Below are 49,674 nucleotides of genomic sequence, written 5' to 3'. Positions count from 1 at the left end.
TCCAGGACGGAGTTGTTGGCCGGCGCGATTCCGGGTACCCGGTCGGTCCACAGCTGGTTCATGAACGACGCGGCGCTCGGGTCCACGAAAACCCAGTCGGGTTGGACACCCCGCTGGCCTTCGTGCGGCCGGGGGACGTTGGCGAGCCACTGTCGGACGTTGCGGCTGTACTCGGCGTCGGTGAGCTGCCGCAGCTCGCGCGCGCTGTCGTACCGGTACTCGGAGACGGCGTACAGGTGGTCGTCGTCGCCGTAGCCGATCAGGACGGCGGAGAACGCGTTCGTGGTGCCGTAGTCGATGCCCGCGTACGCCCACCGGCGCATGACCGGGAGGATGTCCACGACGTGACGGGTGTCGTCGAACATGTCGTAGACCGCGCCGGAGGCGAGGCACCAGTCGCCGAGGATGAACCGCCGATACCACAGGCCCGTGTACTGGGCTTTCAGGCGCTGCACGACGTTGGGGTCCAGCGACGGGTTGTCGTCGAGGGTGAAGTGCCAGTGGTGGAGGCCCACCTCGCCGCCGCGCTGGATGAAGTCGCGCCGCAGCCAGTGGAACGGGCCGTCGGGGTTGGTGGTGGCCATCAGCCGGGAGGCGTTGCCGACCCGGAGGCGGGACAGGAGCATCATCCAGAACGCCTGCGGGATGAGAGTTGCCTCGTCGACGTAGGCCAGCACGATCGTGGAGCCGCGGATCCGCCCTTCCGCGCGGGCGTCGGATGCGCCGACGAGGTGGACGGTCCGGCCGAGGATCGTCGCGGTGGTGGAGCCGGCGGTGTGGTGGACATGCCGGGCAAGCGGGCCGAACAGGTGCACCGACTGGAGGGGGTCGAGGAGGTTCCGCTCGATGGTGTTGAGGCTGCGGCCGACGATGACGACGAGGCCCTGGTCAGGGGAGACGGCCAGCCGCAGGAGGAAAGCCAGGAGGGATGCGATGGTCTTCCCGCTGGACACCGCACCGGACCACAGGGCGATCGGGGCGTCTTGGGACTCTACGATCGACCGGATTTGAGCAGGGGAGAGGGGGAGGGGGACGTCACGGAGCATCACCGTCCCCCTCGTCGTCCATGGCCTGGTAGGCGGCGGTGAGGCCGGCAGCCAGCTGGCCGAGCATGCTCTTGGCCGTGTCGATGCCGGTGTCGGTGTTGAGGGCCTCCAACTTGAGGGCGTGCGTGGCCGCGGCGCCGCTGGCCTGGACGAGGTTCCGTACGTCCTGGGTGGGCAGGTCGGGGGCGGTGTAGCGGACGACCTTGCCGAGGGACACTTCGGTGACCTGGTGTTCTTCGCGTTCCAGCCGGGCGAGGATCTGTTCGGCCTGGGCGTAGTACCGCTCGATGAGAGCCTGCCGCCGGGCCCGGGTATCGATCACGCGGGCCTCCGTGGCGATGGCGGTCTTGGTGCGGTCGAAACTGAGGCCGAGCCGGGCGGCGTTGACGCTGATGACCCGGCCGCCGCGGTCCATCCGGCGCGCGATCTCGTTGCGGCCGTGGCCCTCGGCGTGGAGGCGGCGTAGCTCGTCGGCTTCTTCGGCGGTGAACTGGCCGCCGGTGGATTGGTTCGTGCCGACCTTGGCCACGGCGGTCACCTCCGTGGTGGGGGCCCGCCGTCCGGGGCGTCGACCGCGCGCCCTCGTGCGCGGGAGCCGGCCGGACGGCGGGAGTTGAGGGGTTAGGGGATGGCCCACTCCCCGGTCTGGGAGGCGAACCCGCTGTTCATGGCGAACTGCACCTTGACGATCTTGGAGTCCTTCGGCACCTCGTAGACGACCCAGCCGAGCACCTTGGAGCCCGGCGACACCTTGGCCGCGCTGGTCATCGCCGGTCCGGCGGTGATCTCCCCAAACGTCGTCTGGAATTGCTGGCCTTCGGCGTCAGCCACCTGGGTGCCGTTGCCGGGGCTGTCGCTGTAGACGGCCGTGCCGGTGTTGACCAGCTCGAATTGGGCGGCCACCCACCGCTTGCCGTCGGCCGCCTTGATGTACGCGTCGGCGGACTGCGCGGGGTCGGCCCACTTCTTGATGGTGACCGCGAGCTGCTCGCCGTCCGTGTTGCCCTTCAGTGTGAGGGTGTCGCCGACGGCGGCGGTCCGGCTGGGGGCTGACGGGCTGGGGGCGGCGTTGGGGATGACCGGCGACGGGGGAGCGGCCTTGGGGTCGGGCTTGGTCGTGATCTCGTTGGTGGGGCCGCAGGCGGTGAGGGCGAGCAAGGCGACGGCCGTCGTGGCGGCGAGGTGGTGTGTGCGCATCGCGTCATCGTGGCCGGGCGCGGGCGGCTGTGTGGTGGCTGTGATCGGTCTGTGACGTGCGAAAGCCCCGCGCGGTGGCGGGGCTTGTGTCCGGGCACGCCGGAGATGGCCCCAGGATGGGGCATGGCGGCCGGTTTTGCAACTAGGTGCAGAAGAGCCCCACCCGAGGGGTATGCGGGCGGGGCTCTTCTGGGCGGCATCGCCTTGGGGAGGTCGGCCGCCTGCGGCAGGTGCTGCGCTCACGCTACGCCTGGGGTGGCTGGGATGGCACCCCTTGCGTGTGGCTGAATTCAGCGCTGCTCCTGGGGCTGCGCCTGTTGCTGCCGCTCGGCCTCGCGCTGCGCGGCCAGGGTCTCGTTGTGGCGGCGGATGAGCTCGGCCTCGCTGATGGTGGTCTGGAACGGGTGGCTCATGATGGCGGTCCTGTCTCTCGTGAGGGGGAGGGGGCCCGGGCGGCCGGTAGCTGCCAGGCGGCGGCCGCCCCGGGATCAGACGGTGTATGCGCGCTGCTCGGTGAGGTCGGTCACGGTCACCTGGGCCCCGCCCGCGCTGCGGGTCACCCGGATGTCGTTGTTGCTGTTGTTGGCGTCCTGACCTGCACCGACAGCGTCAACAACGGCCCCCCGAGAGGGGTCGGCCAGCGGGGGAATGTCCGCGCCCCGGACACCGGTGCTGGTGCCGCGGCCCTGCATCCGCACGTCGGCGATGGGGATCCCGGCCTTGGTGAGGAGCCGGCGGGCGGTCCCCGCCGGGGCCTTGAGGCACTCCTCGATCGCGGCCAGGTGGGCGTGCGGGGTACCCACCTTGCGGGCGGCGGCGAGGACGTCGTCGAGGGACGGCCCGGGTGGGTGGTCCTTGGCGAGGGAGACCGGGTCCGGCTGGGCCTCCGGCACGGGTGCCTCGGCGGCGGCCGGGGCCGGGCCGGGTGCCCGGTCGGGATGTCCGGCCCGCCATGCGGCGATCAGCCACAGCCCGAGCGCGGGCCACAGCAGCCATGCCGAGCTGTCCAGCCGGCGGACGACGGCCGCCGCGACGGACACCCCGATCTTGCGGAGGAGCCACGCAGCGGCGAGCAGCACGGCGAGCCGGAACGCCCAGGCGATGCCGGTCGCGTCGGACAGCCACCGGTTGGTGCGTCGCCAGGCGTCCCGGAGCCACGCGGCGATCCGGCGAGTGAGGTGCACGGTGAGGCGCTGCGAGCCGAGGGTAAGGCGGGCGGCGGCGGCCCGGATCCACTGGGCGCTCGTCGGGGCGGTCACAGGAACGTCCCGTGAACGACCTTGCCGAGGAGCTGCGCGCCAGCGGAGTTGACGGTGGGGACGACGAAGTTCCCGATCACGGCGAATGTGCCGGTGCCGATGGCGAGGAGCGTGCCGGACCAGACGCCCGATTTGAAACCGGCCTTGGCGATCTTCGCGAACTGCTTGCGGAGCAGCCACAGGGTGATGACCAGCGCGGTGACGATGAGGGCACCGTTCCCGTCGAGGTGGGGCGCGGACGCCGAGGCGACGACGGACGAGCGCTGACCGGTCATGGTCGACATGACGAAGTCGCCCAGGCTGTTGCCGCCCCAGCGCATCGCGCCCGCGGCGACGCCGAGGAGCCCGGCGGGGCAGGCGACCATCAGGGTTCCGAAGGACATGCCGGACCAGAACGGGATCAGGGCCTTGGGGTCGCGGCTGCCTCCGCCGCCGGCGACCGCGCCGCCGCCCCCGGTCTTCCACCAGCGGGCGTGTTGGACGACGAGGAGTGCCAGGCCGATCGCGAGGCCGGCGCCGGTGAGCGCGGTCGACGTGAAGTCGGTGTTCATGGGCGTACTCCGGTGATCAGGTAGACGGCGGTGGTGACCGGGAGGGTGGTGGCGGTGGCGATGAGCGCGGCGTCGAGGAGGATCCGGGCCCGGGCGGCGCGGATCCGAGGGCGCCACAGGTCCGGGGCGGCGCCCGCGGCTTCGACGTGGCGGGCGTTGTCGAGGAGGGCGAGGACGGCGGCCGGGATGAGCGCGAGGGTCCATGCTCCGGCGAGGCCCTGGCCGTCGCGGGCGGAGTCGAGGACCCACGCCCACGGGTTGGAGAGCGGCATCGCGCAGAGCAGGCAGCCGGCCTGGTAGCCCCAGCGGATCCGGCGCCACCACGGGGGCGGCTTCTCCTCCTCGGGCGGACCGATGGTGACGGTGACGTGGACGTCGATCGGGCCGGACGGCGGAGGAGCCGGCGCGTACATCGGGGGAACGGGCGGGGGCGGAGGGGGCGGTGCCGTCCAGAAGTCCGGGGGGACCGGGCGCCGGGGCGGCGGCGGGGGCGGCCCGGGCGGGGGCAGTGGCGCGCCGGGCGGGATGATTCCGGTGATGCGGGCCTCGGCCATCAGTTGTACCCCTGTCCGCCCCGGCCGGTGCCGGGCAGCGGGGGCTGCGCGGGGACGGTGGGCGGCTTGTTGCGGGAGCGGACGGTGCGGACGTACGCCTCGTCGACCTGGAGGCCAGTGGTGCGCCGCACATGTTCGACGACGGCAGTCGCCTTCGCGTCAGGGCCAAGGGCTGATGAGGCATCGAGAATCGCGGTGCTCTTGGTGACGCGCCCAGTGGCCTTGACCTGCGGTGCATCAGGCGCATCGTCGCGCTCCAAAGTGATGCGGGCCGGGGTCTGGCCGAGAACGAGCGCGACCTGGACTGGCGAGACGTGGACGCCGTACGACGTCAGCTCGGCGGCCAGCTCGGCGGGAGGAACGTTCGGGGTGGCCGAGTGCGCGAAGCGGACGGCGTCGGCCGGATCCATGTCCGCGAAGGTGCGGCGCAGGACGGCTGATGCGCTGCGGTTCACGGGCTGAGGCGCCGGTGAAGCGGGTGATGCGCTGCTGGTGACGTGGGTGACGGCGCGCTTCTTCGTGGCGGCCCAGGCGTCCTCGGTAGCGAGGAGCCAGCCCCACATGCCGTACCGCGGCAGGGTGACGGGAGTGTCGCCGGCGGCGGTGCGGTGGCGGGCGCGGACGGCGGACCAGGCGAGGCCCGCGATCAGGAGCAGGGCGACGGTGGGCGTGGCGAACAGGAGGGTGGCGCCGAGGCCGCCGTGGATGTGCTGGGCGTGGAGGCGGTTGAGGTAGACGGACACGGCGGCCATGCCGAGGGTGGCGAGGTGCGGGCCGAGCGCGGAGCGGTTCTCCTGGACGGCCTGTCCGGCGAGGTAGAGGCAGGCCATGGCGGTTCCGTCGTAGACGGCGGCGGTGAGGATGGCGAGTCCGTGGGGGACGCCGTAGATGTCGTGGGCGACGACGTAGAGGGACCAGGCGGTGATGCCGGCGGCGGCTCCGCCGATGAGGGCGAGGCTGGCCCACCAGATGATGCGGGTGCGCACGGGTGCTCCAGGGCGTGCGGGGCCGGGCGCGCGCGAGGGCGGGCCCGGCCGGGCGGGGTCAGGCGAAGTGGCGGCCGACGAGGTAGGCGACGATCACGAGCGGCCAGACCATGGCGAGGATGTAGAGGGCGCGCATCAGCGCTCCTGCCGGGCGAGGCTCTTCCGCACGTCGGCGGCGTCGGCGTAGTCGCGGGCGCACGCGGCGACCGTGGCGGGCTCGGCCACGACGGTGCTCTCGCGCGGGGCGCGGTCAGGCTCCTCCGGGGAGGGCGTGTAGTCCTGCACCGTGATCACGCGCCCTTCGCGGCGGCGCGCAGCTGGAGGGCGTACTCGCCGCCGGTGACGGCCGGAGCGAGGGTGCTGTCCGAGGGCAGAAGCCGCATCGCCCGGGCGAGGGCATCGTCCCGCACGGCACTCGGGTACCGGGCGAGGACATCGACACCGGCATAGGTGAAGGCCAGGCCGAGCGTGTGCGTGGTCACGGGGTCCTCGGGCCTGTGGCTCGTGAGGAGGTCGGCGACGGCGTGGAGGAGCTGTGCGGCGACGGGCAGGTCCTCGCGGGTGCGGTACAGGGCCTCCTCGGCCTGGTTGCGGTACGTCATCGGGCACCGCCGGCGAGGAGGTGGAGCAGGGCGACCGCGGCCGGAGCGCCGGTGGTGCGGGCGGCCGTGACGAGGCGGTCGACGGGCGCGTCGACCGCGGTGATGATGGCGCGGACGGTCGCGGGGAAGTACTCGTCGTGCGGGCGGACGCTGAGACCGAGCATGGCGGCGACGGTGCAGCCGCGGCGCATGCGGTAGGCGTCGGACCGGTTCCGGGCGCCGTCCCAGGCGGGGAAGGGGCGGTCGTACCCGAGGGGCAGGCGGCGGCCGTCGATCTGGTCGAGGTACTCGGCGCCGGCTTCGGCGATGTAGCGGCGCCGGCCGGGGGTGGTGGCGGCGAGCGCGGTGAGGGCGTGGTCGAGCTGGCGTCGCGCCGGGCTGTCGGCGTGGCGCGGCTGCTGGGTAGGCTCGGGCATGGCTGTTCCTCCTGGTAGGCAGGTGGGACGGCTGGCCCCGGTCGGAGTTCGCACCTCCGCCGGGGCCGTTCTGTTGTGCTGGATCCAACGTAGCGACCTAGTTGCCGTATGGCAACAAGGTCAGGGAAGATGGTGCCCATGACCGAGCCCGAGGGAGGGCCTGACATGGTGTCGTTCAGGGAGTTGGCGCGCCGGCTCGTTGCCGACGGCGTGGTGGAGACGATGAGTCACCAGCGTCTGTCGAAGATCGCGCGCGAGGATCCGGGGTTCCCGCCGGTGGTTCCGGTCGGCCGGTCGAACGTGGTGGACTACCGGCTCGCTCTGCCGTTCTTTCGGGCGCGCGTTACCCGGCCCGGGTGGCGTAGCGATCTCAAGGGATCGCCGCCAGCTGCCGAGTAGCCGCGCACCCCTGAGCCCCCGGTCCCTGGCGGATCGGGGGCTCCCTGCTGCGCCCTGCCGGGTTCGACCGGGCGAGAGGCGTAGGATCCGCCGGCGGCAATCGAACTGAACGACGATCTGATGGCTCCCCGGGCGGCCGCCGATGCGGCGCACGCCGAGGTGCAGCGCCTTCAAGAGGAGTACGGCCGGCCCACCGCAGGCGATGGGTGGACCGACGAGCAGCATGTGACCTGGGATGCGGCGCTCGCCGTGTGGCGGGATCGGGCGGCCGAGGCGCAGCAGGCGGTGACCGACCACGCGAAGGCGACGGGGCAGGACCGCGGGAAGCTGGAGGCGGCCGTGAAGGCGGCCGTGCGGCATCCGTCGTCGGGGAGCTGAGCACAAGGCTCCTGGCCCTGGGGCGGGGCCGAGGGTGCCTCGGTGGCGCCGGTCTAGGGCTGGTGGAGTGACGGTAGGCTGCGCACCCCCGATCCGAGGAGCGCCGCAGTGACGAAGCGTGGCCTTACCCATCCTGACCACCTGCGCCTTGGGCAGATCCTTCAGGGCCTCCAGGTCGAATTGCAGCGCGCGGAGATCACGTTGGAGAACGCCTACCCCCGGTCCGGCCCGGGGGCATTTCCGGCGGCGAAGTTGGGTGAGGCCGGTGCTGCGCTGCTTGCAGCGCGTAGGGAGCTGGAGAACTTCGTGTACGCCGAGCATGGCGATGCGGCGACGACGGAGGATTACTTCCCCGACGAGGAGCACCAGGCGAAGTTGGATGTGCCGATGAAGCTGGGGAGAGTAGTGCGGGGCCGGTGCCCTTCGGGCGGTAGGGCCCGGGGCGCGTAGACTCGAACACGTGTCCGATCTACCTCCTGACCTGCCTCGTCTCCGCACCCTGGAGACGTGGCTCGTCGTGAGCCTGGACCGGGTGCGGGAGCGGATCGCCGCGGAGGAGGCGCGACAGGCCGAGCTGGCCGCGCGCCGCCCTCCTGCGCCGGCGCCGGACTGGGAGCTGGAGCTGGACCTCGGCCAGCGGCCGGTCGCGGTGCACGTGGGCGGGTGCGGCATGGGCGGCAAGGGTCTCCGCTCCCGCGCCATCACCCGCAATGACGCGCTCCGGCTTCTGGGTGTTGACCGGCTGGAGGCGTGCCCGTACTGCCGGGCGGACGCCGACCTGGGCGTTCTCGACTAGCCTCAACTCGACCCCCACTCTTTCGAGTTACCCCCATTGCCAACATCGCTGTACGTACAGCATAGTGGGGTCATCGCAAGGGAGAGGAGACCCCGATGGACACCACCACCGCAGCCGCACAGGCCAAGGTCACCGTGAGCACCGTCCGCGCCTGGGCCCGCCGCAGCATCGTGGCCGCCACCAAGACGTCCGGCCGGTGGATCATCGACGCCGCCTCCCTCGCGCACCGCATCGCCATCGGCGCCATGAAGACCCGCAAGTCCACCCCAGTCCGGGTCACCACCGAGACCATGGTCGCCATCGGCGGGCGACGCTGGCAGAAGAACGGCATGGACCGCGTCTACATCAACAACTGGTCCGACTTCGCCGGCATCACCATCGGCCGCTACGGCAGCGGCAGCATCTCCAGCGTCCTCGTCGAGGGTGTCGGCTACATCGCGAACTCACGCGCCGCAGGTCTCCTGGAAGCCGTCACCAAGGTCTGGTTCGACGCCGCAGACGGCCAGGTCCACGCCACCTACCGCGGCGACCGCGAGTACGAGATCCGCCTCTCTAACGGCACCCGCGAGTACGTCGACCTCGTCGCCCGCACCTTCGCAGGCATCCGCACGGCCATCGCAGCCCTCTGACCAAGGAGACCGGCATGAGCTACACGACGACCAGCTACGGCACCTGGTGCAACAAGGTCAACCAGTACAGCACCAGCCCCGACAGCGACGTCCTCGACTGCATCAACGGCGGCGACAGTGACTGGCGCGACCTCCTTGAGGAGTCCGGCGCCCTCGCCGAGATCCAGCGTGCGTACCGCGCCGCCATCGACGCCGTCCTCCCGCCGAGCGTGGCCCTCGCCGGCGACGAGTTCATCGGCCCCGCCGAGCCGGACGATGGCGAGTTCGACGACTACCCGACCGACGAATACGGCAACCTTGACTTCGCCGCCATCGTTGAGGGCATCGACCTCGCCGCCATCATCGACCAGGAGGAGCCCCTCACGCTGCAGTACATCGGCCGGGACGTCCTCAAGTCCGGCGCCCAGGACCCGGCGAAGGCGGCCGCCGCAGCCATGGCCCGCCTCAAGGTGAAGCCGATGATCTACCTGCCACACCTGGGGTCCAACCGGCCGCGCGCCCTGTTCCGCTCCGGGGACGTTACGGACGCGCTCGCCGCCCGGCCTGGCCGCGGCGCCCGCACCGACCTGAAGGACCAGCCAGCGTGAGTATCCGTCCCCAGACCCTGCCCAAGGCGCGCGCGCAGATCATTCAGCGCATGCTCAGCCTGAACGACCAGCCCAGCCCTTTCCTCCAGGCTGACGATGAGAACGTGGTATCCCGGATCGCTTCCCACCTCCGGGCGGCAGAGCTGTACTGGGCGAGCGCGGACATGACGGCGCTGGCCATGTCCGCGGGCAGCCAGCTGACCGAGGCGCGTTGGGCAGTGGCCGACCGGCCGTCGCCTTGCGGACTCCTGTACCTGGAGGGCGGTGTCGGAACCGTCCAGGTGTCCCCGAACTTGAGCGGTCCCGTGCAGGCGCTCGCCTGGGGGCCCAGCTCGGACGGCATGCTGGCGGTTACCCACCTGATGAGCAGGGAGCAGTTCGTCGGTGATGGATCGGTCCGGTTTCCGGAGGTGCTGCCGCCCCTGCTCGCGATTCGGGAAGCCCGGCTGCCGGTGACCGCGGAGCCGGTGCCGTTCGCGGACCTTCCGGCGCACGAGGGGATGGCGCCGCCGCTGCCGATTGTGTCGACCCTGGCCGCAGCCTGGCATCTGATGCAGCAGCCGCAGCTGGTGGAGCGCGTGAGCGTGGAGCCGGACCGGGCCGCGGCACGGTCGCTGCGGCGGGCCGGCGAGCGGACGGACCCGGTGACGCTGGTAAGCCTCCGGCGCCAGTACGTACCGCAAGCCCGAGACAGCGAGCCCTCCAGCAGTCGCGTGTACCGGCATCGCTGGGTGGTCTCGGGGCACTGGCGGGACCAGCCCTACGGGCCGGATCGTGCGCTGATCCGGAAGCAGTGGATCCCGGCCTACGTGAAAGGCCCGGACGGGGCACCGCTGCTGTCGACGGAACGCGTCAACGTCTGGCGCCGGTAGCCGCCCGTGACCGCGCACCGTCCGCGGCCGTTGTGCCCGTATGACCCTCGACGAGATCGACGCCCTGATGGACGAGCCCGGCGACCGGCTGCCGCTCCTCACCCGCGGGGAGGGTGCAGCCCTCGTGGCCCTGCTCGCGCGGCTCGCGGCCCGCGATGATGACCAGCTCCAGGCGTTCGCGACGGACTTGCAGGTCCGCCTCGGTGGACGGCTGCCCTCGGCGTAGGCGGGCGCCCGCCCCGGTGGGGGCGGGCGCCGCCGGTGAGGGCTACTCCGGGCAGTCGACCGGCTCGCCCGGGATCCCGACGTGCCGGGGCTCGTTGGGGAGCTCCCCGGCCAGGTGCGGGATGGTCTGCACCGGGCGGCCGCAGCCGCACAGGGAGATGATCGGGTCGGTGCTCATGGTTCGCCTTTCGTCGTGCGAGTAACCGACCTAGTGGACCCGCTCGGGCGCCGCCGCACAACTCCCCAGGAATCCTTGGGGAGTCGCGCGGCATCCCTCCGGTCACGCTGCCGCGGAGCCGGCCAGCGTCCACACCCGGCCGCACTGCCCGCAGCGGGCCACCGGATCGGCGCCGCCCCCGCCGCGCAGCGTGATCCGGCCCCCGCACGCGCACGGCTCGGCCAGAATCCGATCGCGGCCCACCAGGTCCAGGGCCTGCTCGATCCGGGCGCAGGCCCCGTCCGCGACCGCGGTGATCCGCGCTCGGTGCGCGTCGCTGAGCGCCCGGAACGGGCTCGGGATGTCCGGGCGGTCGCGGAGCCGTCCGGGGTGGTCGTCCCAGCGGGCGAGGAGCCACAGTGCGGCCTCGGGCGCCGTGCGGGTGCCGGTCCACCGCCAGCGGGCGGGGTTCGCTGCGTCCTCGTCGTTGTGGGCGGACTGCTGGATGTCGGCGGCGAGGGTGTCGGCGAGGTGGAGGAGGGCGGCCTCGACGGCGCGGATGGTGTCGAGGATGCCGACGTTGAGCGGGGCGGAGACTTCGCCGATCTGCCCGGGGTCGCGTTCGCGGGAGCGGCGGTGCGCGGCGTGGGCGCGGGCGTAGGCGACTTCGTCGGCGTCCCGCTGGTCGAGGGCGCGGAGCAGGTCGCCTTTGCCGGCGGGGGGCCAGCTGTTGGTGTGCTCGGTGAGGGCGTCGGTGAGGTCGGGCCAGAGGCGGCTGATGTCGTAGAGGCGGCGGTCGGTGGCGGTGGTGGTCATCGTGTGCTCCGGGTGCTGGTGGGGCGGTACGGTGATCGCACCTGGGGGCGTATCCGGTCTGTGGCGGACGGTGGATGCGCCCCTCGTCGTGTGCTCAGGGCTTGCGGCGGTGCTCCAGGACGGAGCCGATGACGATGCCGAGGGTGACCACGGTGATGCATAGGTAGCGCACGGCTTCGAGGGCGTTGTTGCTCACGGTCGGGGCTCCTGGGGTTCAAGGGCGGCGCGGAGTTCGTATACGGCCCCGCCGTGGGTGCGGAGGACGGCCCAGTCGGTGGCCAGCCGCCGGACGCGGGAGAGCGCGGCCTCGGCATGCTCAGCGCGCTGCACGGCGCGGGCTCGCTCGGATTCGGACGTGTTCGACGTGGCGTGCGCAATGCGGAGCAGGTCTTCAACCTGCTCGGCGCGGACACGCTGTTCGGCGGTGTAGGTCTCCAGCGTGGCTGTGTAAGCGGTCAGGTAGTGAATGCGCGCGTACAGCTGGTCGAGCTCGTCGTCGGTGATCGTGTCGGCGGTGTGCCGGGCAGGCTGGTCGGTCACGGTTCGTCTCCGGGCTCGTAGTCGTCGATGGCGCCGATGGTGGTGATGCCGCGGCCGTCGTCGTCGGGCGGGGCCGCTGCTGGCGGGGGGCAGTTGGCGTAGGGGTTGCCGTGGCCGGGCTCGCGGGGCTCGGTCATCGGCTGCTCCAGGTGGTCAGCGGCGTGCGGGCGTTGGTGAGGGAGCACGGAGAGTGGTTCGGGCAGGGCTCGTCGCGGGCCTGCTGGCACAGCTCCAGGGATGCTCGGCCGCTGGTGAAGCTGGGCCATCCCTCGTCGTCGCGGTCGGGGTCGCGGGCGACGATCCAGTCGGGGCCGACGGCCTCGATGCGGACGCAGTGGTAGTGGTCGCGGCCGAAGACCCCGTAGGCGAAGCTGTGGATCACGTCGCCGATGGCGAGGGGGCGGGGCAGGTCGGTCATCGGCTGCTCCCGTCGCGCAGGGCGGCGGCCCAGCAGTCGGGCCGGTCGGTGTGCCAGGCGCGCAGGCTGGTCTCGTCCTGGTGGTAGTAGACGCTGGTATCGATGTGCTGGCCGCAGTGCTCGCAGGGTGGGACGCGCTGACTCATCAGCTGCTCCCGTCGGGCTGGCCGAGGAGCGCCTGCGCGATGGCCTGTTCCTGGATCGGGACGACGGACATAACGGTGGTGTCCACGAGCGGATCGCGGGTGAGGCTCAGGGCAGCTCGCTCCAGCAGGTCGGCGAGCGCGGCCCCGACGCGGGGCTGCATGGCGGCAATGTACGAGAGGTCGCCGGCTCGGTCTGGCTCGCAGCTCGCGTCGGCCACGATTCGACCGTCGGCGCAGCGGACGACGTCACCGTCGAGCCGCCAAGGTGACGGGGATTCGCGTTCGGCGCGCTGGGCGGCATCACGCAGCTGCTCGGCAGCGGCGAAGAGTTCCTCGGCAGGGGTCATCGGTGTTCTCCGTTTCGGTCGGTGCGGGCCCAGTGCGGGCCGCGGCGGGCGTGTGCGGCCGCGTGGCGGCCTCGGCGGCCGGGGGCGGGCGTCGGCATGTCCCGCCCCCCAGTACGCGGCGTGGGGGCTGCTGTGGCGGGTCGCGCGGTCCTGCTGCTCGCCGTGCCGGACCGCCCGGCCGAGGAGCAGGCCGAGGGCGAGGGAGGCCAGGACCATCACGGCGAGGCCGGCGAGGACGAGCAGCAGGGTGAACACGGGCTACTCCTCGGTGGCGAGCTGGCGCCGGCGGGCAAGGACCGCCACGTCCTCGTCGGTGAACTCGTCGCTGCGGTAGGCGGCCTGGTCGTCGGCCAGGTCGAGGGCGAAGCGCAGCATCTGGCGCTCGGTAGGGGTCAGGTCCATCACGCTCCGGCCCCCTCGGGCCCGCGGCGGATGGCCTTGCGGATCGCGGCCTTGATCGCCTCGGGGTCGGCAGTCTCCAGGTGCACGGTGACCGACCGCGGGCGCCGTGCAGCGGCCCAGGTCTCGTAGGCCTGCACTGCGGTGCGGGCGGTTCGCTCGGTCGGGCAGGCCTTCGGGTCGGCGTAGGGGCAGTCCGGGTCGAGGGCGAAGTGGATGGCCCGGACCGGGTCGGCGATGTTGAACGGCCACGGCGGGGGCTGCTGACTCATGCTCCGGCCCCCTCGGCGGCGCGGATGGCCTCGGCGGCGATGACGGCCCCCTCGGGCAGGACGGCCTCGACGGCAGCCAGCTGCTCGGCGGTGACGGGCACGCCCGGGAGCGGTACGTCGGGCGGGTCGATGCCGAGCACGGCGAGCACCGCGGCGAGTACAGTCCTCGGCTCGGCGCCGTCCTCCCCAGCCGCGCTCTCGGTCGCGAGCCAGGCTGCATCGTGCTCGGCCTCGGTGAGCTGGCGGCGCGGGGGCTGGCCGCTGCCGGGGCAGGTGCTGGTCTCGTCGGCGGGGTGCTCGGCGATCAGCCCGTTCGACGCGAGCCTGTGCTCCTGGCGGCAGGCGCAGCAGGTGCGGCGGGTGATGTGCCAGATCTCGGTGTGGCGCGGGTAGCGGCGGGTCATTCGGATCTCCTGGGGTGAGGGCTGGGGGCGGCCACCCCGGGCTGCGGCGGCCGGCGGGGGCAGGGGTTAGGCGGACGGGATCAGCGCGGGGCAGGGGTTGGTGCTGTACTCGCCGCTGTCCTGCCGTTGGCAGGAGCAGGCCTGCTCCTCGCGGATGTGAGAGCAGCGGTCGACCGTCGCGATGTCCTCGCCGTCCTCGTCGACGTACTCGTCGCACTCCCGTTCCAGGCAGTCGAGGCTGCCGACCCAGACCGTCACCGGCTGGTGGTCGATGCCGGGGTTCGGTACAACGCCGTCCTTGGGGCGGGCGTGGTCCCGGGTCCGGCACTGTGACCACGGGACCATCTCGCCCGCCTCGGTGGAGCAGGCAGAGCAGCCGGGGCCGACGGGCTTGCCAAGGCAGAGGTGGCCGTCGTCGCAGGCCGGGTGCTGGTCGCACCAGGAGTCCCAGCCGTCGGGGTCGGTCTCGTTGTTGGGCTCGGGGTGGGGGCAGGCGTCGGCGTTCTCGTAGAACGGCTCAGGTTCGTGCTGCTCGGCCATGGGGGTCTCCTGGTGGATGCTGGTGGGGTGGCCGCCCCGGATTCCCGCCGGGGCGGCCGTACTGCGTCAGGGGCGGGGGTCAGCGGAGCGGGGCGGCGGGCTGCTGCTGGCGCTGGCGGCCGGTGCACGCGGCGACCGCGGCACAGCGCGGGCCCTCCGCGGTGGTGGCGAAGCGGCGGGTGCCGATCCGGCCGCAGCGGGTGCAGCGCTTCAGCTCGGGGCCGGCCGGGCGACCAGGCTCCGGCTCGGGGCCGTCGAGGAGGTTGGAGGTGTTCTGCACGGACACGTGGATTCCTTCGGTGGATGCTGGTGGGGTCGACCGCCCCGCGGGCAGCGCGGGGCGGCCGGCGGGCGGGTCAGAGCCGGTCGGGGCGGGCGGCGATGTCGGCGTCGGCCATGGCGCTGCGCCGGTCGAGGTCGGACACCCAGGCCGCGCACACGGCAGCAACCTGGATCAGCTCGGCGCGGAGCCTCGCCGGATCGGTCTCGGCGAGAGCTTCGTGGACCTCCTCCAGCAAGATGTCTCGCCATGTCAGGCCACCCGTAGCGGCCCAGTTGTCGACTGCCTCGCGGTACCGGTTAGACAGGAAGCGGTGGACCGGGCCGCCGCTGCCGTCGGGGTGGCGCTGGTCGCCGAACTTGGCGAGCTGGCGGCCGCGCTCGGCGTCGAGTTCCTCGGCGAACTGCTTGAGGCCGGGGGTGGTGAACAGGGTGGGGTACATGAGGGCTTCTCCTTGTGCGCGCGGGACGGGGAACCGGATCAGGCGGCGTCGGGGTGGCTGCCGGTGGTGGGGTCGCAGCCGAGGTGGGTGTCGTATCCGCGTGCGGCCCAGTCGGTGTTCATGGGGCGGTCGCAGATGGTGCAGAGGGGGGTGTTGGGGGTGTCGTTGTTCTCGTCCTCCCCCACACCTCCCCCCTCCCTAGAGGGGGAGCGGGGGGAGGGAGGTTTTGATGGGCCATCCCCCGGACCTCCCCCCGTGTTTGGGGGGATGTCTGACCTGCGGTTTTGGTCGAACTCCCCCGGGGTCCCCCCAGATTCGGGGGGAGTTTGGTGTTCAAGATCGCGGGGGAGGTCTGGGGGGAGGTCATTCCGGGAACAATCGGACAGCGACTGTGCCCTTGTGTCCACATCTGCGCTGCATGCCCCAACATGGGCGCCCGAAATGACATCCCCCGTCCCGGTCTGCACCACGTCAAGGGAGTTGCGGCGCTTCCGAAAACGGACGGCGTCCTCGATCGTCCCTTTGCGGATCTGGATCTTCGCTTCGGTGCACCACTTCTGCACCCGCGGGCTGCCCCACGCGAGCGGGATGTCCGCCTTGTCGAGCACCGCGACCAACCACTCGACCGAGTTCGGCTCTACCGGGCGAGGCCGCAGGTCGAGGCTCTCCAGGACCACGGAGGTCACGGGCCGGCCGTCGGGCTTGAACTCGCCGTCGAGGGAGACGACCTTCAGCGCGAACTGGAGGTCGGCGCCTTCCTCGCTGTCCTTCTGCTTTCCGACCTTCATCGTGACGACGATGTTGGAGGCGTTGTCGCCCCTCTTGGAGACGTGCATCTCGGACTGGAGCGCGCCCTTGGCGGCGGACGCGCCGCGGCCGTGCTCGCCGATGTGCCCGGTGTGGTGGATGGGCAGGACGCAGGCGCCGGTGGCACGGCGGAGGTCGTCGAGGCGCTCAACGACGATGCCGAGTTCGGTGTTCGAGTTCTCTTCGACGCCGACGGAGACGCGGGCCTGGGTGTCGATGACGATCAGAGCGGGTTCCAGGCGGCGCATGGCCTCGATCCAGGTGTCCCACTCGGGGCCGCGAGTCTGGACGGGGCGCGGCAGGAACAGGACGTTGTCCATCTTCAGGCCGTGGTGCTTCTCCCAGGCCCGGACGCGCTGGCGGATGCCGGCGGCGCCCTCGGCGACGAGGTAGACGACGGTGCCCTGGCGGACGTGGTGGCCGTGCCAGTTCATGCCGGTGCCGACGTGCCCGGCGATGTCGATGACGACGAAGGACTTCATGTGGCCGGACGGGCCGATGATCCGGGCAAGGGAGTCGAGGAACAGCAGGTCGCCGACGAGGGGCTCCAGTGCGGGCATGTTGTCGAGGCTGGAGGCGTCGAGGAGTTCAGCGAGGAGCGCGTCGACGGGGTCGCCGGAGCGGCCGGCGGCGCGTTCCTTCTGCCGCTGGAGGTAGTCGTCGATGAAGGTGACGGCCTGCCCGGGCTCGGCGTCCGGGGCGGTGGCGTACTGGACGATGCGGCGGCCGAGATCGGCCGCTTCGCGGAGGTCCGCGGCGTTTCGGACCTTCTCGGCCCAGTGCGTGGCGTCGCCGCCGCCGACGTAGTCGTTGACCTGGGTGACGTAGCCGGTGCCGCCAGCTCGCCGGAGTTCCTTGCTGCGGTCGAGTTCGGCGATGACGGCGGTGTAGTACGTGCTGTCGCCGCGGTCGACGAGGTTGAGGATCGCGGTCCAGATGACCTCGTGGGCGGGCCGCTGGAAGTAGCCGCCCGTGATCAGGGCGCGCATCGCACGTATGTCGTGCGGCTGGTTCATGGCGGTGCCGAGTACGAACCTCTCGGCATCCAGCTGCTCTTCGAGGCCGTCACGGTCCGCCTGCTGGTGCGGGAAGGGGCGGACGTTCTCCACTCGGGGGTCTCCTCAGAACAGGGTGGTCGGCTCGGCGGTGCAGCGGTGTTCGGTGACGTGCGGGTGGGGACAGGCGGCGGGGTGGTCGCGGCCGGTCCACGCCAGCCGCGGGGCGGTGTACTCGCTCGGGCGGCGCAGGCACCAGATCAGCCGGTTCGGCTCCCGAACCGCGGCCTGCTCGGCCGGGGTGAGGGGCGTGAGGTCGGCGATCACGTGGAGGGCGGCGATCCGGCCGACCCATTCGCGGTGGACGGGGGCCCGGCAACGCGGGCACCGGGAGTCGGCGGTGCCCGTGCTGCCGGACCGGCTCATCAGGCGACGTGGGCGTCGAGGGTGCCGCTACTGGTCCGCTGCTGGTACAGGTCCCGCATGGTCTGGCGGAGCCGCTCCTCGGTGGCGACGTCGGCCGCGATCTCCAGGTCCGAGATGCGGATCTTCACGGACGGGTTCTTGTCCTCCTCCGGGCCCGGCTGGGTGCGCTCGGAGTGGGCGAACTCGACGACGGCGACCCAGCGGCCGGAGCGCAGCTTGAACATGTCGGCGGCGTGCGGTTCGAGGGCTTCGGCGACGTCGGTGAGTACCTTGCTGTCGAGCTTGACGTCGGCGTCGGTGTCGATGCGGATCGGGGTGCTCATGCGGCGTGTGCTCCTTCGGTGGTGGGCCCCGTGCAGGTGGCCTGGTGGGTGGTGCGGATGTGGGCGACGAACGCCTTGACGGCGAGCGGGCCTGTGACGGTCTCGGACTTCCACCGGCAGGCGACGCACTCGTAGCGGGCGCGCGGCTGGCGGGTCCACCGGATCTCGCCGGCGCGGTCACCGTGCCGGATCTCGCGGCCTTCGCCGCAGTCGATCCACAGGGCGCCCGTGACCTGCGCGGTCCCGTGGGCCGGGTGGCCGGTCATGCTGCGTTCCGGCTGCGTTCCCAGCGGACGATGTCGTCGGCGAGGTGCTCGGGGGCGACGCAACTGGGCCGGCCGCAGATCGCCTTCGTGGTGCCGTGGGGATCGCGGCCGCGGGCCAGAATCAGACCCAGCTGCGCGGGTGTGTAGTTCCGTCCCAGGACGGTCACCGAGGTGGAGCGCACCAGCCATCGGACGTGCCCGTTCTCCTGCTGCTCGGTGCGCTTGGCGTAGGCCTCGAAGTAGGGATTGGTGCTGGAGCGGTTCCACTCCGCGCGGACGGCCGCCTTCAGGTCGCCGGGCTGGTGGCGGAGGATGCGGCGCCGCTGGTTCTCGTCGAGGGCACCCCAGATGCCCCAGTCGCACCGGTTGCGCAAGGCCGTCAGCGCGCAGGTCATGCGGACGGGGCAGGGGTTGCAGAGGGCCTTCACCCTGCCGATGTGTTGCGGGTCGGATGCTCCAGCTCCCTTCGGGAAGAAGACCTCGGGCGCGTTGATGCCACGGCAGAGGGCGTCGGCGGTCCAGTCGCGGGCGGGCTGTGCGGTGTTGGGGGCGCGGTGCGGGTTGCTGGACTTGACGATCACTGGAGACCTCCGATCAGGGCGTTGAAGATCGCGTTGTCGCGGATGCGTTCGGTCTGGTCGCTGACGTGAGCGGGGGCGACGCAGCGCGGCATCTCGCACGAGGTGCGGGCCCGGCCGACGGGGTCTCGCCCGGTGCGGATCCGGAATGCGACGGCATGGGCGCTGTAGTTGCCGCCGCGCCAGCGCAGTTTGTTCGCGCCGTCGCGGGTGACGGTGCCGGTCCACCGCAGGTGGCCGCCGGCTACCGGCTCGGTGCGGGCGGAGAACAAGTCCTCAAGGGAGGCCGCACCCTTCGGGCCGAGCGCCAGGTTCGGGAGGCCGAGGGCGACCCGGGCGGCCTGCACCTTGGCGGGGCTGGTGTGCAGCCGGCGGGCGATGACGTGGTTGGCGAGCCCCTGCCGGAGCAGGGTCTCCATCTCCGCATGGATCTTCACTGGGCCACCACCGGGATCTGCTCGGGCCACTTCACGCCGGCCAGAGCCTTGGCGCACTTCTCCGGGACCGGCGCCAGCGGGTAGCCGAGCCAGTCCATTCCGGCGGCCATGGCCACGTAGGCGTCCGCCTCGTCGTAGCGGGCGGCGCCCTCGGTATGCACGCCGTACCGGTCGGCGACCGCGGAGCGGACTTCCCCCTTGGCGGCCTTGCCGTAGCCGGTGGCGTACAGCTTCAGAGACGACGGGGGGATCACCGCGTAGGGGATCTGGCGGCGGTGGCAGAACACGCGAATCAGGCAGCGCAGTCCGGCCATGTCCTCGTGCCCGGCGAGGGCGGCGTGTCCGAAGGAGGGGCCCTCCATGACGACGAGGTCAGCGGCCTTGATGTGGTCGCCGATCTGTCCGGCGAGGTAGTGCAGCCGGTAGTCCCCGCGGGTCTTGGTGCGGACATGGGTGCTCCAGCCGTCTCCGGCGATGCCGCTGGAGGTGAGGGAGAGGTCCAGGCCTACGACGAGGGGGCGGGGGGTGCCCGCTACCGGGAGGGTGAGCGGCATCCCGGTCGCGGGGGTCACGGTGAGGCTCACGCGGCCACCGCCTGACGGGCGGCCGCGGCCAGGTCGTAGGCCTCGCGGGCCGCGCCCTCGTTGGCGGCCTGGAGCAGGTCGACCTGCTCGGCCAGCAGCCGTCGGGCGCCCTCGGACTGGCGGAGCAGCCGGAGGAGGACGGCCTCGCCCTTGGTGGCCGGCCGGGCGATCAGCTCGCGGTTGCGGTCGGCGAGGCCGCGGACGACGTCGCGGGCGGCGTCCCGCTCTTCGGTGACCTCGCGCAGTTCCACGTGGAGCTGCGTGAGGTTCTTGAGGAGCTGGGCGTAGTCGGCCTGGAGAGCTTGGTGTCGGCGTCCGGATACGGGCATCACAGGTCTCCGTCCTGCTGGTGGGGGATGAGGGGCCAGGAGCCGTCGATCACGGCGGCCGGGTCGTGCTTTGCGCCGGACTTCGCCGGGTCGCGGAGGTACCGCTGGTAGGACTCGGCGTCTCGGCGGGCCCAGCCCGCCTGGGCGGCGTGCAGCTCGTCGAGGCTCACGGCGAGAGAGTCGAAGCGGTGCGTCCGCAGGGCCTGCACCCAGCCGGGCCGCTGCTTGTGCGGCAGGCCGGCGATGTTGCCCATGTGCCAGGCCGCGCGGGCCGACATCAACGCGTCGTAGTCGGCACCGTGCGCGGCCTTGTCGTCCCAGCCCAGCTGGTACGTCTGCGCGGTGGTCTTCAGCTGGTACGGGCCCTGCGTCTCCGACACCCGGCGCCGGAACGGGGCGCTCTGCTTGTCGAGGACCATCGTGTCGATTACCCGCAGGCGGGCGGCGGCGTCCGGGATCGTCTCGGTGAGCGGCGCGCCGAGGTGCCGGGCGGACTCGTGGCTGAGGAGGTTGAGGTCGTAGCTGCCGAGGTTGTGGCCGACGAGCGGGATCCCCGCAGCGACGACCTCGGACAGTGCCTTGACGATCTCGGTGATGCCCTGCTCGGCGGGCTGGCCGTTCTCGGCGGCGTACTCGTCGGTGATGCCGTGCACGGCGATCGCACCGGGCTCCTGGGGGATGCCGGGGTTGAGTAGCCAGTTCCGGTAGTCGGTGGGCTGGCCGTCACCGAGGAGGATGAGGGCGCAGGTGACGATGCGGGCAGTGGCGGGGTTCTTGTCGCTGGACTCGAAATCGAGGGCGGCCATGCGGCCGGTGTGCCAGTTCACGCGCGGGGCCCCGATCCGGGCTGCGCGGCTGCCGGCCATGAGCTGGGCTGTTCTTCGTCGTCGACGAACTCGGCGTCGATCAGACCCTCGTCGCTGTCGGTGAGCCCCGCCGGCTGGGGGGTGGGTGCGGATGGCGCGGGACGGAGTTCGGCGGCTACCTCGGCGTGCGCGCGGAGCTGCTCACGCATGTACTCGGCGGACGTCGGCACCCACTTCGTCAGCCGGTGCGCGGCCGTCTTCATCCACATGGCCTCCTCGTGCTTCTGCCACGGGGAATAGGGCGTGTCCGACCCCTGGCTCAAGGCCTTGGCCTGCATCACCTGGGCCCGGTTGAGGACGACAACCTTGGACGTCGCGCCGTCCTTCATCACGGCGTAGGCGTAGACGAGGCGGAGCGCGCCGCGGTCCTCGGCATCCCAGTCGATCTCGTGGTCGGGGCGTTCGTCACGGCCGGGCGCATACCGGAACCGGTCGGACTTGCGGACCACCTCGACGATGACCGACGAGACGGCACCGGCCCGGTAGATCAGCTCGATCTCGCCCTGGTAGCCGCGGATCCCCTGCACCTCCAGGCGGCCCCTGGTCTTGCGGGGGACGAGGTAGAACTGTTCGGTGCCCGGTGTCAGGCCGAGCTGCGCGGCGTCCATCAGGGCACCCATGAGGGCGGCCGGGTTGTTGCGGGCGGCCTCAGTCAGCTTCGGGTCGCGGCGCAGGACGCCGACGGCGAGCCGGACGAACGTGTCGGGCTTGACATGCGACGGCATGACGGTGGCGAGGTCGGCGCGGTACGCCTCGATCATCGCGCCGGGCCCGGTGTCCCGCGTGGCGAGGGCGTTGGAGATCGTGTTCTCGGTCATCGGGGCTCTCCCAGATGGATGCGGGCGATGTCGTGGGCGTGCTCGATCAGTGCTTCCTGGGGGCCGGTCTTGGTCATGGCTCCGGCTCGGGCGACGATGCGGCCGCACGTCTCCAGGAAGTAGGCGACGGTGGCCACCAGCTCGGGCGCGATCTGTACCTGAAGGCCGGCCTCCTTACAGCCGTCGGCCCGTCGATTCAGGTCTGCGGCAGCGATCAGCAGCTGCTCGGAAGGCGTCATCGCGCGGTCCTTCGGGTGCGGGCGGGCAGGAGCTGGTAGGTGCGGCCCTCGCGGACCGTGCGTGTGGCGACGCGCTCGCGCTCGCAGACGGCGCGCTGGCCGGTGCCGATCGCGTCGAGGAGCAGCCCCTTGCAGGCGGTGAGTTCGTCGTCGGCGGCCCACCCCGCGTCCTGCGCCGCGTACCAGCGGTCGCGCAGCGCGGTGGGGATCTCGACGTCGACCTCGTCCAGGCCCTCGGGGAGGTCCCGGATCGTCTGGTACGTCGCGGAGTGCCCGTCGATATCCGGCCGCTCGCCGGCGGCCAGCGTCCGCATGAACTCGGCGCCGGCCTCCCGCATCAGGGCGGCCTCGGTTGCGTCGTACTCGACGACGTACTCGCGGTAGTCCGAGCCGCCGATCAGCACGGCGACGTGGCAGCGGCGGGCGCGGGTGACGTCGAGGTACCACAGGCACTGGGTGCGGTAGTGGACGGGGATCTCGCCGGTGCCCTCGTCGCCCCAGCCCTCGGCGTCCCGGGACGTCTTCGCCTCCAGGTACTCGACCGCGTGCCCCTCGCAGAGGAGCTGCCGGTCAGGGTTGGCGATCTGGAAGGCCCGGCCGTACGTCGGGGCCCGCTTGACGTACCACTCGGGGTGCCGCTTCGCGAACTCGTCGCAGATGACCGGTTCCAGGGCGGTGCCCCAGTACATGACGTTGGTCTCCTCGACCGGCGCCACCATCCCCTGCTTGCGGTGCCACAGGGAGAACCGGGACTCGTACGGGGACAGGCCCATCACGGCCGCGATTTCCGAGCCGCCGATCCCGGCCGCGCGGGCGGCGTGCCACTCCGGGGAGCCGGCAGGGAACCAGCCGAGGACGCGGGCCCCGGCGGCCGGGGCGGACGCCGCCCCGGCCATCGTGGTGTTGGTCATCGGCCACCGCCGATCGACCGCAGCCACCAGCGGCGGTCGTTGTCCGGGCCAGTGGAGTAGATCAGCCCCCGGTCGACCGCGCGCCGCAGGTCGTGGCGGACCGTGTTCCGGCCCGGCGCGAGTCCCTGCACGCGGTAGTGGGTGACGATCGCCCCGGTGCGGAGCGGGCCCGGCTGCTGCTCGAACAGGCGGCGGAGGACCGTGAGGCGGTCGCGGGCGGTCACGCGGCCCGCTCCGGCTGGCCGGGCACCTTGGACAGCAGCACCGGCCGGGCGGCGGCCGGGTTGAACCGGGCGAGCACGGTGATGGCCGCGTCCAGCTCGGCCCGCAGCCGCAGCAGCCGCCCGAGGTCGACGGTCACCTCCGCGTCGTCCATGCCGGCCGCGCCCTCGACCGCGTCGAGGAGGTGGTCCAGCTCCCCGTCACCGCGTGCGGAGGACATGGCCTCGGCGAGCGCGTCGAGCTGGAGCACGAGGTCGTCACGCCCCTCCTCGGTGCCCCAGGCGACGGCGAGGGAGGTGAGGGTGTCGCGGCGGATCTGGTCGGCGCGGAGGAGCCCGGCGAACCAGCCCGTGTCGAGGCGGATGGACAGGCCGGGCTCGCGGCTGGGGTTGGTGCTCACTGGTCCTCCAGGAGGCGGGCGGCGCGGACGGTGCGGAGGTCGCGGCGGATCTGCATGCGACGCTTGATCTGGTAGGTGGTCGGCGCTTCCCAGCGGTGCCAGCCCGGGATGGGCGTCCACCGCTGGGCGTGCTCGCGCTCGGGGATGCCGCAGTGACGGCAGGCGGACGGGGTGATCTCGCGGTCAGCCACGGGGCACCTCGCTACCGAAGCGAGCCGGGCAGGCGCTCGTGTGCCGATCGGTGGCGGCCGGGCACTCACAGCGCGGGAGGTCGTGGCTCACGCGGTAGGTGTGGTGGAGGGGCGAGTCGTGCGGGTCCTCGACGGGCGCCCGGCGGACGGAGCGGGCGCCCCACTCGGCGTGCCGCAGGACTGCGGTGTCGCCGAGGAGGTTCTGGTCGCAGTCGACGAGCACAGTGCGCGCGGTGACCTTCGCGACGGTGCCGTTGCGCCAGACCGCGCCGATGCCGCCGTAGCCGTTGTCTGCCGTGACGAACCTGACCCGATCGCCGACGGCGAGGGCGGACGGAGCCACGAACTCCAGGACAGGCGCCGGGCGGGTGCGTTCGGCCTCCAGCTCGGCGATCCGGTCCCGGTCGGCCCGCATGCGCTCGGCCGCGTCCGACAGGCACTCGTTCGTTCCGTGCCGCTCCGCCTGCAACTCGGACACCCGGGCCCGCAGCCGGGCCAGCTCTTGGGCGTCGCCCTCCGGGACGAGCATCCCCAGCCCCATCAGCGTGTCCACGGCCGCCGAGGCCAGCTCCTCCGGGCTCGTCGACCACGCCCGCCACAGCAGCGAGCGGGTGTGCGCGAGCAGCTCCTCACGGGCGCTCACGCCGCACGCTCCGGCGCCGTCGCCACCGACTCCAGCAGCGCGACCGCGTCGTCCGTCGTCCGGCCCGGCACGTCGTTCCACGCGTCGACGTGCAGCTCCAGCGAGAACATGTCGCCCCAGAGCGGCCCCTCGTCGATCGACAGCGCCAGCACGCCGATCGCCATGTCCGCGAGCTGAGTGGTCCGGTGGGGGTTCCCCGAGATCACGCAGCGGATGGCGGCCACGATGCTCATCGGGCGGAGGCAGTGCGGGATGCACATCTCCCGGTCCAGGGCGTCCGGAACGAAATCGCCCTGCCAGAGGCCCCGCTCCTGGAGCAGTCGGGCGGCGGTGAGGAGGACACCCTCGACCGAGGTCGGCGCGGTGGGCCGGGTCGGGAGGGCGACCAGGACCGTACGGCGCGAGCCGTGCGGCAGGTCGGTGGGGCTAGGCTTCTTCACGGTGTACCTCTCTCGTTCTGGTGGTGAGGTGTGCCGAAGGGGCTGTTCCGGATGGCCGTCCGGGCGGCCCCGCATTTCGTGGGTCAGGCGGCGCGAGTCACGCGCCGCGTGGCCGGATTGATCTCGCCCATCTCCGTGATGGCGAGAATGTGCCTTGCGGAGAAGCGCGGGAACCGGCCGATCAGGGTGAACGGCAGCCGCCGAGCCCTGATCCGCTCCTGCACCCAGTTCTCCGTCACGCCGAGGAGCTCGGCTGCCTGCGCCGGGGTGTAGAGCTGAAGGTCCGGTGCAGGCGGAACCCACGCGGTCAGCGCTTCGCGGATGGCCTCCACCAGCAGTTCCCCGCCGGATTCGGTCGTCATGGTCGTCACGAGGTCTCCCTGGTAATGGCCTCGATGGGCACGTTGAGAGCCGCTGCGATCAGGTGGAGCGTTTCGGGGCTCGCCCCTCGGTCTCCCCGCTCAACGCGAAGGATTGTGCTCGGAGACCTCTTGGCGAGGTGCGCGAGCCGCCGCAGAGGAAGCCCACGCACCTCACGAAGGGCCTTGATTGCGGCTCCATGGGGTGTCACGAGAAGCACGCTACGCCTCGTGATGCCTCGCCGCAAGGTGTTCAGTTGGTTTGGCGGGGTGTTCGCGAGGTGTTCGTCTGGGTTCCGTGACATCTCGGAGGGCAACAGTCGGGACCGGGCGGCATGGGTAATTACTGGTCAACAAGCGTCACCGCGCTGTCCCTGTTGCCTTGCCGTGAGGCATCATGACCTCATGAGCTTGGACTGGGAGCGGCTTGCCGAAGCGATCCGCGAGGCGCGCAGGTCGCGCGGCTGGACGCAGGCAGACCTCGCTGAGGTGTCCGGCGTCGGATTCTCGACCGTGCAGCGCCTGGAAGCGGGCAAGCCGTACCGGAGGCGCCCGCCAGCGCTCGACCGCGTAGAGCGGGCCCTCGGCTGGGCCGCGGGCTCCGTTGATGCTGTCCTTGAGGGAGGCGGCCCCTTGAACGCCGACGAGGCCGCCGCGGCAGTCATCGCCCGCGCGGCCGGCTCGGAGCGACTGCCGGCCTACGTTGCCCACGAGCTGGCCGCGGGTGAGGTCGTCGATACGGACGTCATCGAGCTTCCCGACCGGCCGGGCGTCAAGGTCGTCGTGGTCGTCACCCGCGATGCCGACGAGACGGGCGACACCATGGCCGAGGACATTCGTGCCTGGACCCGGATGAAGCGCCAACTGCGAGGGATCTCCGGTGAATAGGCGCTAACACCCCGCGAAGCCCTCCGAACGCCCTGTGATTGTGGTTATATGTGATTCACCTGTTACGGGGGGTCACCCAGCACAGGTATCGGGGGTCCGCTGTGCGGATTCATGTACGCGTAGAACGGGTGCGGTGGATTCCGCACGAAGTGGAAGTGGTCGTCGACTGTCCCGACGGCGAGGCGCCGGTTATCTGGGCGCTGACGAGCGTGCCCGAGAAGGTCGTTGAACGACTTCGGGCTGACGCTGAAGCACGTCTCAACGCCTCGCGGGCGTAGGGCGCCACCACCTCCCCTCAGCGACGGGCCTGCTTGCTCACGTGGGCAGGAGCAGGCCCCCTCACGCCCTGGAGCACCGCCGCATGGCCTACGCGGAGAAGGTTTTCAAGATCAAGAACGGCCGTCCCACCAAACAGTTCTCCTGGAAATGCAAGTACAAGCGTCCCGACGGGACTTGGGGGACCGAGTCCGGCTTCGACACGAAAAAGGCCGCCCTTGATTACGGCGCCGAGCAGGAGGCGGCGGCGCGCCGAGGAAACTGGATCGACCCCAAACTCCAGCGCCAGCCGTTCGGAACCTTCGTGAAAGCCGTCTGGATGCCGGCCAAGGCCAAGCGCGGCACGACCATGGACCGCCGGTGGAACAACCTGGCGCACATCTTCCCGCGGTGGGAGCACGTCTCACTGAATGCCATCACGTGGTTCGACGTGGACGCCTGGCAGCAGACGCTTACGGTCGACGACGTTACCCGGGGGCACTGCGTGAGCCTCATGTCCACCATCCTCACCGGGGCCGTGGACGCCCAACACCTCCTCGTGAATCCCCTCTTCGGACGGAAGCGAACTCGCGCCACCGCCACAACCCCCGCGCTGGTCGTCAGGGCGAAGAAGACGAGCGAGGAGAAGTGGGCGCCGCCGGAGACGGTACTCCGCATCGGGCACCGAATGGGGCCAGCTACAGGACTGCACGTGATCACCACGGCATGGACCGGGCTGGGTTGGGGCGAGGGGGCCGCTCTTCACCGGGACAACACCTTGTTGACCCGGCGCCAGCAGCACGACGGCGGCTGGTTCGAATGCCCCGTCATCCGGGTCCACCCCGAAGTCGGCACCCTTGCGGAGTACACCGCGCGCGGCCCCGAAGGGCAGAAGCTGGGCGGCGTGCTGCAACTGGAACCCCCGAAGAACGATGAGGCGCGCCCGCGGGACATCGACGTCCCGCCCTTCCTGGCCCAGCTGCTCCAGCTACACCTCGACGACTGGCCACACCCCTACGTGTTCTGTACGCCGTCGGGGAAGTTCTGGAGGCGGGGAAACTTCTCGCGGGCACAGCTGAAGCCGGCCGCCGGCGGGCGGGACCGGCTGCCGATGGTGAAGGGGCACCCAGCGCGGCCGGCGTGGGCTCCGATCATGCCGGGCCTGACCATGCGTGCGCTGCGGCATACCCACGACACGTATCAGGACCAGATCGGAGTCAAGACGTCGCTGGCGTACGAGCAGGCCGGGCACCTCAGGCCCGGCATCAAGCGGGTGTATCAGCACCCGACGCCCGCGATGCGGATCGAGCGGCTGGAAGGCCTTCAGGAGCTTTTCGAGCGGGCGATGCGTAATCTGGGGTGGACGACGCTGTGGGGGCGCGTTGACCTGGTGAAGCGCTACTTGTAGGCCGTCGAGCGCCGGATCTCCCAAAAATCCCCCAAACGATCTTGAATTGACTCTGAATCACTGCTGCGCCGCAGGTCAAGAGGTGGTGGTGCATCGCCGAGGGATCTGATATATCGATTCTTACAAAGCAGATGTCGGCGGTTCGAAACCGTCCGCGCCCACCAGCACGAAGGCCCCCAACCGATCTTGGTTGGGGGCCTTTTGCATCCACACCTGATATCAACGGGGACGGTCGGGGACGGCTCCGCGACCCGCGCCGATGCAGAGGCCGTCGGACGGCGAGACGATCCCGGGGTCCGGTAGTCGCTGGAAGCGAGGGGGGGCAGGGTGACGCAGCCCAAGTGTGGAGCGCCTACGGCCAAGGGGGGCCGGTGCACGAAGCCCGCGATCATGAACAGTTCTCGGTGTCAGTTGCACCAAGGGGGCTGGTCGAGCTACGGGGTGGCGCAGCGGAAGAAGAAGGAAGCCGAGGCGAAGATGAAGAAGCTCCGGAAGAAGTGACCTGGTCAGGGGCCGGTCGCTGACGTCCACAGCCGACATCGACGTGGGTGCACGTCGGTCGTGGCGAGCGGTCGAACGCGGGCCCTGCCCCAACCGATCTTGGTGGGGGGCCTTTGGGTTGGTCGTGGGGGTTAGAACGGAGGGGCTTGGGTGTAGCCGCCGGTGCGGGAGGCTTGTCGGGCCTGGAGGTGGGTGTGGTGTTCGCGGGATGCGGTGTCGGCCGGGGTTTCCAGGTCGCGGGTGTCGTGGCCCCAGGCTCTCAGTGCCTCCAGGGCGCGGTCCCGGCCGTGGCGGTCGGGGCTGGTGGCCAGGAGGCGGCGGGCGTGGCCGGCGAGCTCGTCCGTGTGGCCCGTGAGGAGGGGGTGCTGGGTGAGGGGGATGGCGGCGAGGAGGGCCGCGGTCCGGGCCTCGGGGCTGGGGTGGCCGAGGAGGGGGCGGACGGCGTCGAAGAGGACCGGGCGCAGGTTCCGGAACGCGTCCACCTCCGCGTACTCCTCGAGGTACTGCCCGTCGGCGGTGAGGCTCGCGTCGTGGGTGGTGTCGGCGAGCCAGGTCAGCAGGAGTACGAGGGCCGGCGGGTCGGGTCGTGCGGTTTCGCCGAGGTCGAAGTCGGTCGCCGTGAGGGCGGGTTCGGCGAGGACGGCCGCGACGTAGCGGGCCACGGGCGCGGTGGCCCCGTAGAAGGAGTTCTGGTGGGTGACCTCGCGGAGCGCGCTCCGTGCGGCGGACGCCCTGACGGCCGGGTCGGGGTCGAGGAGCCGTGCCAAGGCCGTCGGCAGGGACGAGCCCGTTCCGCCCGCGGTGGTGAGGGAGGCCCAGTCCGTGTCGTGGAGGAGCCGTTCGTGGTGGGGCGCCCCGGTCTTGCCGCGGTTGTCGGTCACCGTCGGAGGCTAGGGCACGGCCGGGGGTGGGTGGCCCCCGGGTGGGGGCCGGGGGTCAGGCGTTGGGGCGCTTGCCGTGGTTGGCGCTCTTCTTCTTGCGGGCGCGGCGCTTGTTTCCTCGCTTGGCCATGGTGGCTCCCTCATGCTCAGTGCGGACATTTCGGGCGTTCGTCAGTCTAGGTTCCGGGGGTGTTTCCCGCGCGGCGGGGTGGGGATCTCATCGCCGGGGGTGGTGGCGTGGCATGGAGTGAGGCGTGGCTCTGGGGGATCGGGCTTGCGGTGGTGGTCGTGGGGGCCGTGTGGGGGGAGTGGCGTCGTGGGGGAGGGTTCGACGCGCAGCGGGACGCCGAGCGGGCGCGGCTGGTCGCGGGCGTGGGAGCCGGGGCGGGGGAGCGCGGGGATCCGAGGCTGCTCGATGCCGGGCGGGGCGGGGCCGTCGAACTCGGGGACCGGCACGACGACTTCACCCCGATCCTCGTCGAGTACTACGCGTACGGACTGGCGCAGGCCCGCAGCAGCTTCGTGACCAGCCAGCGGTTCGCGGGGATCGGCGCGGCCGTGCTGCTGTCCGGGGTGGCGCTGGCGGTGTGGAAGGCGCAGAGCGCCGGGGACGCGTACCTCGGGGTGGCGACCAGCTCGGTCGGGCTGGTCGTCACGCTGGTCGGGCAGCTGTTCCACCGGCGGGCCGACCTCGCCCTGCGGCACATGGCCGCCCAGAGTGCCGCCCTGCGCGAGGACCGGCGGGCCGCGGAGAGCATGCGGCAGGCCATCGGGCTGCTGGAGGAAGTCGCCGACCCGGAGCTGCGCGGCCGGCTCCAGGCCGGGCTGATCATGCGGCTTTCCGGGGCCGAGCTGCCGCCCGCAGGGCCATAGTGGAGGTATGTGCCGCTCCATTAAGACCCTGCGCCCGCCCGCCATCCCCGAGAAGGCGACCGAGGAGGAGATCCGCGCCGCCGCGCTCCAGTACGTACGGAAGGTGTCCGGCTTCCGCGCCCCCGCAGCTCACAACCGGGAGGTGTTCGACGCCGCCGTGGACGCCGTCGCCGAGGCCACCAGGCTGCTGCTGGACGGGGTGCAGGTGCGCGGGCAGTCCGTCCCGGCCCGGGCGTAGGGGCCGGGACGGGCGTCAGCGCGGCTGGGCCGCGCGGCGGCGCAGGATCCAGATGCCGGTGCCGAGGGCGCCGGCCGCCAGTGTGGCGCCCAGGGCCATCTGGCCCGGGCCCATGGCGTCGACGCTGCCGCCGAGGCCGCCCCGGGCCGCGCCGGGGGCGACCTGGAGGGTGACGGTGACGCGACGGCCGCCGGTGCCGCCGCACTCGAAGGTGACGGGGTGCGAACCGGTGGGGGCGTCGCGGTAGACGGTGGCGGTGCCGGAGAAGTTGGCCGACGGCCGGTTGGCCGAGGTCAGCGGGACGTCGCCGAACGCCCGCGAGGTGGCCCGGGCGCTGGGGGTGCCGCAGCCCTCGACGTTCAGGCTGACCCGGCCGCCCGGGGCGACGGTGCCGGGGGAGACGGTGGCGGAGGGCGACCCGCCGCCGGACGGGGCGCCGGACGGAGCGGCGGAGGCGAGCGTGACGGGTGTGAGCGCTGTTGCGGCGAGGGCCGCGACCGCGGCTCCTGCCAGGCGGTACCGGATGCGCGTGGGGGACATGGAGAGAACTCCTCGGGCTCCTCGAGACGGCGCGGCCAGGGCACGGGCGTGACCCGGATTCGGTCGCGCGCCGTGCTCTGGACGCTAGAAGCCCCGCCGGGAGGCGGCGATCGGGGCAAGGTGAACGGGTGACCGGCTGACCCGTCCGGGCTAGGTCGTCTCTTTCGGATCGTGCCGGTCAACGCCGCGTCGTCCGGTGCCGTGCACCGCACGGCGGAGAGGCTCCCGATGGCTGGACGTCCTCGGGTGCCTCGGCAACGCGGCGAGGTGCGGTGCCGGGCGGCGCGGGTCAGGCACGATCCGCAAGAGACGGCCTGGGAGGGGAGCCGCCGACCTGGTCGGCCGTGCCCGGGCCCCGGGCGGGGTCGGCTACGTCGCGGGCGCGGCGGACGGGGACGGGCGGCGGACGAGGAAGGCCGCCAGGGAGCCCGCCGCGAACAGGGCGATCAGGGAGATCGCGGTGCCGAGCCAGGTCGTGCCCAGCCACTGGGTGCCGAAGTAGCCCAGCGCCACGCTGTAGCTCGCCCAGGTCATCCCCGCCAGCACCGACCAGGGCAGGAACTCCTTCACCGTGCGCTGCGTCCTGCCCGCGCCGAGGGAGACCACCGAGCGGCCCGCCGGGGCGAAGCGGGCGATCACCACCAGGGCGCCGCCGCCACGGGCCAGGGCCGTGCCGAGCCGCTCGTGGGCCCGGGTCAGGCGGCGGGAGCGGGCGATGACCCGGTCGAGCCGGGCTCCGCCGCGCCGGGCCAGCCGGTAGGCCGCCATGTCACCCAGCACCGAGGCCGTCGTCGCGGTCACCAGGAGCGCCACGACGTCGGGCACCCGCGGTGGCGGACCGGCGGCCGCGGCGGCCGCGGCCGCGGTGATGACCAGCACGCCGCTCGGCAGTACCGGCAGGAACACGTCGAGCAGGATGGACACCGCCACCACGACGTAGATCCATGGGCCCGAGGTCAACGACCCCAGAATCTCAACCACAGCGGGACTCCCCAGTCCGAAGCGCCGCGTCGTCGCGGGGAGCGGCAGGGGCGGCTTGACAGCCATACAGCGTACGCCCGGGACGGGTGCCGTGACGTCCCGGGTCCCGCGGCCGGCGGGCTACGGCGCGTCGCTGAGCTCCCGGTCCAGCACCGTCACCAGCCGGGCCGCCTTTCCCCGGGCCCGGCGGGCCTGGTCCAGGCGCAGCCGGGCGCCGCGCCCGGTCAGGGCCAGCGTCATCAGCTGGTTGCCGAACCACGGCCCGCCCGTACGCCGCCAGCTCAGCGGAGGCCGGCCCGTCCGGCCGTGCCGGGAGAAGCCGCGCCCCAGCCAGCGGCCCAGCCGCGACCAGCCGAGGCGGAACCCCCAATTGACAGCGGTGTGGATGGAGTTGTGCACCGGTGAACAGGTCAGCTGGAACACCCGGGAGGTACTGGGTATTCGGGGCTCGGCCACGTACGCGTGATGGACGTCGCCGGACAGGACGCAGACGGTCGCCGGAGCCTTCGGTCCCGTCCCCACCTCCTCGATGAGGTCGCTCAGCGCCGCGAACGAGCGGGGGAACGCCGCCCAGTGCTCCAGATCGCTGCGCCGGCGCAGGTCTTCCCCGATCCGCGCCCAGCGCTCGCCGCGCTCGCCCCGGCACAGCGCGGCGTTCCACACTTCCGCGTCGTGGATCAGCGGGGGCATCAGCCACGGCAGGGAGGACCCGATCAGCAGGTGGTCGTACTCCCCGTGCCCGGCGAGGGCGTTCTCCCGCAGCCAGGTCTCCTCGGCCGGATCGAGCATGGCCCGGCCGTCCTCGGCGAGGACCCTGGCCGCCCGGGTGTCCACCATCAGCAGCCGGGACCGGCCGAAGTCCCGCCGGTAGCTCCAGCGCACCGACGCCGGATCGGCATCGGCCCGGGCGGCGAAGGCGCGCAGGGCGTCCGTGCCGTCCGGCGTGGCCCGTACCGCCGCGTACAGCGGGTCGGCGGCGAGCTCGGCGGGGGAGAGGTTGCCCAGGTGCTGGTGCACCCAGTAGGACATCAGCCCGCTGAGGACGCGCTCCGGCCACCACGGGGTCGCCCGCATCTGCGCGAGCCAGGCCGCGCTGGTGTTCCAGTCGTCGATGACGTCGTGGTCGTCGAATATGTGCAGGCTGGGCACGGTGGAGAGCAGCCAGCGGATCTCCGGGTCGAGCCAGGACTCGTAGTAGAGGCGGGTGTACTCCTCGTAGTCCGCGACCTGCGCGCCGGGCGCCTCGCGCAGGTCCCGGCGGGCCGCGAGCCACTGCCGGGTCGCCTGGGACAGCTGGTCGGCATACACCTGGTCGCCGAGCAGCAGCAGGACGTCCGGCCGCTGCGCCTGCGGCTGTGCGGCCAGCTGCGCCGCGAGGGTGTCGAGGGCGTCGGCCCCGTGCGGTCCGCGCCGGCCCGCGGGCGGGGCGGCCTGGCGGCAGGAGCCGAAGGTGACCCGCAGCCCGGGCGCGGGCCCGCCGGGGCGGCCGCCGACCGCCGGGGTGGTGATCGTGCTCGGCGGGAAGCCGCCGTCGGTGCCGGGCCAGACGGTGATCCCGTCGAGCAGCACCTCGTACGCCGTGGTCGTGCCCGGTGTCAGCCCGGTGACCGGGACCAGCGCGTAGTGGTGGCCGGCGACCTGGAAGGTGCGGACGCTGCCGCCGGCCCCGTCGGCGCAGCGCACCTCGGCCGTGCACGGGCGGTCCGCCTCGACCCATATCGTGGCGGCTCCGCCCGTGTCCCAGTCGACATAGCGCAGCAGTGGCCCCAGACGCAGTCCGGCCATGGAACTCCCCCTCCTCCGTGCCCCTTTGGATCACGGTACGGGGCGAAGGACGTCACCCGCCTCCCCCTGGCGGGGGAGAGCGGGGGTGAATGTCCCCGGGAGGGGAGGGGGGCGGGGTCAGCAGCCGTTCAGGAGGTTCACCAGGGCCGTCTTCTCCCCGGCATCCATGCGCAGGCCCCAGTACTGCTTGACCTGCACCCACATGCGCGCGTACGTACAGCGGTACGCGGTCCGCGGGGGCAGCCACTTGCCGGGGTCGAGGTCGCCCTTGGACTGGTTGACGTTGTCCGTGACGGCTATGAGCTGCGGGCGGGTCAGGTCGTTGGCGAACTGGCGGCGCTGTTCGGTGGTCCAGGAGTTGGCGCCGGAACGCCAGGCCTCGGCGAGCGGGACCATGTGGTCGATGTCCACGTCGGACGCGGCGGTCCAGGTGGCGCCGTCGTACTCCGAGTACCAGCTCCCGCTGACGGCGGCGCAGGCGGAGTCGGTGACGACGTTCGCGCCGTCGCGCTTGAGGACCGTCTCGCGGGTGTTGCAGGTGCCGGAGACGGTGCTCCAGTGCGGGAACTGCTCGCGGCTGTAGCCGCTGAGGGAACCTTCCGCCGCCGGGGTCACCGTCGCGAGGTAGCTCCGGGCCGCGGCCGCGCTGATGGGCGCGGGCGGGGAGGCCAGGGCGGCGGGGGCGTTGACGAGCGAGGTGAGGGCGGCCAGGGCCACGGCGGACGCGAGGGCGCCCACGCGGGCGGCGCGGGCGGCGCGGGCGGCGCGGGCGGCGCGGGCGGCGCGGCGCGGGCGGCCGGGGAGCCCCGGGCGGTCCGCGCGGTCCGCGTGACGCGCGTAGAAGGAGGGCGTGCGGAAGGACGTGAGGGCCATGGGGGCTCCCTGGATGCGGGGGGTGGCGGCCGTTCGGCCCCGGCGGGGCGCGGCCATGCTGGCGGCGCCAGATGTCTGGGGGACGGGCGCCAGGTGACAGGTTGCCGACATGGGCACGTCACATCAAGGGCTCCAACGCCCCTCGGCCACGCGGCAGTTGAAATCCGGCCATGCGGGCGGAGCGGCCGGGGGGTGGAGTGGGGCCAAGCTCACATACCGGATGGGAGGCCACCGGCGGGCGACGTCGCGTACCCTGGACGGAGCAGAAGGGGAGTAGCTCTTCGCCGGACCGTCGACATACTGCTGGGTCACCCAGCCGGCGCCCGGAGGCAGGCCGCGTCAGCGGTCGGCCAGCGAGACCTTCGGCCGCAGTGTCCTGTCCGCGTTTACGCATCTCAGGGCGCCGCCGAGCCGAAGCGACTCCTGAAACACCCCAGGTCAAGGTCTCTCGGTCCCGATGGCGTCCTGCCCGACCGATAGAGGTTCCACCCCGTGTTCAGCTTCACCGTCATGGCGATCGCCTTCGGCGTCGTCTTCCTCGCCGAACTCCCGGACAAGACGGCCCTCGCCGGTCTGATGCTCGGCACCCGCTACCGCGCCTCGTACGTCTTCGTGGGCGTCGCGGCCGCCTTCGCCGTGCACGTCGCCCTCGCCATCGCCGCGGGCAGCGTGCTCACGCTGCTCCCGCACCGGCTCGTCCAGGCCGTGGTCGGCGTCCTCTTCCTCGCGGGCGCGGCCATGCTGCTCCTGAAGAAGAGCGACGGCGACGAGGAGGTCAAGCCGCCCGCCGACCAGTCCTTCTGGAAGGTATCGGGCGCGGGCTTCATGCTGATCCTGGTGGCCGAGTTCGGTGACCTGACCCAGATCATGACCGCCAACCTCGCCGCGCGGTACGACAACCCCGTCTCCGTCGGCCTCGGCGCCGTGCTGGCGCTGTGGGCGGTCGCGGGCATCGGCATCCTGGGCGGGCGCACCCTCATGAAGTACGTGCCGCTGCGGCTCATCACCAAGATCGCGGCCGCGGTGATGGCGGCGCTGGCCGTGTTCTCGCTGTACGAGGCGATTGCGGGCTGACGCGGGCCGGCGCGTGGCGGCGCGTGGCGGGGCCTGGTTGGCGGGGCCCGGCACGGCTCGGGCGGGCCCCGCCAATTCCCTTGCGGGGGTCCGGGCCCGTGGGCAGGTTCGAGGGCGTGAGCACTTTCGGCTGGTCCAACATGTTCGTCCACCCCGAGGAGGACGCGCGTTCCGACGGCGGCTTCTCCGGCGAGCGGAAGGTTCTCGCGGGCTACTTGCGCGACCAGCGGCTGACGCTGGAGCTGAAGTGCGGGGGGCTCGACGCGGGGGCGATGGCCCGCCGGTCGGTGCCGCCGTCGGACCTGTCGCTGCTGGGCCTCGTACGGCACCTCGCGGGCGTGGAGCAGAAGTGGTTCCGGGGCGTCATGGCGGGCGAGGACGTACGCCGCCACTACCGCTCGGAGCGGGAGCCCGACGGGGAGTTCGCCGGCGCGGTGGCCGATCCGGCGGTGGTGGCGCAGGCGTGGGCGACCTGGCGCGCGGAGGTCGCCTTCGCGGAGCGGCTCGTCGCGGGGGCCCCCGATCTCGGTGTCACCGGGGAGGTGGCCGGCGGCGGGCGGATGGAGCTGCGGGAGGTGCTGGTGCACATGATCGAGGAGTACGCCCGCCACAACGGGCACGCCGACCTGCTGCGGGAGCGGATCGACGGACGCGTCGGGCAGTAGCGGGCGGGCCGGGGCGCGGTCGGGGCCGCCGGTGGGCTTGCGCGGGCGCGGGACGGCTGACCGTGCGGGTCGGGTGTGGGGGCCTGCGGGGCGGAGCCGGCGGCGGGCGCCGGTGGGCCCCCGCCCGCGGGGCCGGTTCGGGCCGGGTGCGGCGTGCGTGGCATGCCCTTGGTGGAGCCGGGCCGGCCGGCTTGCGGGGGCGGAGCCGGCCGATGTGCGGGGGCCGCACCGGGGGGCCTGCATGCGGGCGGGACGGCTGAAGGTGCGGGCCGTGTGTGGGGGGCCTGCGGGGTGGAGCCGGCCGATGCCCGTGACCGCGGGGGCCCGGGTGCGGTGGATCCGGCACGCCTGTGGCCGGGCCCCGGGTTGGCGGGCCCGGGCCCGCGCAGACGGGCATCGGCCGGTCACCTGGTGGGGCGGCGCGAGGGGCCCTCTCGGTGTTGCCGCCCCGCTCCGACCGTCGAGCTTCGCTACTTCATCCGTTCAGCCGACGGTGCCGCGCATCGCGCGCGGCTGCGTCAGGGGGTGAGGGTGAGGCGGATCGTGCCGTTTTCGGCGGCTTCCACGTGGACCGAGGTGAGGTCGGGGACGTGGGCCGTCGGGCCGTACGCCGCAGCGCGGGGGCCGATGCCGATCACGCGCATGCCGGCGGCCACGCCCGCGGCGATGCCGGCGCCGGAGTCCTCGAAGACCACGCAGTCGGCCGGGTCCACGCCGAGCTCGGCGGCGCCCTTCAGGAAGCCCTCGGGGTCGGGCTTGCTGGCCCCGACCGACTCGGCGGTGACCCGTACGCGCGGCATCGGCAGGGCGGCCGCGGTCATCCGGGCGGTGGCCAGGGCGGCGTCGGCCGACGTGACGAGGGCGTGCGGGAGCCCGGCTATCGCCGCCATGAACTCCGCGGCGCCGCCCACGGGGACCACGCCGTCGGTGTCGGCGGTCTCGCGGGCCAGCATCACCTTGTTCTCGGCGTGGTTGAGCTCTACGGGGCGCTCGGGGAGCAGGATCGCCATGGTGGCGTAACCCTGGCGGCCGTGGACCACCTTGAGGGCCTCCTGCGGGTCCAGCCCGTGGGACAGGGCCCAGTCGCGCCAGCAGCGCTCGACCACCGCGTCGGAGTTGACGATGGTGCCGTCCATGTCCAGGAGCAGGGCCCGGGCGGAGAGGACGACGGGGGCGGTGGTGGTGCTGGCCGGCATCGGCGGGGCTCCAGACGGGGCGGGAAAGAGAACAAGCGGTTCCGTCCGCCGGTCAGGGAAATACGGACGGAACCACTTTGTTCCTACACGATACAAAACGCGGAGCGGTGCGCGCCACCGTGCGCGGAGTGACCTATCCCTCCAAGGCGCGACGGGTCGCCGGACCGTAGACGCCGCGCGGGTCCTCGTAGACGCCGTTGTAGTACTGGAAGTCCTCGACGGCGCGCTCGACCGAGCGGCCGTACCTGCCGTCGACGCGGCCGCGGTAGTAGCCCTGGCTCGCCAGCAGCCGCTGGAGCTTCTCGACCTCGGGCCCGGAGTCGCCGGAGCGCAGGGTGGCCGGCTTGGCGGGCGGGGGTGGCGGGGGCGGAGGCGGTGCGGGTGTGGGGCTGGTGGTACGGGTGCGGCTCGGGGTCGGCGTGGGCGGGGGTGCGGAGGTCCGTGACGCGGAGGCACTGGCGCCGGCGCCCTGCGACGCGGAGGCGGACCGCGACGGGGTCGCGCCGGCGGCGGCCGACGCGGAGGGCGTGCCGCCGGTCGGGGTCGGGCCGGTGGGCCCGTCCGACGGGCCGACGGGGGCCGCGGTGATGGCGGGCGCCGACGGTTTGGGGTCCAGCAGTGCGGCGTCGCCGTCGCCGGAGCCGGAGAACGGCCCGAGCGCCAGGGCCACCGCGGTGGCGGCCACCACTACGACCCCGCCGGCGATCAGCGGCACCAGCCGGCGGCGCCGGGGCGGCGGGGCGGCGGAGCCGGGATGGGACGGGTGCGCGGGGACGGAGGCACGCAGCTGGACCGTCTGCTCGGCCACGGGTATCCCGTACGCGGCGGCCGGGGCGGCCGGGGTGGGTCCGGGGGCGCCGGCCGCAACGGGGGACAGCAGCGCGGTCGGCGCCTCGTCCGCCGGTGCGCCGGGACGCCGAGCCGTGCCGGCGTCGGGCGCGGGGGCGTCTTGCTGCCCGGGGGCGTACGTGCCGTCGGGCCCCTGCCCGGGCCGGGAGGCGTGGCCGGGTACGGGCGCGGGGGCCGCAGGGGCGGGCCGGTGCGCGGCGCCGGGCCAGGGCGCGGCCTCGTACCCGGGAGGGGAGACGGGCCCGGCCGGTGTCGGTCCGTACGCCGCGTCGGGCGCCGGCCGCGCCGGTGCGGGCGGGGTCGGCGGGTGCGGGGCCCCGGGGGCCGCCGGGGCGGGCCGGTGCGCGGCGTCGGGTGCGGGCGGGGCCGGGCGGTACGCGCCGTCCTGTGCGGCGGGCCGGTGCGCGGCCTCGGAGGCAGACGGGGCCGGGCGGGGCGATGCTTCGGGGTCGGCGGGGGCGGGGCGTCGGAACGCGGCGTCGGGGGCGGACGGTGCGGACCTGTATGCGGATTCGGGCGCAAGCGGGGCTGGTCCGTGAGCGCCGTCCTGCGCGGGCGGGCCGGGCCGGTACGCGGCGTCCTGAGCGGCCGGGCCGGGCCGGTGTGCGGCTTCGGGCGCGGGCGGGCTCGGCCGGTACGCGGCCTCGGGCGCGGGGGGTGCCGGGTGGGGCGATGCTTCGGGGCCGGGAGGGGCGGGGCGCCGGTACGCCGCGTCGGGCATGGGCGGGCTCGGGCGGTACGCCGCGGCGGGCCGGTGCGGGGCCTCGGGGGCGGGCGGGGCCGGGCGGTACGACGCCGCGGGGGCGGCCGGGGGCGGCGGGGTGGGGGCGGGTTGGGGGAGTGGGGCGTAGGGGCGGATGCGGAGGGGGTCGTATCCGCCCGGCCCGCATGCGCAGTCGGCGTTCACGGCGCCGCAATCCGGACAGCGCTCAGCGCTCACTGCTACCCCTCCCCTGGCCACTGCCTGCGATTATGCAGACCCCTGGGTCCCGCCCAACCGCCCGACAGGCCATAACCGGACACACCGCTCAGGATGGATGGTGCTGATCCTGCCTGAGGAGGACCCGATGGCCCAGGATGTCACCGATTCCACCGTGGAACCCGGTCCCCGTGCCGAGCACGCCTCCCGCGAGGTGCTCGTCTCGATCGGAGCGCTGCTGCTGGGCCTGCTGATCGCCGCGCTCGACCAGACCATCGTCTCCACGGCCCTGCCCACCATCGTCAGCGAGCTCGGCGGCATGGAGCACCTGTCCTGGGTGGTCACCGCCTACATGCTCGCCTCCACCGCGGCCACCCCGCTGTGGGGGAAGCTGGGCGACCAGTACGGGCGCAAGAAGCTGTACCAGTACGCCATCGTGCTGTTCCTCGTCGGCTCCGCGCTCTGCGGCATCGCCCAGAACATGCCCCAGCTCATCGGCTTCCGCGCCCTCCAGGGCCTCGGCGGCGGCGGGCTGATGGTGCTGTCGATGGCGATCGTCGGCGACATCGTCCCGCCGCGCGAACGCGGCAAGTACCAAGGCCTCTTCGGTGCCGTCTTCGGTGCGACCAGCGTCCTGGGGCCGCTGCTGGGCGGCCTGTTCGTGGACCACCTGTCCTGGCGCTGGGTGTTCTACATCAACATCCCCATCGGTCTCGTCGCCCTCGTCGTCATCGCCGCGGCCCTGCGCATCCCGGCCCGCTCCTCCAAGCACACCATCGACTACCTGGGCACCTTCCTCATCGCCTCCGTCGCCACCTGCCTCGTGCTGGTCGCCTCCCTCGGCGGTACCACCTGGGCCTGGGGGTCGAGCCAGATCATCGGCCTCGCCGTCCTCGGCGCGGTGCTCCTCGTCGCCTTCCTCTTCGTGGAGCGCAGGGCCGCCGAACCGGTCCTGCCGCTCAAGCTGTTCCGCATCCGCACCTTCACCCTCTGCTCGGTGATCAGCTTCATCATCGGTTTCGCGATGTTCGGCGCGATGGTCTACCTGCCGACCTTCCTCCAGGTCGTGCGGGGCGTCTCGCCGACCATGTCGGGCGTCCACATGCTGCCGATGGTGTTCGGCCTGCTGATCGCCTCCACCGGTTCCGGCCAGATCGTCAGCCGCACCGGGCGCTGGAAGGTCTTCCCCATCCTCGGCACCGCCGTCACCGCCATCGGCCTGCTCCTCCTGCACCGGCTGGAACGCACCAGCTCCGACTGGGAGATGAGCGTCTACTTCTTCGTCTTCGGCTTCGGACTCGGACTGGTCATGCAGGTGCTCGTCCTGGTCGTGCAGAACTCGGTCAGTTACGCGGACCTCGGTGTCGCCACCTCCGGTGCCACCTTCTTCCGCTCCATCGGCGCCTCCTTCGGCGTCGCCATCTTCGGCACGATCTTCACCAACCGGCTCGGCGACAAGCTGTCCGCCGCCCTCGCCGGGGTCCCGCTGCCGCCCACCGCGACGCCCGAGCGGCTGGAGGCGGACCCCCGCGCCATCGGCGCGCTCCCGCCCCGGCTGCGGGGCACCGTCCTCGACGCCTACTCCACGGCCATCACCGACGTCTTCCTCTACGCCGTGCCCGTGGTCCTGCTCGCCTTCGTGATCTCCTGGTTCCTCAAGGAGGACAAGCTCCGCGCCTCCGTCACCGCACCCGACGTGACGGAGACCCTCGCCTCGAACCCCGTCGAGCGCACGTCACACGAAGAGGTGGCCCGCGCCCTGTCGGTGCTGGGCACCCGCGAGGGGCGCCGCCACGTCTACGAGAAGATCACCGCGAAGGCGGGCTTCGACCTGCTCCCCGCGGCCAGCTGGCTGCTGCTGCGGATCAAGAAGTACGGTTCCGCCGATCCCGCGGTGCTCGCGGAACGCACCGGCGTGCCCCTGCGGGCCATCACGGACGCCGGCCGCCAGGTCGAGGAACGCGGGCTCGCCGCGCGCGAGGGGCTCTCGCTGGTCCTGACCGACCGGGGCCGCCAGGCGGCGGGCCGGCTCTCCGACGCCCGCCAGGAATCCCTCGCCGAACTGCTCGGTGACTGGTGGGGCCCCGAGCGGCCCACCGACCTGATCAAACTCGTCGAGGAACTCAACCGGGAGCTGTGCGGTTCCGACGCCGAGGAGCCCTACGACACCCTTCCGCGCCGGGACCACTCCGCCCACTAGCCGGCTAGGGGGCCAGCGGCTTCTCGAACCAGTGCTGGGCGTACGGGCCGCTGTTGTAGGCGGGTATCTCGTGGTACCCGTGGCGCGCGTACAGGGCGCGGGCCTCCACCAGGTCGCTGCGCGTGTCCAGGCGGACCCGGGCCGCGCCCAGCGCGCGGCCCGCCTCCTCCAGTGCGCCGAGCAGGGCCGCCCCGCCGCCCGTGCCGCGGGCCCGCGGGTCGACGTAGACCCGGGTGAGCTCGGCGGTGCCGGGGTCGAGGAGACGTATGCCGCCGCAGGCCAGGGGCTGTCCGTCCCACCGCCCGACGACGAAGGCCCCGGCGGGCGGGGTGAGGTCGTCCGCGGGGAAGTCCAGCATCCCCTGGTCGATCTCGGCCTCGGTGACCGGCCGTTTCCAGTACCGGCCGGCGACCTCCGCGTAGTACGCGCGGCGCAGGGCCGTGGCGTCCGCGGTGGTGAAGGGCTCCGCCGTCACCTCCCAGCGCAGGGACGTCGCCTCATGGCGGGCGGTCGTAGCGGTCGTGTTCCTCGTCAGTTGTTCCGTCATGGCCCCAGTGTGGAGCGCCCGCCGGCCCCCTCGCCTGGAATATCCACAGGCGCGGACCGATGATGAGGAAAGGTGTAAATCGGATTACGCGCAAGGCTGGACCGCGTGTCAACGGAGGTGTGAACGGTCATGTCGGAGCACCCGGACTGTGCCCTGATCCGCCGCGGCTACGAGGCCTTCGGCAAGGGCGACATGGAGACCATGGGCACGCTGATGACGGCGGACGTCATCCACCACGTACCCGGCAACAGCCCGCTCTCCGGGCACCACAAGGGGCGGGACGCCGTCCTCGACTTCTACCGGCGGGTCGGGGAGGAGACGGGCGGCACCTTCCGGCTGCGCCTGGACCGGGTCCTGGTGGACGGCCGGGGCCACGGCATGTCCCTCCACACCGCCACCGGCGACCGCGGCGACCGCGGCATCGAGATCCACGAGGGCCTCTTCTTCACCATCATCGGCGGCAAGATCACCGACATCGACCAGTGCACCCAGGACATCGACGAGAGCGACGCCTTCTGGAGCTGAAGTGAAGTCAAAGCACCCGTGACGTGGCGGGGCCGGGCGGGCGCGCCGCCCCGGCACCGCCACGCCCCCGTCGCCGGCGGCTCACGCCTGCTTCGGCGCCGCCTGCTGCACGACCTCGAACGACCACACCTGGGACCCGGACGCCGCCGGCTTCGGCCGTTCGCCGCCGCTGCCGGCGCCGGGGCCGCCCGCGGCCCCCGCACCGCCGCCGCCCTGGTGCGCCGCCTTCATCGGGCCCTCCATCCACGCCTGGAAGTCCGCCTCCGAACGCCACCGCGTGTAGACCAGGTACTGGTCGGTGCCCTCGATCGGACGGAGCAGCTCGAACCACTCGAACCCGTCCGAACCCTCCACGGACCCCGCCCGCGAGGCGAAGCGCTGTTCCAGGACCTCCCGCTGCTCGGCGGGCACGGTCAGTGCGTTGATCTTCACGATGCTCATGGACGCCATCCTAGGGATGCCACGGGGGATATCGTCGTCCCCAGGCAGTGGACCGGTGCATCGTGCGCGGCAGCCAGGCGAAGCCGGGGTTGCGGTCGGCAGGACGCGGGACGGGAGGACGGCGAGGCGTGGCGAACGCGGCGGAGCACGGCGGTGCCAACGGACATGCCGGTGTCATAGGCGGTGGCGGCAGACTCGGGGCGGCCCGGTTCGTGCTGTGGGCCCTGGCGGCCGTGCTCGCCGCCAGACAGGCCGCCGCGGTGCTGCGGACGCCGCCGGGCGAGTGGCTCAGCGGCTTCCACCTCCCCGGCGGCCCCGGCAGCCTGCCCGGCTCGCTCTACGACGCGGGCCAGTTCACCGGCACGCCCTTCGCGGGACTGGTCCTCAAACCCCTGGTCGCGCTCGCGGCGCCGTCCCTGGAGGTGGCCTGGACCTGCGTGACCCTGCTGTTCGTCGCCGCCGTCGGGCTGGTGGCCGCGCGCGGGCTGCCCGACCCGGTGCCCCGCAGGACCGCGCTGCTCGCCGCGCCGGGGCTGGTCGCGCTGATGATGGTCTCGCTGCCCGTCCGCGAGGCCGCCTCCCCGGGACAGACCGCCGTCCTGCCCGTCCTGTTGGTGCTGCTCGCGTTCTTCCGGGTGCCGGGGGAGCGGCCCTCCGGGTTCCTCGTCGGACTCGCCGCCGCGCTCCAGCCCGCCCTGCTGTTCTTCGCCGCCCTGCTGTGGCTGACCGGGCGCCGGCCCACCGCCAAGGCCGCCGCCGTGACCTTCGCCGGCGCCACCGCGCTGTCCTGGGCGTCGCTGCCGCGCGACTCGTGGACGTACTGGGTCGAGCACCTCGCGGGCACCGGCCTCGGCGGCGCCCCCGCCGACCCGGCCAACCAGTCCCTGCACGGCGCCCTGCTGAGGCTCGGGCTGAGCGGCCCCGGCGAGGTCTTCCTCTACGTCGCCCTCGCCGCCGCCGTCTGCGTCGTCGGCCTGCGCCGCGCCGCCCGCTACGCCCGCGACGGGCAGCTGCTGCTCGCCGTCGCCGTCACCGGCTGCGTGGCCGTCGCCGTGTCCCCGGCCGGCTGGCGCCACCAACTGCTGTGGGTGCTGCTCGCGGTGGCGGGCAAGGTGGGGCGGCGGGCCGCCGACCGGCCGGTGTGGCCCGTGGCGGTGGTGCTCGCGATGACCCTGCCGAACGCCGTGCTGCTGCCGAACCTGGCCGCGCTGGCCCCCGTACGGGACAACGTGCTGCTCCTCGCGGCCGTGGCGGCGGCCTGCGCGGTGCCGTTCCTGCCGCGCTCCTCCCCGTACTGGCGCGATCCCGTGCCGACGCGCCACGGCCGCCCCGCCGCCGCGCGCTGGTCGCGCGTGCCGCTGCTGCCGTTCTGGCGCCGGGTGCTGTCCCGCCCGAACCTGCTGCTGGAACTGCTGCTGATACGGGTCGGCTACTCGCTCTACTCGCACATCCGCGCCGCCGCCCCGACCAGCCGCGTCCTCGCGGAGGACAACGGGAGCCGGATCCACGCGATCGAGCGGGCCCTCGGCATCGACATCGAACACGCCGTCAACCGGGCCGTGGTGGACACGCCCTGGCTGGAGGCGTTCTTCAACTTCTACTACACGTCGTTCCACTTCGTGGTCCCGCTGGCCATCCTGGCCGTCCTGTACTGGCGCCGCCCGGCGGACTACCGCTGGGCCCGGGCCTCGTTGGGGCTGGCGACGGTCATGGCGCTGGCCGGGTTCTGGCTCTACCCGCTGGCCCCGCCGCGGCTCATGCCGGACCTCGGCTTCGTCGACACCGTGCACGGGGTGCAGGACCTGGCGAACCCCTCGTACGGGGCGATGACGGCGATCTCCAACCAGTACGCGGCGATGCCCTCGCTGCACTTCGGCTGGTCGCTGTGGTGCGGGACGGTGATCGTGGTGCTCGCGCCGAAGGGGTGGCAGAAGCTGCTCGGCGTGCTGCACCCGCTGATCACCGTCTGCGCGATCGTGGCCACCGCGAACCACTGGGTGCTCGACGCGGTCGGCGGCGCGGTCGTCGTCGGCGCCGGGTTCGCCCTGGTGCACGTGCTGTCCGGGCCGCGCCGCCTGCGGCTGGACCTGCCCGCGCCGCGACCCGCGGCCGGAGCGGCCGGTGAGGCCGGGGGGCCGGTACGCGCCCCGGCCCGCTCGGGGCGGTCCTGAGCCGCCCGGCCGCCGCCGCGGAGGCCGCGCACCGCTACGGGCGCAGCGGCCGCGGGCCCGCTCCGGCGCGCCTGCGCAGCAGCGCGCGCAGGGGGCCGGGGCTCTCGTAGCCGACCCGCCGGGCGACGGCGGCGAGCGGCAGGCCTGTGGTGCGCAGCAGGTGTTCGGCCTGCTCGACCCGCAGGTCCTGGACCAGCCGGATCGGGGAACAGCCGAGCGTGCGGGCCAGGGTGCGCTGGAGGGTGCGCTCGCTGACGCCGAGGTCGCGGGCGGCGTCGGCGATCGACAGGGGCCCGTCGATCCTGGCCCGTACCCACTGCTCGAACACGGCGACCAGCGGCTCGTGCCGGGCCATCGCGCCGGGGATCATGTACGCGGCCTGCGAGGGCCGGTCGTCGACCACCAGGTAGTGCCGGACCAGGTCGGCGAGGGCCGGGCTGCGCGCCGCGACGACGGACAGCGCGAGGTCGAGGTGGCCGAAGGCGGCGCCCGCGGTGGTGACCCCGTCCGAGGTGGTGACCATCCGGGTCTCCTCCAGCGTCACCCGGCGGTAGCGGTCGCGGAACACCGGAGCGAGCCACCAGCTCGTCGTCGCCCGCAGCCCGTCCAGCACCCCGGACTCGGCCAGCAGGAACGTTCCCGTACAGGAGGAGGCGAGCGGGGTGCGCCGCTCGCGGGCCCCGGCCAGCAGCCGGCGCGCGGAGCGGTGCGCGGGCGAGGCGACGGCCTCCAGCAGGGCGGCCGGCCGGCGTTCCATGAGGGCGGGCAGGACGAGGAGGGCGGCGTCCTCGGCGGTGGCGGCGGGCTCGGTGTCGATGCGGTGGCCCAGCCCGGTACGGACGCGCCGGCGCACGCCGACGGTGCTGATCTCGAAGGCCGGGGGCGTGGCCCCGGCGAGCTGTCCGCGCAGCGCGTTGGCGGTGTGCAGCACGTCCAGGACGGCCGAGATGCCCGAGTCGAAGACCCCGTCGAGGGCCAGTACGGCGACTTTCACCCGGCCACCCTAACCGTGCGGGCGGCCGGTGGCCGGGCTGTCGGAATCGGTGCGGAACGCGGCGGATCCGACACTCGCCCGGCGGGGCCGCGCTGCCTAGGGTCGATGGCATGACCACGTACGAGATCCCCGCCCCCGCCCCCGCCGCCCTGCGCACCCGGACCCACACCTGGCAGCCGCGGCCCGACCTCACCCCGGAGATCCTGGGCATGAGCGGCCTGGAGGTGCTCCGGGCCGCCCTCGGGGGCACGCTGCCCGCCGCCTCGATGATGAGCACGCTGGGCTTCCGGCTGACCGAGGTGGGCGAGGGGAGCGTCGTCTTCGAGGGCGACCCGGGCGACCACCTGCTCAACCCCATGGGCACCGTCCACGGCGGTTTCCTCGCGACCCTGTTGGACTCGGCGCTGGGTTCGGCCGTGATGACCCGCCTTCCGGCCGGTACGGCCTACACCACCGTGCAGTTGGGCGTGCACATGATCCGCCCGGTGCTTGCGGACACCCCGGCGCTGCGCTGCGAGGGCACGGCCCTGCACGTGGGGCGGACGACGGCCACCGCCGAGGCGCGCGTGGTGGGGACCCGCGACGGGAAGCTGTACGCGCACGGTACGACGACCTGCGCGATCCTGCGCTGACGGCGGCCCGAGACGGCCCGACGACCGGCTGCGACGGCCGGCTGCGACGACCGGAGGGGCGCCGGGGCCACCAAAGGGCCCCGGCGCCCCTCCGGGTGGATCGCCGCGTCCTGTCAGGATCGGCCAGGCACCGCGATCGCGCCACTCGGGGACGGTCGCGGGGCGCCCGGACCAGCGGACGGCAGGGGCCGCGGGGCGTGGGAGGTGGACGGCCCCTGCCGCCCTGGACCACGGGTCAGCGGGCGCTGACCCGGAGCTCCTTGATGCCGTTGAGCCAGGCCGCGCGCAGCCGCCGCGGGCCGTCGGCGGCCAGGCGCAGGTCGGGCAGGGCGTCGGCCAGGGCGTTGAAGATCAGGTCGATCTCCATGACGGCCAGGGACTTGCCGAGGCAGAAGTGCGGTCCGCCGCCGCCGAAGCCGAGGTGTGGGTTGGGGTCGCGGGTGATGTCGAAGACCTCGGGGTTCTCGAAGACGTCGGGGTCGTGGTTGGCGGAGGAGTAGAACATGCCGACCCGGTCGCCCGCCTTGATCTTCTGTCCGCCCAGTTCGGTGTCCTGGGTGGCGGTGCGCTGGAAGGACACCACGGGGGTGGCCCAGCGGACGATCTCCTCCGCGGCCGTCGCCGGCCGGGTCGCCTTGTAGAGCTCCCACTGCTCGGGGTGGGTGAGGAAGGCGTGCATGCCGTGGCTGATGGCGTTGCGGGTGGTCTCGTTCCCGGCGACGGCCAGCAGCAGGACGAAGAAGCCGAACTCGTCGGAGCCCAGGTTGCCCTGGCCCTCGGCGGCCACGAGCTGGGAGACGATGTCCTTGGCCGGGCACTGCTTGCGCTCGGCGGCCAGGTTCATGGCGTACCCGATGAGTTCCATCGCGGCGTTGGCGCCGACCTCTTCGGTGATGGCGTACTCGGGGTCGTCGTAGGCGATCATCTTGTTCGACCAGTCGAAGATCCGGGACCGGTCCTCCTGCGGTACGCCGATCAGTTCGGCGATGGCCTGGAGCGGGAGTTCGCAGGCGACCTGGGTGACGAAGTCGAAGCTGCCGTCGGCCGAGGCGGCCACGGCCTCCTCGGTGATCCGGCGGGCCCGGTCGCGCAGGGCCGCCTCCAGTCCGCGGATGGCCCGGGGGGTGAAGCCCCGCTGCACGATCTGGCGTACGCGGGTGTGCTCCGGCGGGTCCATGTTCAGCATGATCAGACGCTGGGCATCGATCTGTTCGCGCTGGATGTGCTCGTTGAAGCGGATGATCGCGGTATTGGTGGTGGAGGAGAACAGCTCCGGGTGCGTGGAGACGTACTTGACGTCCGCGTGCCGGGTGACGGCCCAGTAGCCCTCGTCGTCGAAGCCGGTGACGCCCCGCCGCTGCGGGCACCACCAGACCGGCGCGGTCTGCCGCAGCCGGGCGAACTCGGGGTAGGGGACCCGGTCCTGGAGGAGGTCGGGGTCGGTGGCGTCGAAGCCTTCGGGCAGCGCGGGACAGGGCATCGGGCGACTCCATGGTCTGGCGAAGGTCTGACGGCCCATCAGGGGAAGTTGGCCTGAAGGTAGTAACGAGTTCTAGAAGTGACAAGGGCTCCCGCGCCAACTGTTGCGTGTGGAATCCGTGTAAGCCGCGTGCAAGACCCTTGCGTGGTGGGGGTCCGGGTCATAAGACTGCGGGGGAGAACTAGAACGCGTACTAGTTCGGGGCGGGGCGCCGGGACGGCCCGTCCCGCCGGCGCTGTACAGGACGTGCAGGAGAGGACGAGCTCATGGCCGCGGAACCCGTCATCGTCGAAGCCGTACGCACCCCCATCGGGAAACGCGGGGGCGCCCTGGCCAACCTCCATCCCGCCTACCTCCTCGGCGAGACGTACCGCGAACTGCTCGCTCGCACCGCGATCCAGCCCGACTGCGTCGAACAGATCGTCGGCGGCACCGTCACCCACGCGGGCGAGCAGTCGATGAACCCGGCGCGCAACGCCTGGCTCGCCATGGGGCTGCCGTACGAGACCGCCGCGACCACCGTCGACTGCCAGTGCGGCAGCTCCCAGCAGGCCAACCACATGGTGGCCAACATGATCTCCGGCGGGGTCATGGACATCGGCATCGCCTGCGGGGTCGAGGCCATGAGCCGGGTCCCGCTGGGCTCCGGGTCCAAGCACGGCCCCGGCAAGCCCTTCCCCGACGAGTGGAACGTCGACCTCCCCAACCAGTTCGAGGCCGCCGAGCGGATCGCCCGCCACCGGGGACTGACCCGTGAGGACGTGGACCGCCTCGGCGTGCTCTCGCAGGAGCGGGCCGCGGCCGCCTGGGCCGAGGAGCGCTTCAAGCGTGAGACGTTCGCCGTCCAGGTCCCCACCACCGAGGCCGAGCAGGCCGCCGGGCAGGGCATGTGGCGGCTGGTCGACCGGGACGAGGGCCTGCGCGACACCAGCATGGAGGGCCTGGCCCGGCTCAAGCCGGTCATGCCGACCGCCGTGCACACCGCCGGGAACTCCTCGCAGATCTCCGACGGCGCCGCCGCCGTGATGTGGGCCTCCCGCAAGATGGCCCGCGCCCTCAAGCTCAGGCCGCGCGCCCGCATCGTCGCCCAGACGCTGGTCGGCGCCGATCCGCACTACCACCTGGACGGGCCGATCGACGCGACGCGGGCCGTGCTGGGCAAGGCCGGGATGTCGCTGCGGGACATCGACCTGGTCGAGATCAACGAGGCCTTCGCCTCCGTCGTCCTCAGCTGGGCCCAGGTCTTCGACCAGGACCTGGAGAAGGTCAACGTCAACGGCGGCGGCATCGCGCTCGGCCACCCCGTCGGCGCCACCGGCGCCCGGCTGATCACCACCGCGCTGCACGAGCTGGAGCGGCGCGACAAGGAGTTCGCGCTGATCACCATGTGCGCGGGGGGCGCGCTGGCGACCGGCACGATCATCCAGCGCCTCTGAGCCGTCCGGCTCCGGCCGGGCGGACGGAAGGGCGCGCTGGAGAAGGACCCAGTGGGATGGGAAAGCCGAAGGCCCCGGTGGCCGGCCTGGGGAGGCCGGCCACCGGGGCCTTCGCACGTGCTTCGCCCCGCTGCTGGGGGGTGTCCGCTGGTGGCTCAGTACCAGTGGTGGGACTGCCAGAAGTTCCAGGCGCCGACGGGGCTGCCGTAGCGGGAGTTCATGTAGTCCAG

Annotated in this window: 74 protein-coding genes and 1 pseudogene (1 of these 75 only partly in view); 19 read left to right on the top strand and 56 right to left on the bottom strand. The window is 72.7% G+C overall.

The genetic code is table 11. The annotated features are described in order from the left end of the window. The 11 genes from ACGFXC_RS09220 to ACGFXC_RS09170 all read right to left on the bottom strand — a co-directional run. A protein-coding gene (locus tag ACGFXC_RS09220; protein ID WP_393711068.1) for a PBSX family phage terminase large subunit crosses the window boundary here: on the bottom strand, nucleotides 1–1,046 show its 5' portion. The gene continues 241 nt to the left of window position 1, outside the view; the window shows 1,046 of its 1,287 coding nt (coding positions 1–1,046); the start codon lies at nucleotides 1,044–1,046; its stop codon lies off the left edge, out of view. Further along, nucleotides 1,036–1,575 carry a helix-turn-helix domain-containing protein gene (locus tag ACGFXC_RS09215; RefSeq protein ID WP_393711066.1) on the bottom strand — a complete coding sequence of 180 codons (540 nt, stop codon included), beginning with the start codon at nucleotides 1,573–1,575 and terminating at the stop codon, nucleotides 1,036–1,038. The genes ACGFXC_RS09220 and ACGFXC_RS09215 overlap by 11 nt, the downstream gene beginning before the upstream one ends. A gap of 92 nt (nucleotides 1,576–1,667) precedes the next feature. Then, complete coding sequence (locus ACGFXC_RS09210; protein WP_393711064.1) at nucleotides 1,668–2,243, bottom strand: DUF4352 domain-containing protein; 576 nt, start codon at nucleotides 2,241–2,243, stop codon at nucleotides 1,668–1,670. Nucleotides 2,244–2,533: 290 nt separating this feature from the next. After that, nucleotides 2,534–2,656 carry a hypothetical protein gene (locus ACGFXC_RS09205; RefSeq protein ID WP_393711063.1) on the bottom strand — a complete coding sequence of 41 codons (123 nt, stop codon included), beginning with the start codon at nucleotides 2,654–2,656 and terminating at the stop codon, nucleotides 2,534–2,536. A 75-nt stretch (nucleotides 2,657–2,731) separates the two neighbouring features. Continuing rightward, nucleotides 2,732–3,502: a hypothetical protein gene (locus ACGFXC_RS09200; protein WP_393711061.1), complete on the bottom strand. Its 771-nt coding sequence runs from the start codon at nucleotides 3,500–3,502 to the stop codon at nucleotides 2,732–2,734. Beyond that, nucleotides 3,499–4,053, bottom strand: coding sequence for a hypothetical protein (locus ACGFXC_RS09195; protein WP_393711059.1), 555 nt, complete (start codon nucleotides 4,051–4,053; stop codon nucleotides 3,499–3,501). The genes ACGFXC_RS09200 and ACGFXC_RS09195 overlap by 4 nt, the downstream gene beginning before the upstream one ends. Beyond that, nucleotides 4,050–4,466 carry a hypothetical protein gene (locus tag ACGFXC_RS09190; protein ID WP_393711057.1) on the bottom strand — a complete coding sequence of 139 codons (417 nt, stop codon included), beginning with the start codon at nucleotides 4,464–4,466 and terminating at the stop codon, nucleotides 4,050–4,052. The genes ACGFXC_RS09195 and ACGFXC_RS09190 overlap by 4 nt, the downstream gene beginning before the upstream one ends. Before the next feature lie 140 nt (nucleotides 4,467–4,606). Continuing rightward, nucleotides 4,607–5,593 (bottom strand): hypothetical protein, encoded by a 987-nt coding sequence (locus ACGFXC_RS09185; RefSeq protein WP_393711056.1) that lies wholly within the window; start codon nucleotides 5,591–5,593, stop codon nucleotides 4,607–4,609. 135 nt (nucleotides 5,594–5,728) lie between these two features. Beyond that, nucleotides 5,729–5,887 carry a hypothetical protein gene (locus ACGFXC_RS09180; protein WP_393711054.1) on the bottom strand — a complete coding sequence of 53 codons (159 nt, stop codon included), beginning with the start codon at nucleotides 5,885–5,887 and terminating at the stop codon, nucleotides 5,729–5,731. Next, a complete protein-coding gene (locus tag ACGFXC_RS09175) occupies nucleotides 5,884–6,195 on the bottom strand; it encodes a hypothetical protein (protein ID WP_393711052.1) in 312 nt (103 codons plus the stop codon). The genes ACGFXC_RS09180 and ACGFXC_RS09175 overlap by 4 nt, the downstream gene beginning before the upstream one ends. Next, a complete protein-coding gene (locus tag ACGFXC_RS09170; protein ID WP_393711051.1) occupies nucleotides 6,192–6,611 on the bottom strand; it encodes a hypothetical protein in 420 nt (139 codons plus the stop codon). Before ACGFXC_RS09170 ends, ACGFXC_RS09175 begins: the two co-directional genes overlap by 4 nt. Before the next feature lie 138 nt (nucleotides 6,612–6,749). On the opposite strand from ACGFXC_RS09170, the gene ACGFXC_RS09165 reads away from it, so the two are divergent. The 8 genes from ACGFXC_RS09165 (at nucleotide 6,750) to ACGFXC_RS09130 (ending at nucleotide 10,498) form a co-directional block, all read left to right on the top strand. After that, nucleotides 6,750–7,010: a hypothetical protein gene (locus tag ACGFXC_RS09165; protein WP_393711049.1), complete on the top strand. Its 261-nt coding sequence runs from the start codon at nucleotides 6,750–6,752 to the stop codon at nucleotides 7,008–7,010. 120 nt (nucleotides 7,011–7,130) lie between these two features. Next, on the top strand, nucleotides 7,131–7,388 hold the full coding sequence (locus tag ACGFXC_RS09160; protein WP_393711047.1) for a hypothetical protein: 258 nt from the start codon (nucleotides 7,131–7,133) through the stop codon (nucleotides 7,386–7,388). Nucleotides 7,389–7,496: 108 nt separating this feature from the next. After that, the gene (locus tag ACGFXC_RS09155) at nucleotides 7,497–7,838 is read left to right on the top strand and encodes a hypothetical protein (protein WP_393711045.1); all 342 of its coding nucleotides are present in this window, start codon (nucleotides 7,497–7,499) and stop codon (nucleotides 7,836–7,838) included. 10 nt (nucleotides 7,839–7,848) lie between these two features. Next, nucleotides 7,849–8,184 (top strand): DUF6233 domain-containing protein, encoded by a 336-nt coding sequence (locus ACGFXC_RS09150; RefSeq protein WP_393711043.1) that lies wholly within the window; start codon nucleotides 7,849–7,851, stop codon nucleotides 8,182–8,184. A 95-nt stretch (nucleotides 8,185–8,279) separates the two neighbouring features. Next, entirely contained in the window at nucleotides 8,280–8,813 is a 534-nt protein-coding gene (locus ACGFXC_RS09145) for a hypothetical protein (protein WP_393711041.1), read from the top strand. A gap of 14 nt (nucleotides 8,814–8,827) precedes the next feature. After that, nucleotides 8,828–9,400, top strand: a complete 573-nt coding sequence (locus tag ACGFXC_RS09140) for a hypothetical protein (protein ID WP_393711040.1) — start codon at nucleotides 8,828–8,830, stop codon at nucleotides 9,398–9,400. Further along, entirely contained in the window at nucleotides 9,397–10,272 is an 876-nt protein-coding gene (locus ACGFXC_RS09135; protein ID WP_393711038.1) for a hypothetical protein, read from the top strand. The genes ACGFXC_RS09140 and ACGFXC_RS09135 overlap by 4 nt, the downstream gene beginning before the upstream one ends. Before the next feature lie 40 nt (nucleotides 10,273–10,312). Next, entirely contained in the window at nucleotides 10,313–10,498 is a 186-nt protein-coding gene (locus tag ACGFXC_RS09130; RefSeq protein WP_393711037.1) for a hypothetical protein, read from the top strand. Between the two features lie 42 nt (nucleotides 10,499–10,540). On the opposite strand, the gene ACGFXC_RS09125 is transcribed toward ACGFXC_RS09130, so the two are convergent. The 32 genes from ACGFXC_RS09125 to ACGFXC_RS08970 form a co-directional block, all read right to left on the bottom strand. Then, nucleotides 10,541–10,675 (bottom strand): hypothetical protein, encoded by a 135-nt coding sequence (locus ACGFXC_RS09125; protein ID WP_393711036.1) that lies wholly within the window; start codon nucleotides 10,673–10,675, stop codon nucleotides 10,541–10,543. Between the two features lie 102 nt (nucleotides 10,676–10,777). After that, complete coding sequence (locus tag ACGFXC_RS09120) at nucleotides 10,778–11,470, bottom strand: hypothetical protein (RefSeq protein ID WP_393711034.1); 693 nt, start codon at nucleotides 11,468–11,470, stop codon at nucleotides 10,778–10,780. 192 nt (nucleotides 11,471–11,662) lie between these two features. Then, complete coding sequence (locus ACGFXC_RS09115) at nucleotides 11,663–12,010, bottom strand: hypothetical protein (protein WP_393711033.1); 348 nt, start codon at nucleotides 12,008–12,010, stop codon at nucleotides 11,663–11,665. After that, nucleotides 12,007–12,147 carry a hypothetical protein gene (locus tag ACGFXC_RS09110; RefSeq protein WP_393711031.1) on the bottom strand — a complete coding sequence of 47 codons (141 nt, stop codon included), beginning with the start codon at nucleotides 12,145–12,147 and terminating at the stop codon, nucleotides 12,007–12,009. Before ACGFXC_RS09110 ends, ACGFXC_RS09115 begins: the two co-directional genes overlap by 4 nt. Next, nucleotides 12,144–12,428, bottom strand: coding sequence for a hypothetical protein (locus ACGFXC_RS09105; protein WP_393711029.1), 285 nt, complete (start codon nucleotides 12,426–12,428; stop codon nucleotides 12,144–12,146). Before ACGFXC_RS09105 ends, ACGFXC_RS09110 begins: the two co-directional genes overlap by 4 nt. Beyond that, nucleotides 12,425–12,574, bottom strand: a complete 150-nt coding sequence (locus tag ACGFXC_RS09100; protein WP_393711027.1) for a hypothetical protein — start codon at nucleotides 12,572–12,574, stop codon at nucleotides 12,425–12,427. Before ACGFXC_RS09100 ends, ACGFXC_RS09105 begins: the two co-directional genes overlap by 4 nt. Further along, nucleotides 12,574–13,176 (bottom strand): hypothetical protein, encoded by a 603-nt coding sequence (locus ACGFXC_RS09095; protein ID WP_393711026.1) that lies wholly within the window; start codon nucleotides 13,174–13,176, stop codon nucleotides 12,574–12,576. The genes ACGFXC_RS09100 and ACGFXC_RS09095 overlap by 1 nt, the downstream gene beginning before the upstream one ends. A 3-nt stretch (nucleotides 13,177–13,179) precedes the next feature. Continuing rightward, the gene (locus ACGFXC_RS09090; protein WP_393711024.1) at nucleotides 13,180–13,323 is read right to left on the bottom strand and encodes a hypothetical protein; all 144 of its coding nucleotides are present in this window, start codon (nucleotides 13,321–13,323) and stop codon (nucleotides 13,180–13,182) included. Further along, nucleotides 13,323–13,592, bottom strand: coding sequence for a hypothetical protein (locus ACGFXC_RS09085; protein ID WP_393711023.1), 270 nt, complete (start codon nucleotides 13,590–13,592; stop codon nucleotides 13,323–13,325). The genes ACGFXC_RS09090 and ACGFXC_RS09085 overlap by 1 nt, the downstream gene beginning before the upstream one ends. Continuing rightward, nucleotides 13,589–13,996 (bottom strand): hypothetical protein, encoded by a 408-nt coding sequence (locus ACGFXC_RS09080; protein ID WP_393711021.1) that lies wholly within the window; start codon nucleotides 13,994–13,996, stop codon nucleotides 13,589–13,591. The genes ACGFXC_RS09085 and ACGFXC_RS09080 overlap by 4 nt, the downstream gene beginning before the upstream one ends. A gap of 66 nt (nucleotides 13,997–14,062) precedes the next feature. Then, on the bottom strand, nucleotides 14,063–14,536 hold the full coding sequence (locus ACGFXC_RS09075; RefSeq protein ID WP_393711019.1) for a hypothetical protein: 474 nt from the start codon (nucleotides 14,534–14,536) through the stop codon (nucleotides 14,063–14,065). Nucleotides 14,537–14,615: 79 nt separating this feature from the next. Further along, entirely contained in the window at nucleotides 14,616–14,822 is a 207-nt protein-coding gene (locus ACGFXC_RS09070; RefSeq protein ID WP_393711017.1) for a hypothetical protein, read from the bottom strand. Nucleotides 14,823–14,892: 70 nt separating this feature from the next. Continuing rightward, nucleotides 14,893–15,258 (bottom strand): hypothetical protein, encoded by a 366-nt coding sequence (locus ACGFXC_RS09065; RefSeq protein ID WP_393711015.1) that lies wholly within the window; start codon nucleotides 15,256–15,258, stop codon nucleotides 14,893–14,895. Nucleotides 15,259–15,296: 38 nt separating this feature from the next. Continuing rightward, complete coding sequence (locus ACGFXC_RS09060; protein ID WP_393711013.1) at nucleotides 15,297–17,174, bottom strand: AAA family ATPase; 1,878 nt, start codon at nucleotides 17,172–17,174, stop codon at nucleotides 15,297–15,299. A 12-nt stretch (nucleotides 17,175–17,186) separates the two neighbouring features. Continuing rightward, nucleotides 17,187–17,486: a hypothetical protein gene (locus ACGFXC_RS09055; RefSeq protein ID WP_393711011.1), complete on the bottom strand. Its 300-nt coding sequence runs from the start codon at nucleotides 17,484–17,486 to the stop codon at nucleotides 17,187–17,189. Beyond that, nucleotides 17,486–17,809 (bottom strand): hypothetical protein, encoded by a 324-nt coding sequence (locus ACGFXC_RS09050; protein ID WP_393711010.1) that lies wholly within the window; start codon nucleotides 17,807–17,809, stop codon nucleotides 17,486–17,488. Before ACGFXC_RS09050 ends, ACGFXC_RS09055 begins: the two co-directional genes overlap by 1 nt. Further along, nucleotides 17,806–18,075: a hypothetical protein gene (locus ACGFXC_RS09045; protein ID WP_393711008.1), complete on the bottom strand. Its 270-nt coding sequence runs from the start codon at nucleotides 18,073–18,075 to the stop codon at nucleotides 17,806–17,808. Before ACGFXC_RS09045 ends, ACGFXC_RS09050 begins: the two co-directional genes overlap by 4 nt. Continuing rightward, nucleotides 18,072–18,656 carry a WhiB family transcriptional regulator gene (locus ACGFXC_RS09040; RefSeq protein ID WP_393711007.1) on the bottom strand — a complete coding sequence of 195 codons (585 nt, stop codon included), beginning with the start codon at nucleotides 18,654–18,656 and terminating at the stop codon, nucleotides 18,072–18,074. The genes ACGFXC_RS09045 and ACGFXC_RS09040 overlap by 4 nt, the downstream gene beginning before the upstream one ends. After that, nucleotides 18,653–19,090, bottom strand: coding sequence for a hypothetical protein (locus ACGFXC_RS09035; RefSeq protein WP_393711006.1), 438 nt, complete (start codon nucleotides 19,088–19,090; stop codon nucleotides 18,653–18,655). Before ACGFXC_RS09035 ends, ACGFXC_RS09040 begins: the two co-directional genes overlap by 4 nt. Further along, entirely contained in the window at nucleotides 19,087–19,674 is a 588-nt protein-coding gene (locus ACGFXC_RS09030) for a hypothetical protein (RefSeq protein ID WP_393711004.1), read from the bottom strand. Before ACGFXC_RS09030 ends, ACGFXC_RS09035 begins: the two co-directional genes overlap by 4 nt. Next, nucleotides 19,671–20,003, bottom strand: a complete 333-nt coding sequence (locus ACGFXC_RS09025; protein WP_393711002.1) for a hypothetical protein — start codon at nucleotides 20,001–20,003, stop codon at nucleotides 19,671–19,673. Before ACGFXC_RS09025 ends, ACGFXC_RS09030 begins: the two co-directional genes overlap by 4 nt. Next, nucleotides 20,003–20,809 (bottom strand): exonuclease domain-containing protein, encoded by an 807-nt coding sequence (locus tag ACGFXC_RS09020; RefSeq protein ID WP_393711000.1) that lies wholly within the window; start codon nucleotides 20,807–20,809, stop codon nucleotides 20,003–20,005. Before ACGFXC_RS09020 ends, ACGFXC_RS09025 begins: the two co-directional genes overlap by 1 nt. Nucleotides 20,810–20,826: 17 nt before the next feature. Next, nucleotides 20,827–21,687 carry a recombinase RecT gene (locus ACGFXC_RS09015; RefSeq protein WP_393710999.1) on the bottom strand — a complete coding sequence of 287 codons (861 nt, stop codon included), beginning with the start codon at nucleotides 21,685–21,687 and terminating at the stop codon, nucleotides 20,827–20,829. Continuing rightward, nucleotides 21,684–21,926, bottom strand: coding sequence for a hypothetical protein (locus ACGFXC_RS09010; protein ID WP_393710997.1), 243 nt, complete (start codon nucleotides 21,924–21,926; stop codon nucleotides 21,684–21,686). The genes ACGFXC_RS09015 and ACGFXC_RS09010 overlap by 4 nt, the downstream gene beginning before the upstream one ends. Beyond that, nucleotides 21,923–22,837, bottom strand: a complete 915-nt coding sequence (locus ACGFXC_RS09005; protein ID WP_393710995.1) for a YqaJ viral recombinase family protein — start codon at nucleotides 22,835–22,837, stop codon at nucleotides 21,923–21,925. The genes ACGFXC_RS09010 and ACGFXC_RS09005 overlap by 4 nt, the downstream gene beginning before the upstream one ends. Continuing rightward, nucleotides 22,834–23,061 carry a hypothetical protein gene (locus tag ACGFXC_RS09000; protein ID WP_393710993.1) on the bottom strand — a complete coding sequence of 76 codons (228 nt, stop codon included), beginning with the start codon at nucleotides 23,059–23,061 and terminating at the stop codon, nucleotides 22,834–22,836. The genes ACGFXC_RS09005 and ACGFXC_RS09000 overlap by 4 nt, the downstream gene beginning before the upstream one ends. After that, nucleotides 23,058–23,459: a hypothetical protein gene (locus ACGFXC_RS08995; RefSeq protein WP_393710992.1), complete on the bottom strand. Its 402-nt coding sequence runs from the start codon at nucleotides 23,457–23,459 to the stop codon at nucleotides 23,058–23,060. Before ACGFXC_RS08995 ends, ACGFXC_RS09000 begins: the two co-directional genes overlap by 4 nt. Next, entirely contained in the window at nucleotides 23,456–23,650 is a 195-nt protein-coding gene (locus tag ACGFXC_RS08990) for a hypothetical protein (RefSeq protein WP_393710990.1), read from the bottom strand. Before ACGFXC_RS08990 ends, ACGFXC_RS08995 begins: the two co-directional genes overlap by 4 nt. Further along, complete coding sequence (locus tag ACGFXC_RS08985; protein ID WP_393710988.1) at nucleotides 23,643–24,293, bottom strand: hypothetical protein; 651 nt, start codon at nucleotides 24,291–24,293, stop codon at nucleotides 23,643–23,645. Before ACGFXC_RS08985 ends, ACGFXC_RS08990 begins: the two co-directional genes overlap by 8 nt. Next, entirely contained in the window at nucleotides 24,290–24,733 is a 444-nt protein-coding gene (locus ACGFXC_RS08980; RefSeq protein ID WP_393710987.1) for a hypothetical protein, read from the bottom strand. The genes ACGFXC_RS08985 and ACGFXC_RS08980 overlap by 4 nt, the downstream gene beginning before the upstream one ends. Nucleotides 24,734–24,816: 83 nt before the next feature. Then, nucleotides 24,817–25,095 carry a helix-turn-helix domain-containing protein gene (locus tag ACGFXC_RS08975; protein WP_393712172.1) on the bottom strand — a complete coding sequence of 93 codons (279 nt, stop codon included), beginning with the start codon at nucleotides 25,093–25,095 and terminating at the stop codon, nucleotides 24,817–24,819. A gap of 5 nt (nucleotides 25,096–25,100) precedes the next feature. After that, nucleotides 25,101–25,397, bottom strand: a complete 297-nt coding sequence (locus ACGFXC_RS08970; RefSeq protein WP_393710985.1) for a helix-turn-helix domain-containing protein — start codon at nucleotides 25,395–25,397, stop codon at nucleotides 25,101–25,103. A gap of 100 nt (nucleotides 25,398–25,497) precedes the next feature. Between ACGFXC_RS08970 and ACGFXC_RS08965 the strand changes: the two genes are divergently transcribed. Further along, a complete protein-coding gene (locus tag ACGFXC_RS08965) occupies nucleotides 25,498–25,980 on the top strand; it encodes a helix-turn-helix domain-containing protein (RefSeq protein ID WP_393710983.1) in 483 nt (160 codons plus the stop codon). A 361-nt stretch (nucleotides 25,981–26,341) separates the two neighbouring features. Beyond that, complete coding sequence (locus ACGFXC_RS08960; RefSeq protein ID WP_393710981.1) at nucleotides 26,342–27,643, top strand: hypothetical protein; 1,302 nt, start codon at nucleotides 26,342–26,344, stop codon at nucleotides 27,641–27,643. Between the two features lie 632 nt (nucleotides 27,644–28,275). Here ACGFXC_RS08960 and ACGFXC_RS08955 read toward each other — a convergent pair. Both ACGFXC_RS08955 and ACGFXC_RS08950 read right to left on the bottom strand, forming a co-directional pair. Then, nucleotides 28,276–29,025: a hypothetical protein gene (locus tag ACGFXC_RS08955; protein ID WP_393710979.1), complete on the bottom strand. Its 750-nt coding sequence runs from the start codon at nucleotides 29,023–29,025 to the stop codon at nucleotides 28,276–28,278. 55 nt (nucleotides 29,026–29,080) lie between these two features. After that, on the bottom strand, nucleotides 29,081–29,155 hold the full coding sequence (locus tag ACGFXC_RS08950; RefSeq protein WP_383431233.1) for a 50S ribosomal protein bL37: 75 nt from the start codon (nucleotides 29,153–29,155) through the stop codon (nucleotides 29,081–29,083). Between the two features lie 107 nt (nucleotides 29,156–29,262). Here ACGFXC_RS08950 and ACGFXC_RS08945 point away from each other — a divergent pair, with 107 nt between their 5' ends. Both ACGFXC_RS08945 and ACGFXC_RS08940 read left to right on the top strand, forming a co-directional pair. Beyond that, entirely contained in the window at nucleotides 29,263–29,898 is a 636-nt protein-coding gene (locus ACGFXC_RS08945) for a hypothetical protein (protein ID WP_393710978.1), read from the top strand. A 7-nt stretch (nucleotides 29,899–29,905) separates the two neighbouring features. Further along, entirely contained in the window at nucleotides 29,906–30,136 is a 231-nt protein-coding gene (locus ACGFXC_RS08940; RefSeq protein WP_351821492.1) for a DUF2277 domain-containing protein, read from the top strand. A 15-nt stretch (nucleotides 30,137–30,151) separates the two neighbouring features. On the opposite strand, the gene ACGFXC_RS08935 is transcribed toward ACGFXC_RS08940, so the two are convergent. From ACGFXC_RS08935 to ACGFXC_RS08920, 4 genes are all read right to left on the bottom strand, one after another. Continuing rightward, nucleotides 30,152–30,676 (bottom strand): hypothetical protein, encoded by a 525-nt coding sequence (locus tag ACGFXC_RS08935; protein WP_393710976.1) that lies wholly within the window; start codon nucleotides 30,674–30,676, stop codon nucleotides 30,152–30,154. 369 nt (nucleotides 30,677–31,045) lie between these two features. Continuing rightward, nucleotides 31,046–31,657: a DedA family protein gene (locus ACGFXC_RS08930; protein ID WP_393710975.1), complete on the bottom strand. Its 612-nt coding sequence runs from the start codon at nucleotides 31,655–31,657 to the stop codon at nucleotides 31,046–31,048. 120 nt (nucleotides 31,658–31,777) lie between these two features. Continuing rightward, the gene (locus ACGFXC_RS08925) at nucleotides 31,778–33,442 is read right to left on the bottom strand and encodes an alkaline phosphatase D family protein (protein ID WP_393710973.1); all 1,665 of its coding nucleotides are present in this window, start codon (nucleotides 33,440–33,442) and stop codon (nucleotides 31,778–31,780) included. A 117-nt stretch (nucleotides 33,443–33,559) separates the two neighbouring features. Beyond that, nucleotides 33,560–34,315 (bottom strand): HNH endonuclease family protein, encoded by a 756-nt coding sequence (locus ACGFXC_RS08920; protein ID WP_393710971.1) that lies wholly within the window; start codon nucleotides 34,313–34,315, stop codon nucleotides 33,560–33,562. Between the two features lie 492 nt (nucleotides 34,316–34,807). Between ACGFXC_RS08920 and ACGFXC_RS08915 the strand changes: the two genes are divergently transcribed. Next, nucleotides 34,808–35,389 (top strand): TMEM165/GDT1 family protein, encoded by a 582-nt coding sequence (locus ACGFXC_RS08915; RefSeq protein WP_393710969.1) that lies wholly within the window; start codon nucleotides 34,808–34,810, stop codon nucleotides 35,387–35,389. Nucleotides 35,390–35,529: 140 nt separating this feature from the next. Next, nucleotides 35,530–36,054 carry a DinB family protein gene (locus ACGFXC_RS08910; protein WP_393712171.1) on the top strand — a complete coding sequence of 175 codons (525 nt, stop codon included), beginning with the start codon at nucleotides 35,530–35,532 and terminating at the stop codon, nucleotides 36,052–36,054. Between the two features lie 518 nt (nucleotides 36,055–36,572). Here the strand turns inward: ACGFXC_RS08910 and ACGFXC_RS08905 are convergent. Then, complete coding sequence (locus tag ACGFXC_RS08905) at nucleotides 36,573–37,250, bottom strand: HAD-IA family hydrolase (protein WP_393710967.1); 678 nt, start codon at nucleotides 37,248–37,250, stop codon at nucleotides 36,573–36,575. Nucleotides 37,251–37,383: 133 nt separating this feature from the next. Next, nucleotides 37,384–38,058 (bottom strand): peptidoglycan-binding protein, encoded by a 675-nt coding sequence (locus tag ACGFXC_RS08900; protein WP_393710966.1) that lies wholly within the window; start codon nucleotides 38,056–38,058, stop codon nucleotides 37,384–37,386. 1,108 nt (nucleotides 38,059–39,166) lie between these two features. Here ACGFXC_RS08900 and ACGFXC_RS08895 point away from each other — a divergent pair. Further along, nucleotides 39,167–41,218: a DHA2 family efflux MFS transporter permease subunit gene (locus tag ACGFXC_RS08895; RefSeq protein ID WP_393710965.1), complete on the top strand. Its 2,052-nt coding sequence runs from the start codon at nucleotides 39,167–39,169 to the stop codon at nucleotides 41,216–41,218. Between the two features lie 4 nt (nucleotides 41,219–41,222). Here ACGFXC_RS08895 and ACGFXC_RS08890 read toward each other — a convergent pair whose 3' ends face one another. Beyond that, on the bottom strand, nucleotides 41,223–41,765 hold the full coding sequence (locus tag ACGFXC_RS08890) for a GNAT family N-acetyltransferase (RefSeq protein ID WP_393710963.1): 543 nt from the start codon (nucleotides 41,763–41,765) through the stop codon (nucleotides 41,223–41,225). Nucleotides 41,766–41,894: 129 nt separating this feature from the next. Between ACGFXC_RS08890 and ACGFXC_RS08885 the strand changes: the two genes are divergently transcribed. Then, nucleotides 41,895–42,290 (top strand): nuclear transport factor 2 family protein, encoded by a 396-nt coding sequence (locus ACGFXC_RS08885; protein ID WP_393710962.1) that lies wholly within the window; start codon nucleotides 41,895–41,897, stop codon nucleotides 42,288–42,290. An 81-nt stretch (nucleotides 42,291–42,371) separates the two neighbouring features. Here ACGFXC_RS08885 and ACGFXC_RS08880 read toward each other — a convergent pair whose 3' ends face one another. Next, nucleotides 42,372–42,731: an antibiotic biosynthesis monooxygenase family protein gene (locus tag ACGFXC_RS08880; protein ID WP_393710961.1), complete on the bottom strand. Its 360-nt coding sequence runs from the start codon at nucleotides 42,729–42,731 to the stop codon at nucleotides 42,372–42,374. A 128-nt stretch (nucleotides 42,732–42,859) separates the two neighbouring features. Between ACGFXC_RS08880 and ACGFXC_RS08875 the strand changes: the two genes are divergently transcribed. Further along, complete coding sequence (locus ACGFXC_RS08875) at nucleotides 42,860–44,902, top strand: bifunctional glycosyltransferase 87/phosphatase PAP2 family protein (protein ID WP_393710959.1); 2,043 nt, start codon at nucleotides 42,860–42,862, stop codon at nucleotides 44,900–44,902. A gap of 34 nt (nucleotides 44,903–44,936) precedes the next feature. Here ACGFXC_RS08875 and ACGFXC_RS08870 read toward each other — a convergent pair whose 3' ends face one another. Then, a complete protein-coding gene (locus ACGFXC_RS08870) occupies nucleotides 44,937–45,896 on the bottom strand; it encodes a GlxA family transcriptional regulator (RefSeq protein WP_393710958.1) in 960 nt (319 codons plus the stop codon). A gap of 110 nt (nucleotides 45,897–46,006) precedes the next feature. Here ACGFXC_RS08870 and ACGFXC_RS08865 point away from each other — a divergent pair, with 110 nt between their 5' ends. Then, the gene (locus ACGFXC_RS08865) at nucleotides 46,007–46,528 is read left to right on the top strand and encodes a PaaI family thioesterase (protein ID WP_393710957.1); all 522 of its coding nucleotides are present in this window, start codon (nucleotides 46,007–46,009) and stop codon (nucleotides 46,526–46,528) included. Between the two features lie 235 nt (nucleotides 46,529–46,763). On the opposite strand, the gene ACGFXC_RS08860 is transcribed toward ACGFXC_RS08865, so the two are convergent. Then, complete coding sequence (locus ACGFXC_RS08860; RefSeq protein WP_393710955.1) at nucleotides 46,764–48,008, bottom strand: cytochrome P450; 1,245 nt, start codon at nucleotides 48,006–48,008, stop codon at nucleotides 46,764–46,766. A gap of 266 nt (nucleotides 48,009–48,274) precedes the next feature. Between ACGFXC_RS08860 and ACGFXC_RS08855 the strand changes: the two genes are divergently transcribed. Next, entirely contained in the window at nucleotides 48,275–49,444 is a 1,170-nt protein-coding gene (locus ACGFXC_RS08855) for a steroid 3-ketoacyl-CoA thiolase (protein WP_393710953.1), read from the top strand. 155 nt (nucleotides 49,445–49,599) lie between these two features. Here ACGFXC_RS08855 and ACGFXC_RS08850 read toward each other — a convergent pair. Beyond that, nucleotides 49,600–49,674: pseudogene (locus ACGFXC_RS08850) on the bottom strand (lytic transglycosylase domain-containing protein); the annotation flags it as partial.

Source organism: Streptomyces sp. NPDC048507 (assembly GCF_043199995.1).
GTDB lineage: Bacteria > Actinomycetota > Actinomycetes > Streptomycetales > Streptomycetaceae > Streptomyces.
Note: the sequence above shows the minus strand (reverse complement) of the source record. Positions and strands in the feature narration are given on the sequence as shown.

Bases quoted from the DNA above. Each gene is read 5' to 3' on its own strand.
- ACGFXC_RS09210 (WP_393711064.1), bottom strand. From the start codon at position 2,243: ATGCGCACACACCACCTCGCCGCCACGACGGCCGTCGCCTTGCTCGCC.
- ACGFXC_RS09205 (WP_393711063.1), bottom strand. From the start codon at position 2,656: ATGAGCCACCCGTTCCAGACCACCATCAGCGAGGCCGAGCTCATCCGC.
- ACGFXC_RS09195 (WP_393711059.1), bottom strand. From the start codon at position 4,053: ATGAACACCGACTTCACGTCGACCGCGCTCACCGGCGCCGGCCTCGCG.
- ACGFXC_RS09190 (WP_393711057.1), bottom strand. From the start codon at position 4,466: ATGTACGCGCCGGCTCCTCCGCCGTCCGGCCCGATCGACGTCCACGTC.
- ACGFXC_RS09175 (WP_393711052.1), bottom strand. From the start codon at position 6,195: ATGACGTACCGCAACCAGGCCGAGGAGGCCCTGTACCGCACCCGCGAG.
- ACGFXC_RS09170 (WP_393711051.1), bottom strand. From the start codon at position 6,611: ATGCCCGAGCCTACCCAGCAGCCGCGCCACGCCGACAGCCCGGCGCGA.
- ACGFXC_RS09165 (WP_393711049.1), top strand. From the start codon at position 6,750: ATGACCGAGCCCGAGGGAGGGCCTGACATGGTGTCGTTCAGGGAGTTG.
- ACGFXC_RS09160 (WP_393711047.1), top strand. From the start codon at position 7,131: ATGGCTCCCCGGGCGGCCGCCGATGCGGCGCACGCCGAGGTGCAGCGC.
- ACGFXC_RS09145 (WP_393711041.1), top strand. From the start codon at position 8,280: ATGGACACCACCACCGCAGCCGCACAGGCCAAGGTCACCGTGAGCACC.
- ACGFXC_RS09140 (WP_393711040.1), top strand. From the start codon at position 8,828: ATGAGCTACACGACGACCAGCTACGGCACCTGGTGCAACAAGGTCAAC.
- ACGFXC_RS09130 (WP_393711037.1), top strand. From the start codon at position 10,313: ATGACCCTCGACGAGATCGACGCCCTGATGGACGAGCCCGGCGACCGG.
- ACGFXC_RS09125 (WP_393711036.1), bottom strand. From the start codon at position 10,675: ATGAGCACCGACCCGATCATCTCCCTGTGCGGCTGCGGCCGCCCGGTG.
- ACGFXC_RS09120 (WP_393711034.1), bottom strand. From the start codon at position 11,470: ATGACCACCACCGCCACCGACCGCCGCCTCTACGACATCAGCCGCCTC.
- ACGFXC_RS09110 (WP_393711031.1), bottom strand. From the start codon at position 12,147: ATGACCGAGCCCCGCGAGCCCGGCCACGGCAACCCCTACGCCAACTGC.
- ACGFXC_RS09105 (WP_393711029.1), bottom strand. From the start codon at position 12,428: ATGACCGACCTGCCCCGCCCCCTCGCCATCGGCGACGTGATCCACAGC.
- ACGFXC_RS09100 (WP_393711027.1), bottom strand. From the start codon at position 12,574: ATGAGTCAGCGCGTCCCACCCTGCGAGCACTGCGGCCAGCACATCGAT.
- ACGFXC_RS09090 (WP_393711024.1), bottom strand. From the start codon at position 13,323: ATGGACCTGACCCCTACCGAGCGCCAGATGCTGCGCTTCGCCCTCGAC.
- ACGFXC_RS09085 (WP_393711023.1), bottom strand. From the start codon at position 13,592: ATGAGTCAGCAGCCCCCGCCGTGGCCGTTCAACATCGCCGACCCGGTC.
- ACGFXC_RS09080 (WP_393711021.1), bottom strand. From the start codon at position 13,996: ATGACCCGCCGCTACCCGCGCCACACCGAGATCTGGCACATCACCCGC.
- ACGFXC_RS09075 (WP_393711019.1), bottom strand. From the start codon at position 14,536: ATGGCCGAGCAGCACGAACCTGAGCCGTTCTACGAGAACGCCGACGCC.
- ACGFXC_RS09065 (WP_393711015.1), bottom strand. From the start codon at position 15,258: ATGTACCCCACCCTGTTCACCACCCCCGGCCTCAAGCAGTTCGCCGAG.
- ACGFXC_RS09055 (WP_393711011.1), bottom strand. From the start codon at position 17,486: ATGAGCCGGTCCGGCAGCACGGGCACCGCCGACTCCCGGTGCCCGCGT.
- ACGFXC_RS09050 (WP_393711010.1), bottom strand. From the start codon at position 17,809: ATGAGCACCCCGATCCGCATCGACACCGACGCCGACGTCAAGCTCGAC.
- ACGFXC_RS09045 (WP_393711008.1), bottom strand. From the start codon at position 18,075: ATGACCGGCCACCCGGCCCACGGGACCGCGCAGGTCACGGGCGCCCTG.
- ACGFXC_RS09025 (WP_393711002.1), bottom strand. From the start codon at position 20,003: ATGCCCGTATCCGGACGCCGACACCAAGCTCTCCAGGCCGACTACGCC.
- ACGFXC_RS09020 (WP_393711000.1), bottom strand. From the start codon at position 20,809: ATGGCCGCCCTCGATTTCGAGTCCAGCGACAAGAACCCCGCCACTGCC.
- ACGFXC_RS09015 (WP_393710999.1), bottom strand. From the start codon at position 21,687: ATGACCGAGAACACGATCTCCAACGCCCTCGCCACGCGGGACACCGGG.
- ACGFXC_RS09010 (WP_393710997.1), bottom strand. From the start codon at position 21,926: ATGACGCCTTCCGAGCAGCTGCTGATCGCTGCCGCAGACCTGAATCGA.
- ACGFXC_RS09005 (WP_393710995.1), bottom strand. From the start codon at position 22,837: ATGACCAACACCACGATGGCCGGGGCGGCGTCCGCCCCGGCCGCCGGG.
- ACGFXC_RS08975 (WP_393712172.1), bottom strand. From the start codon at position 25,095: ATGACGACCGAATCCGGCGGGGAACTGCTGGTGGAGGCCATCCGCGAA.
- ACGFXC_RS08970 (WP_393710985.1), bottom strand. From the start codon at position 25,397: ATGTCACGGAACCCAGACGAACACCTCGCGAACACCCCGCCAAACCAA.
- ACGFXC_RS08965 (WP_393710983.1), top strand. From the start codon at position 25,498: ATGAGCTTGGACTGGGAGCGGCTTGCCGAAGCGATCCGCGAGGCGCGC.
- ACGFXC_RS08960 (WP_393710981.1), top strand. From the start codon at position 26,342: ATGGCCTACGCGGAGAAGGTTTTCAAGATCAAGAACGGCCGTCCCACC.
- ACGFXC_RS08940 (WP_351821492.1), top strand. From the start codon at position 29,906: ATGTGCCGCTCCATTAAGACCCTGCGCCCGCCCGCCATCCCCGAGAAG.
- ACGFXC_RS08935 (WP_393710976.1), bottom strand. From the start codon at position 30,676: ATGTCCCCCACGCGCATCCGGTACCGCCTGGCAGGAGCCGCGGTCGCG.
- ACGFXC_RS08925 (WP_393710973.1), bottom strand. From the start codon at position 33,442: ATGGCCGGACTGCGTCTGGGGCCACTGCTGCGCTATGTCGACTGGGAC.
- ACGFXC_RS08920 (WP_393710971.1), bottom strand. From the start codon at position 34,315: ATGGCCCTCACGTCCTTCCGCACGCCCTCCTTCTACGCGCGTCACGCG.
- ACGFXC_RS08910 (WP_393712171.1), top strand. From the start codon at position 35,530: ATGTTCGTCCACCCCGAGGAGGACGCGCGTTCCGACGGCGGCTTCTCC.
- ACGFXC_RS08905 (WP_393710967.1), bottom strand. From the start codon at position 37,250: ATGCCGGCCAGCACCACCACCGCCCCCGTCGTCCTCTCCGCCCGGGCC.
- ACGFXC_RS08895 (WP_393710965.1), top strand. From the start codon at position 39,167: ATGGCCCAGGATGTCACCGATTCCACCGTGGAACCCGGTCCCCGTGCC.
- ACGFXC_RS08890 (WP_393710963.1), bottom strand. From the start codon at position 41,765: ATGACGGAACAACTGACGAGGAACACGACCGCTACGACCGCCCGCCAT.
- ACGFXC_RS08885 (WP_393710962.1), top strand. From the start codon at position 41,895: ATGTCGGAGCACCCGGACTGTGCCCTGATCCGCCGCGGCTACGAGGCC.
- ACGFXC_RS08880 (WP_393710961.1), bottom strand. From the start codon at position 42,731: ATGAGCATCGTGAAGATCAACGCACTGACCGTGCCCGCCGAGCAGCGG.
- ACGFXC_RS08865 (WP_393710957.1), top strand. From the start codon at position 46,007: ATGACCACGTACGAGATCCCCGCCCCCGCCCCCGCCGCCCTGCGCACC.
- ACGFXC_RS08860 (WP_393710955.1), bottom strand. From the start codon at position 48,008: ATGCCCTGTCCCGCGCTGCCCGAAGGCTTCGACGCCACCGACCCCGAC.
- ACGFXC_RS08855 (WP_393710953.1), top strand. From the start codon at position 48,275: ATGGCCGCGGAACCCGTCATCGTCGAAGCCGTACGCACCCCCATCGGG.